Source organism: Streptomyces sp. NPDC048255 (assembly GCF_040652415.1).
Taxonomy (GTDB): Bacteria; Actinomycetota; Actinomycetes; order Streptomycetales; family Streptomycetaceae; genus Streptomyces.
The window spans coordinates 1-54,318 of the sequence record NZ_JBEZMA010000053.1 but is presented as its reverse complement, the minus strand read 5'-3'; the positions used below and the strand labels follow the sequence as shown (position 1 = coordinate 54,318).

Genomic DNA, 54,318 nt, shown 5'->3' with positions numbered 1-54,318 from the left:
CGTACCCCTTTGGGGGGTGTGGTCCGGGCCACTTTCAGCCCCCGAATCGAAGGCGACGGGCGCGTCGAAGGCAGCTTTCCTCGTCGCCCGGCGCAATGCCTTCAGCAGCGTGGCGCCGCAGGGCACCCTGCCCCACCGCGAGCTGGACGCGGGGCATAAGGTCCTGGTCAGCCAGGAGGGGAGGACCTTCCCTGAGCGATGTCCAGGGGAAGGGAACGGCCGGTGGTTCGGGTCAGAGGGGTTGCCGTCGGGGTGGCCGTGGTCGTGATGGTGGCCTGGGTCGCAGGGTGCGACGGCGGGGGCGGGAAGGGCGGGCCGTCCGGAGCGGCGGCGAAGCCCGCGGCCGAGGCGCCGCAGCCGCTGGTGATCACGCAAGCAGAGGCCGAGAAGGTCTTCAGCCGGTACGAGTGGGAACGCCGCAGCTCCATGGGCTGGAAGGAATCCGAGGGCATCGCCAAGGTGGTGACCGGTCCGCTGATGGCGGAGCGGAAGGCGGACGCCGCCCTGCGCGCGATACAGGGGGATCTCCACGGTGCTGTGGCCGGGCTGGTGAATCCGGCGTTCGCCATTCCCGCGGAGCGGGACCAGCCGTCGTACCCGAGGTCGTTCGCCGTGTTCAGCAAGGCGAACGGGCGGGAGGACGGGCCGGCCACGGCGGTGCACTACTTCGTGCAGGAGGCGCCCGGCGGGGAGTGGAAGGCGGCGGTGGAGACGTGGGTGGCCACGGCGGCGTCGGTGCCGCTGGAGGCCGGGGACGTTTCGCCGTTCGCGGGGCTGGCGGTACAGCTGAGGAAGACGCCGGTGGCGGCAGTCAGCCGTGATGCGGCGGGGGCGGCCGTGCTGTCGCCGACCGCGGAGGCGGACCGGGGCGCGTGCGGTCGTTTCGCGGACTACCTGAGCTTCACGACCACGGACGCGGAGCCGCAGAGCGCGGAGTTCGCGCAGGGCCCCCTCACGGCCGGGGCGATCGGGGAGCTGAAGGCGAAGGCGGAGCACCCGGGGCTCAAGGGGCTGGTCAGGTACACGTACAAACACGAGGTGACCGGTCCGCAGCTGCCCGTGCTGAAGCTGGACAACGGCACCTCGCTGGTCGCCTGCCCGCTCCTGCGCTCCGAACACGTGGAGGGCAAGGCCGGGACGGTGTCGTTCACGTTCGACGAGGATTCCGGCCACAGCACGCTGCTGGACGCCAAGGGCAAGAGGTGGCGCAGCTCGGACGCGAAGCTGAGCCTGACGGCAGTGATCGAGGTCCCGGCCGCCGGTGGCCCCGGCCAGGCCGAGGTGGCGGCCTGCAACTGTCGCCGTCCGCAGCTGTTGGAAGCCACGGGCAAGATCGCCGACTGAGCCGCCGGCCTGCCCGTCCCCGCGCCGGTCGGCGGATGCCGCTGCGCGAGCCCGGGGGGCTCGCTATCGTCGGAGGGCATCAGCGTTGACGGTGGCGAGCGGCGGGGGCGGCTGCGTGGGGCGACGGTTCTTCATCGGCATGGGCAGCGGCAGGTACTGCCACCTCCCCCCGGACGAGCAGCTCGGCTCCGTGCCCTCGGACATCCGCACGATGTCGGCCCTCTTCGGGTCCTTCGGATACGCGCCGGTCCTCTCCGGACTGGGCGAGTACGACGGCGCCGAACAGCTCCGCCAGAAGCTGCGCCACTGGTCGGCCGACACCGCGCTCACCGGTGACGACGTCGTGGTCGTCTACTTCGCCGGCCACGGCGCCGTCGAGGACCGCGACCGGCACTACCTGCTGTGCTGGGACTCGCGGGACACCGACCTCGCCGCCACGGCCCTGGCCACCGAGGACCTCGTCCGCATCCTCTGCAAGGGCGGCCTGCGCCACCTCCTGCTGATCCTCGACACCTGCGCCGCGGGCGCGGGCAGCGCGGACGCCTCCGCCGTCACGCTGCAGACCATCGTGTACCGGGGCGCGGCGGTCGATGCCTCTGCGGGGCTCTGGTTCCTGGCATCGGCACGGCGCAAGGACGTGGCCGACGACGGCGCCTTCGCCACGGCGCTGGGCGAGGCGATCGGTACCACGACCGAACGCACCGGGCAGCGCCAGCAGTACCTCGACCTCACCGAGCTCGTGAAGGCCGTCAACGAACGCTTCGAAGCGGACGGCCGCGGCCAGCGGGCGGAACTGGCCAGCGGCCTGGTCACCGGGCTCGCGCCGTTCCTGGCGAACTCCGGCTACCGCGAGGAGTTACCCCCGCTCGGCACCGACCTGGAGGTCCAGCGCCGCGTGGTCGCCCGCGACCTCACCGAGCACTTCGGCCCCCGCTCGCGCGGCGTGGAGTTCGAGTCGGAGCAAGGCCTGTACTTCAGCGGCCGGGTGACGGCGTTGTCGGAGCTGGTCGGCTGGCTGACGGCTGCCGACGGCGACGGACGGGGCCGGGTCGTCACCGGCAGCCCGGGATGCGGCAAGTCCGCGGTCCTCGGCCGGATCGTAGCCCTCTCCGACCCCGCCTACCGGGCCCGCCTGGACCTCACCGGAGGCGATCCCCGCACGGTGGTCCCCGAGGGCTGCGTCACCGCCGCCGTCCACGCGCGCCACAAGCGCCTGGAGGAGATCGTCGACCGGATCGCCGCCGCCCTCGGCACCGAGGCCGACGGGGCGGCCGCCCTGCTGCAGGAACTGACCCGGCGCGGCCGCCAGGGGCCACCGCTGATCATCGTCGTCGACGCCGTGGACGAGGCGGGATCCGACACCGCCGCGGACGCCGGGGGCCACGGCGAGCCCCGCCGCATCACCCGCGAGCTGCTGCGCCCCATGTCCGAGATCCAGGGAGTCCGCCTCCTCGTCGGCACCCGCCATGAGCTCGTGACTCCGCTCGGCCCCACCTTCGTCTGCCTGGACCTGGACCGCGACGAGTACCGGGCCGGGTACGAGGACGTCACCGGCTACGTGGCCCGGGTCCTGCTCGCCGCCGAGGAGGCCGACGTACGCACCCCCTACCGCGACCGGCCCGACCTGGCACGGGCGGTCGCGCGCGGGGTCGCCGACAAGGCCGCCGGGGTCTACCTGTACGCCCGCACCACGGCCCGTACGCTGCGCTCCGACGAGGCGGCCGTGGACATCTCGAAGCCCGGCTGGGCCGATGCCCTGCCCAGCGAGGTCGGCGAAGCCTTCGACGACTACCTGGCCCGCTTCGGCCCGGACGAGCCGAGGGTGCGGCGGATGCTGCTGGCCCTCGCCTTCTCGGAGGGCAAGGGGCTGCCGCGCGGCCGGGTGTGGACCGCGCTGAGCTCGGTGATCTCCGGAGTCCCCTGCGCGGAACAGGACGTCAGCTGGCTGCTCGACGTCGCCGAGGCCTACATCGCCGAGGTCGTGGACGACGACCGGCGCTCGGTGTACCGGCTCTACCACAAGGCCCTGGCCGAGCACCTGCGCGCCACCGCGGACCGGCCGCCCGCCGAGATCCAGCAATCCGTGGTCGAGGCGCTGCGGTCACTGGTCCCCGGGGCGGCCGAGGGGCATCCGGACTGGTTCGCCGCGGTGGCCTACGTACGCCAGCACCTCGCCACGCACGCCGCGGAAGCGGGCCGGCTCGCCGAACTGATCGAGGACCCCGGATTCCTGCTGGCCGGCGAACCCCTCTCGCTGCTGCGGGCGTTCGCCGCCATCGAGGGTGAGGAAGCCCGCCGGATCCGGGGCGCCTACGAGCAGGTCGCCCACCGGCTCACCGCCGAGCGGCCGCTCGGTGAACGCGCGGCCGACCTCCAGCTGTCGGCCCGGCGCTGCGGGGCGCAGCGGCTCGCCGACCGGGTGGAGGAGCTGGCCGTCATCCGGCCCTGGTCGGCGCGCTGGGCCTGGTGGTCCGCGAGCGGCGTGCACCGGCTGCTGGCGGGGCACACCCGTACGGTGTCGTGCGTGGCGGTGGGCCTGCTCGACGGGCGGCCCATCGCGGTGACCGGCAGCGTGGACCGTACCGCCCTGGTCTGGGACCTCCAGGCGCAGCGGCAGATCGGGGACCCGCTGCCGGTGGGGATCGGGGTGAACGCCCTGGCCATCGGTGAAGTCGGCGACTACACGGTGGCGTTGACGGGAGGCGACGACGGCACCGTCCGGATCTGGGACCTCTCCGCCGGCCAGGAGTACGGTGCGCCGCTCAAGGGGCACTCCAACCGCGTCGAGTCCATCGTGGTCGGCGCGGTGCGCGGACATCCGGTGGTGCTGACCGCGAGCGCGGACGGGACGGCCCGCATCTGGGACCTGGACGCACGCCGCCAGCTCGGGGGCAACCTCAGCGCCCACCGGCGCTCCGTCCGGGCGGCGGACCTGGGCGAACTCGACGGGCGTCCCATCGCCGTCACGGGCGGCGAGGACAAGGCCGTTTACGTGTGGGACCTCTCCGACGTCCTGGACGGCGGCGACGCCCGGCTCGACGGCAGCCCGCTGATCGGGCCCGCGATGGGCGTCACGGCGGTGTGCGCCGCGGAGTCGGACGGCCGCGCCATGGTCCTGGTCGGCGACGAGGCCGGCATGCTCAGCCGCTGGGACCTGGCCGAGCGCCGTCAGATCGGCGAACCCGTCATGGCTCATGTCCACGTCACCCGCAGCGGTGTGTTCTCCGCCGCGGTCGGCGTGTTCGCGGGCAGCCCGGTGGCGCTGACCAGCGGCAGCCGCAGCGCCCGGCTCTGGGACCTGCGGACGCTGCGACCGCTCGCCCACCAACTGCGGGGCCACGTCGAGGACATCACGGCGGCGGCGCTGGCGAACCACGGGGAGGCGGCCCTCGCCGTCACGGTGGGCGAGGACCGTACGGCCCGGATCTGGGACCTGACGGCGGACCAGCCGCTGGAGGGCCACACGCAGCCGGTCCGTGCGATGGCCTTCTGCGCAGGCCTCGGACGCCCGGTGGTCGTCACCGGGAGCGAGGACGGCACCGCCAGGGTCTGGGACCTGCGCACACGGGAGCAGGCCGGCGCCTCGATGGGAGGCCACACGGGACAGGTGTCGGCGGTGGCCTGCGCGGTGGTCGAGGCCCGGCTGCGCGTGGCCACCGGAGGCTCCGACACCACGGTCCGCCTGTGGGATCCGCTGCGGGAGCCCGCCGGGGGAGTGGTTCTGGAGGGGCACACCAACGCGGTGCGGTGCCTGGCCTTCGGCGAGCTGGACGGCAGACCCGTCGTGGTCAGCGGCAGCGAGGACGGCACGGCCAGGATCTGGGACGCCGTCTCCGGCTCGCCCGTCGGCTCCCCGCTGACCGGCCATGTGGGCGGCGTCCGGCATCTGGCCGTGCGCCGCGCGGGCCGGGGGATGGAGATCGTCCTCGCCACCGCCCTGGGCCGCGCCTACCTCTGGCACCTGACCTCGTACGGCACAGGGCTGTCCGCCCGCAGGTCGGCCCACTTCGAGGTCATGGACCTGACGCTGTCCGCACGGATCGTGGGCGTCGCCTTCCACCGCACGCGCGCCGTCGTCCTCGCTTCGCTCGCGGGGAACAACGTGCAGGTCCACGACGTGGTCGACGGGAGGCAGGTCGCGGGACCGTTCCTCGGCCACACCAGTGTCGTGCTGGCCGGCGCCCTCGGCCGGACCGGCGACGAGACCGTGCTCGCCACGATCGGCCTCGACAACGCCGTGCGGACATGGAAGGCGGAGACGGGAGAGCCCCTCGGGCCGCCCCTGGAGGTGTTCTGTTCGAGGGGACCCGTCAGCGCCGACACACCCCCGGTGTTCGGGCACGCCGGCGGGGTGCCCGTCGTCGTCACCGCCGGCTCGCTGGACGTGCGGATCTGGGACCTCGCCACCCTGCGGCCGATCGGAGAGCCGCTCTGCGGGGCGGAACAGACCCTCCTGTCCGCCGACATCGTCCCCGGCGGGGACGGCCGCGACCTCGTCGTCACCGGAGGACGCGACGGCGTCGTCCGCGTGCACGACCTGGCCGACGGCCGCCAGGTCGCCCCGCAGCTCACCTTCGAGGACCTGGCCGTCAGCCATGTCACCACGGCCCGTCTCGGCGAGGACACCGTGGTGGTGCGCAGCAGCTGGATGCACACCGATGTGTGGAGCCTGGAGCCGCGCCGCCGCCTGACGAAGCGGACCGGAACCGCGTGGCGGGCTGCCACCGATGTGCTCGACGGCCGGCAGATCGTGGTCTCGGTCTCCCGGGACTACACGCTGCACGCGTGGGACCTGCGCACCCAGTCGCCGCACGGCGCTCCCATGACCGGTCACACGGCCCCCGTGACCGCCCTGCGGTCGGGTCTGCGCGGCGGCGTGCGTACCGTCGCCAGCTCCTCCTACGACGGCACCGTCCGCCTCTGGGACCTGAAGACGGGGCGTCCGCTCGCCGAGCCGCTCGGGGGACACGAACTCGGTGCCACCGGCCTCGAACTGGCCCGCGTCGACGGCGAGGACATCGTCGTCACCGGGGCTGGCGACGGCAGCCTGCGCGTCCACACCTGCGACGGCGGGTGGCGCCTGCGCGCCGAGCTGCCGCGGTTCTCGTCCGGGGTCAGCGCCATCCGCGTCCTGGACGTACAAGGCGTACCCGCCCTGATCGCCGCCGATCAGCACGGTCTGATGCGCGTGTGGGACATGAACAGCGCCATCTGGAAGACCGAGATCCACATCGGCAGCGGGATCAACGGCTTCGCCGTGGATCCGGCCGGCCGGATCTGCGTCGCCACAGACATGGGCGTGGTCGCCCTGAGCCTGACGGAGGTCTGCCCGTGACCCGCATCGTTCTCGTCCACGGCATCGCCCAGGAGGTCCTGGGCCCCGAGACCCTGCTCTCCGAGTGGTACCCGGCGCTCAGCGACGGCCTGACGCTCTCCGGACACCCGGGCGTTCCGCGCGAGGAGGTCTCGATGGCCTTCTACGGGGACCTCTTCCGCCACCGCGGCCACCGCGGCCTCGGTACGCCCGAGCTGGACGCCGCCGATGTCGAGGACGGCATCGAGCGGGACCTCCTGCTCCGGTGGTGGGAGCAGGCCGCCCGGCTGGAGCCGGCGGTGTCCGGGCCCGGCGACCGGACCCGGCTGCGGACCCCGCTCCTCGTGCAGCGGGCCCTGGACGCGCTCAGCCACTCCGCCTTCTTCGCCGGACTCAGCGAGCGCCTCATGATCGGCGCGGCCCGGCAGGTGAGGCGGTACTTCACGGAGCCCGCCCTGCGCGAGCGGATCCAGGAGCGGCTCGCCGCGGCCGTCACGGACCGGACCGAGGTCATCGTCGCGCACTCGCTCGGCTCGGTCGTGGCCTACGAGGCGCTGTGCGCGCGGCCCCAGTGGCCCGGCGTGTCGCTGGTGACCCTCGGGTCGCCGCTCGGGGTGCGCAACCTGGTCTTCGACCGGCTCAGGCCGCAGCCCGCGCAGGGACGGGGCAGCTGGCCCGCACCCGTACGGCAGTGGGTCAACGTCGCCGACCGGGGTGACGTCGTAGCACTGGCCAAGGAACTCGGGCCGCGCTTCGGCGAGCGGGTGCGCGACCTCCCGATCCACAACGGGGCCCGGGCACACGACGTACGGCCCTACCTGACGGCGGCCCCGACCGGGCGGGCGATCGGCGACGGCCTGGCCCGCCGGGACCCGGGCGGCGGCACGCCCTGACGGGGTGCGGCGTCGCCGGGACCGGCCCGGCCGGAGGGGGATCGCAGGGGCGCTTCACCCCAACGGCGCAGCCCGGTCCCCACGGAAACGTCAAGGCCCCGCCTGCCGGCACGGTCCGCGGAAGTGCGGCGTCCACGCGCCGCCGGCCCGCTTCGGATGCGGATCAGTCGCAGGCAGATGATCCTGGCAGTGCTGGAAACCCGACCCCCCAGAACGACTCGGCAGAAGCTCAAGGGCCGGCCGGGCGGGGAGATCCGCCCGCCCGCAGGCCTGAGGAGGGGCGAGCGAGAGCAGTCCGACGTCCTTTGAGGTGGTCATGTACACCACGCCGCGCACGACTACAGAGCCCGCCGAGGGCAGCTCCTCCGTCCGGCTCCAGGACGGGACGGAGATCTCCTGGGTGGGCTTCGGCACGGGACCACTCGTCCTCACGGGCCACCTCGGCGGATACAGCACGCGCCTCCTGGGCCTCACGCCCGCCCAGGCCGCCGAGCGGGCGGCCGTGCTCCTGCGCCCCTACCGCGCGACGCAGGCACCTGCTCCCGCACTGGTGCTGCAAGGCGCCACCCCGGCAACCCGGCTCTTCGAAGGGGACGTCAGCGATCTGGCGGCCGGCCGGCCACCGTACGACTGCGCCACCTACCTGGAGACGCGCGCCGTCTTCACGGCACGCCGCGGCGACCTGGTCGTAGGAAGGACGGCGCCCTGGCGGGAAGCCGCCGAAGTGTTCGGCATCGACACCGTGGACCTCCAAGACCTGGAGCACTACTACCTCTGCCAGGCGCTGCTCGCCGCGGCCGACCGTCACACGGACGATGCGGCCGAAAGCCCGGTGGGCCGGCTCGTCGCCTGGCTGATGTCGCATCCCGATGCGGTGGTACGGCCCTACGCGCTCGACGAGGAGACACAGATCTTCCTGCTCTGGCTCCTGCACAGAGCAGGGCTGAGCAGCCTGCGGGTCGAGGCCAACAACCATGTGGTGTCCACGCGGTGGAACAGCAAGCGCCACATCCACCCCTACGTCGGCGATGCCGAAGCACTGCCCGCATCCGGTGTCGGACCGCAGCAGCTGCTGGCGGCCGAACAGCGCCTCAGCGAGGCCTACCGGCGCCTACGGCTGGTGATGCCGGTGCTGCCGGGCTACACCCTCGCGCGGACCGACGCCGGGCCCGAGCGCTTCGCCGACGACGCGGTCCGCGCGGCGGCGCTGCTCTGCGACCGCTACCGGATCCAGCGGGCGTTCCTGAAGCCGAGCGAGGCCGGAGACGGTGCCCGCATCGTCGGCCCCGTCGACCTGCGCGACGTCGCCACGCTGCGCGCCGCCGCGGTGGACGCCCACCAGTACGGTGACGACTACCTCCTGGAAGCAGCCGTCGAATTCCTGACCCTGCACTCCGACGGCACCGACCACCCCGTCGCGCCCTCCGGCCACATCCGGGGCGGCGAAGTAGCCGCCGGCCTCACGCTGCAGATCCTCAACGGCTGTGCCTGGGAGGGCAACGCCTACCTCGACGGTGAGGAATGGGAGAACTGCGGCCTCCCACGCCACTTGTACGACACGATGCGCCACAGCATGAGCGCCCTCCACGCCGCCTTCCTCAGCGAACCCAGCATCATCGACGCCAGTTACGGTGGCCTGGTGACAGGCGGAGTCGACTTCGCCGTCGGCCGGATCGGCGGTGTGTTCCAGGACCGCATAGTCGCCGCGGCGATCGATTTCAACCTCTCCTCGAACGGCGCCGAGTACCTGCGCACCTTCCACGAGAAGGTCACAGCGGACGGCACCGGCAGCGGCACCGGGAACGGGAACGGCACCGGCACCGGCGAAAGGTACGCGGCCACCCGCCTGTTCAGACCCACCGCCACCGCGACGCTCGGCGCCACCCGGGCTGCCATGCACGCCGCGCTGCCCGAAGGCGCCGTAGCCGATCTCGTGGCGTGTGTCCCCGGCCGTTGGGGCATGGTGGCTGCCACCGGCACCGGCGTGCGCCACGCCATGACACGGACCGAGCGCCTCGTCGGCATCCTGGCCGACACCGGACTCGCTCAGCCGCTCCCTTAGTCCACACCGGGCACGTGCCCCTCAAGCGGCTGCACCCGGCCGAAGGCGGCCGGGCCTGAATCGCGGGCAGACGGGGACCGAGACGGAAGGAGGTGCCGGATGCCCGGGATCCGCGCGTGGCTCGGCCGCGTGAAGGACGGCGCCGCGGCACTCGGTGAGCGCCGGGCGCAGGCCCAGGCACGCCACGACGCCGAGGCGGCGGCCGAGCGGGAGCGCGCGGCGGAGGCCCGACGGGCCCGTCCCCGCACCCGGGACCCCGCCCTGACGGTGCCCTGGGGCGTAAGGGTGGCGGCCGAGGCGGGCTGGCGGTTCCTGGTCCTCGCCGCTGCCCTGTGGGTGGTGATGCGGGTCATCGGATCCGTCCGGCTCGTCGTCCTCGCCTTCGCCGCCGCGCTCCTGGTCACCGCGTTGCTGGAGCCGACGGTCGCCCGGCTGCACCGGCTCGGGCTGTCCCGTGGGGCCGCCACCGCCATCACAGCGCTGTGCGGGTTCCTCGTACTCGGTCTGGTCGGCTGGTTCGTCGTCTGGCAGGTCCTCGATAATCTCGGCAATCTGTCCGGGCGTCTCCAGGAGGGCATCGAGGAACTGAAACGATGGCTCCTCGACAGCCCCTTCCATGTGACCGAGCAACAGATCAACGATGTCGCCGAACGCCTGAGCGATGCCATCGGCACCAGTACCAGTGAGATCACCTCGACAGGTCTCCAGGGGGTCACCGTCCTGGTGGAGGTACTCACGGGGATGCTCCTGGCGATGTTCGTCACGCTGTTCCTGCTGTACGACGGCAAGCGCATCTGGCAGTGGACGCTCAAGCTGGTGCCCGCCGCCGCCCGGCCGGACGTGGCGGACGCGGGCCCGCCGGCCTGGCGGACGCTCACCGCGTACATCCGGGGAACGATGGTCGTCGCCTTCATCGACGCCCTGTTCATCGGCCTGGGCATCTACATCCTCGGCGTGCCGCTCGCTGTCCCCATCGGAGTGGTGATCTTCCTGGCCTCGTTCGTGCCCCTCGTCGGCGCGGTCGCGTCCGGGGCGCTCGCCGTAGTCGTCGCGCTGGTCACCCAGGGAGTGTTCACCGCGCTCATGGCTCTGCTGGTGGTGCTCGTCGTCCAGCAGATCGAGGGCCACGTGCTGCAGCCGTTCATCCTGGGGAGGGCCGTGCGGGTCCACCCCGTGGCGGTGGTGCTGGCCGTCGCCACCGGCGGCGTGGTCGCCGGTATCGGCGGCGCGGTCGTCGCCGTTCCGCTGGTAGCCGTGGCCAACACGGTGATCGTGCACCTGGGCGGCGCCCATGCGGCAGACGGCGACGTGGTGGAAGCCAGCTCTCCGCCGGTCGAGGGGGAAGGGCCGCCGGACCGGCCGGCGGCGCCGGGCCAGGACCCCGGAGCACCGTAGGGGCAAGCCTGTGCGGTACGTCCACAGTCCGACTCGGACCGGTGCGTCGTGCCTGCATGCCGCGGCGCCTCCGACGGGCCTGTTCGGGTCTGCGTGGCGCGCGCCTGCCTGCCTCCTCGCCCGGCTCGCGCCATGCTCGGGGACGACTGCGACTGTCCGAGGCGTCCGTCGGTATCAGCTTTCCCGGTGGCGCCGTCCCCGTTGGCGAGGAGACCGTGTGCTGCTGAAACGGCGAAGGGCACGGATGGCGCGCCGTCTCAGGCGCACCGGGCGATCGGGCGTGGTCGCCGCCGACGCCCGCCTTCCGCTGCTCGGGCAGGTCCGGGCCGGGTTGCGCAAGGTCTTCCCCGACCACTGGTCGTTCCTGCTCGGTGAGATCGCCCTGTACAGCCTGCTGGTGCTCCTGCTCACCGGAACCTGGCTGGCGCTGTTCTTCGCCCCGTCGCTGGAGCACGTCACCTACACCGGGCCCTACGTGCCACTGCAGGGGCGGCCCGTCTCGGAGGCCTACGCCTCGACCCTGCGGATCAGCTTCGAGGTGCGGGGCGGTCTGCTGATCCGCCAGATCCACCACTGGGCGGCGCTGGTGTTCGTCTTCGCCATCGGCGCGCACCTGCTGCGCGTCTACTTCACAGGTGCCTTTCGCCGACCCCGGGAGTTGAACTGGGTGGTCGGCGTGACGATGTTCCTCCTCGCGCTCGTCGAGGGCTTCGCCGGCTACTCGCTGCCGGACGACCTGCTCTCGGGCACCGGGCTGCGCACCGCCCAGGGAATCATGCTGTCCGTCCCGGTGGCCGGCACCTACCTGTCGTTCTTCGTCTTCGGCGGCGAGTACCCCGGCGGGGACATCATCGCCCGCCTGTATCCCGTCCACATCCTGCTCGTGCCCGGCCTCCTGGTGGGACTGGTGGCCCTGCACCTGCTGCTGGTGGTGCGCCTCAAGCACACCCAGTGGGCCGCCCCCGGCCGGACCGGCCGCAACGTCGTGGGCCAGCCGTTCTTCCCCCACTACGTGGCGAAGTCCGCGGGCCTTTTCTTCATGGTGGCCGGGCTGCTGGTGGCGCTCGGGGCGCTGGCTCAGATCAACCCCGTCTGGGCCTACGGTCCCTACCGTCCCGATTTCGACTCGACCGGCTCGCAGCCCGACTGGTACGTGGGATTCCTGGAGGGCGCGCTGCGTCTGATGCCGGGGGTCGAGACCCGCCTGTGGGGTCATACGCTGATGTGGAATCCGCTGGTCACCGGGGTGGTGCTGCCAGGACTGTTCTTCCTAGGCCTGTACGCCTATCCGTTCTTCGAGCACTGGATCAGCGGCGACCCGGGGGAGCGGCACCTGTGCGACCGGCCCCGTAACCGGCCCGCCCGCACGGCGCTGGGCGTGGCCGTGCTCAGCGGGTACGCGGTGCTGCTGCTGGCCGGAGCCCAGGACTGGATCGCCTTCATCACGGAGGTGCCGGTCGCGGGGATCACCTGGGCGCTGCGCTGCGCCTTCCTGCTGCTCCCGCCGGCCGCCTTCTGGCTCACCCGACGCCTCTGCCTGGCCCTTCAGGCCCGCGACAGCCACCTGCTGCTGCACGGGGCCGAGACCGGCGAGGTACGGCAGTCCGTCGAGGGCGGCTACCACCCCGCCCACGAGCCGCTTCCACCGGCGGAGCGGTACTTGCGTACGGTCTACGAGATTCCCGTGCCGCTCACGGCACCGGCGGGTGCCGAGGGCGCCGGTCCGCGCCGCCGGATGGTGGCCCGGCTGCGGCGCGCCCTCAGCCGCTGGTACCACGGCGACCCGATGCGGCCGCCGGTCTCTCCCGCCGCGAGCCGCACGGTCGAGGCCGTGCTCGCCGGTCCGGACAAGCCGGCCCCGCCGTCCGAAACACCGTGACCTCCGCCCCGTGCCGCCATTGGTGCCCAACGTGGCGTGCCGCGCCGGTGTCGTGATCCGAGACTCCCCCGGGAAGTGCTTGGCTGGCGCGAGCGCCCTTGTCCGACACTCCGCGGGGAGGCTCCATGGTGTCGAACGGTGAGCAGCTGGGTACCACGGTCCGGCCTGGTGCGACCGAGCGGCGCGTGGCATCGGGCAGCTCCGTACTGCGCCTGCTGTCGACGACCGATCACAAGGTGATCGGATACATGTACCTGGTCACCGCGTTCTGCTTCTTCCTGTTCGCCGGCGTGCTGGCCCTGCTGATGCGCGCCGAGTTGGCCAGGCCGGGGATGCAGATCGTTTCCTCGGAGCAGTACAACCAGCTCTTCACGGTGCACGGCACCATCATGATGCTGCTGTTCGCGACCCCGACCTTCACGGGGTTCGCCAACGCGCTGATGCCGCTGCAGATCGGTGCGCCCGACGTAGCCTTCCCCCGCCTGAACGCCTTCACCTACTGGGTGTACCTGTTCGGCGGGCTCATGGTGGTGAGCGGATTCCTGACAGCCAACGGCTCGGCTGCGTTCGGCTGGTTCGCGTACGCCCCGCTCAACGGCGCTGTCTTCTCACCCGGAATCGGCGCGGACCTGTGGGTGATGGGACTGGTGGTGTCGGGACTGAGCACGATCCTGGGTTCCGTCAATTTCATCACCACGATCGTCTGCCTGCGCGCGCCGGGCATGACGCTCTTCCGGATGCCGGTGTTCACCTGGAACGTACTGTTCACCTCCATCCTGGCGCTGCTGGCCTTCCCGGTCCTGACCGCCGCGCTGCTCGCGCTGGAGGCGGACCGCAAGCTCGGCTCCCATGTCTTCGACGCCGCCAATGGCGGGGCGCTGCTGTGGCAGCACCTGTTCTGGTTCTTCGGTCATCCCGAGGTCTACATCGTCGCGCTGCCGTTCTTCGGAATCGTCAGTGAGATCCTGCCCGTCTTCAGCCGCAAGCCGATCTTCGGGTACGTCGCCCTCGTCGGGGCGACCATGGCCATCACAGGGCTCTCCGCCACCGTCTGGGCGCACCACATGTTCGCCACCGGCGCCGTGCTGCTGCCGTTCTTCTCGCTGCTGTCCTTCCTCATCGCGGTGCCCACCGGCGTGAAGTTCTTCAACTGGATCGGGACGATGTGGAACGGGTCGCTCTCCTTCGAGACACCCATGCTGTGGTGCATCGGGTTCCTCGTCACCTTCCTGCTCGGCGGGCTCACGGGCGTCCTGGTCGCCTCTCCGCCGATGGACTTCCACCTCACCGACAGCTACTTCGTCGTGGCCCACCTGCACTACGTGCTCTTCGGCACGATCGTCTTCGCCACGTTCGCGGGCTTCTACTTCTGGTGGCCGAAGTTCACGGGGAGGATGCTCGACGAGCGCCTGGGAAAGATCCATTTCTGGACCCTGTTCACCGGCTTCCAGCTGACCTTCCTCGTCCAGCACTGGCTCGGCGAGCAGGGGATGCCGCGCCGGTACGCCGACTACCTGGCCCAGGACGGCTTCACGCTGCTCAACACCATGTCGAGCATCGGCTCCTTCCTGCTCGGTCTGTCCACGCTGCCCTTCCTGTACAACGTGTGGCGCACGGCCCGCGGGGGACGCACGGTGCAGACCGACGACCCGTGGGGCTGGGGCCGGTCCCTGGAGTGGGCGACGAGCTGTCCGCCCCCGCGGCACAACTTCGTCTCGCTGCCCAGGATCCGCTCGGACTCTCCCGCGTTCGACCTGCACCACCCGGAGGTGGCCGGCCGATGAAGGCGGAAGCATGGCTGTTCACCGGTGTGGCCGTGTTCTTCGCGGCGACGGGCGGGGTGTACGCCGCCTTCGCACCCGATCCGGCGGGCATCGCCGCCCTGATGGTGTCGCTGCTGATGTCCGCGCTCATCGCCTGCTACCTGTGGCGGCAGTCCTTCCGGAGCGCGCCGCGGCCGGAGGACGAGGGGGAGGCCGAGGTCTCCGTCGGCGGCGGCCGGCGGTTCTTCTTCCCCGCGCGCAGCTACGCGCCGGTGGTCGCGGCTGCGGGAACGGCGCTGGTGGGCCTCGGGCTGGTGCAGGGGCTGTGGCTGGCCCTGATCGGGGTCGGCGTTCTGGTGCCCGGCGTGTTCGGGTTCGTGTTCCGCGGCGGAGAGCGCATCGGCGAACAGGGCGGCTGACAGCGCGGGCGCACCCCTCGTCCCGCCCCGCCCCACCCACGCACAGCCGGGGGAGAGCGGTACGCCCATCCGGTCCAGCCTCGGCGTGTGCCACCGGCCGGCAGTGGCCCGTGCCCGTAGCTTTCGCAGCGGATGCGCCGGGCCGGACACGGAACGGGGCGCAGGAAACAGGAAGCGGGTGCCGGCGATGACCGAGCAGCGAATCGTCACCGTCTTCGGCGCGACGGGACACCAGGGAGGCTCACTCGTACGGGCCATCCACGCGGACCGGGACAGCGGCTTCGTGGTGCGCGCCGTCACCCGCCGGCCGGACTCGGACCGGGCCAAGGAGCTGGAACGGCTCGGGGCCGAGGTGGTCCGGGCGGATCTGGACGACGAGGAGAGCCTGGTCGCGGCACTCGAGGGCGCGTACGGGGCGTACCTGGTGACCAACTTCTGGGAGGACATGGACGCGGCGCACGAGAAGGCCCAGGCGGAGGCCCTGGCCCGGGCGGCCGGGCACGTGGGCGTGCAGCACGCCATCTGGTCCACCCTGGAGGACACCCGCGAGTGCATTCCACTCGACGACGACCGGATGCCCACGCTCCAGGGCTCGTACAAGGTCCCCCACTTCGACGGCAAGGCCGAAGCCGACCACTACTTCACCGATGCCGGTGTACCGACCACCTTCCTGCGCACGACCTTCTTCTGGGAGAACCTGTTCGGCGCGTTCGCCCCGCAGCGCGGCGAGGACGGCACCCTCGAGCTGAGCTTCCCGATGGGCGACAGAAAGCTCGCCGGCATCGGTGTCGACGACGTCGGCAAGACTGCGCTCGCCATCCTCAAGCGCGGCACCGACTTCATCCCCGCCACCGTCAGCATCGCGGGCGAACACCTGCCCCTTGCCGACATGGCCGCGGCCCTCTCCGAGTCACTCGGCCAACCCGTGCGCTACCGGCCTCTGACGCCGGACGCGTTCCGCGCCCTCGGCTTCCCCGGAGCCGACGAGGCAGGCAACATGTTCCAGTTCTACGCCGACTGCGAGGACCACTTCACCGGCGCCCGCGACCTGGACGCCGTCCGCGCCATCAACCCGGCCCTCCAGGACTTCTCCACCTGGCTAGCCGCACACCGGGACGAATTCCACCTGGCCTGAGGTGCTGCGCGCAGCACCGATCGGGATTTCGAAGTGGACGGTGCCGTAGCCGCCGTGCTCGCCGGTCGTGCGGGCGTCGCAGACCTCTTCGGCCATGCTGCGCCAGAAGGCTTCCGCGCCCGGGATGTCGACGTTCGTGTGCAGGTAGACCGTGTCGTAGCCGGGGACGCCGGCGGCGAACTCGCACGCTGTCCTGACCATGGCGCGCGCCAGGCCGTGCCTGCGGTGGTCCGGGCGCACGTACACCCGTAGCAGCTGCGCCGTGCGTCCGGAGGGATAGCGCTCGGTGAGCCAGCGGGGGTGTGGGGGGTGTGCCGGGCCCCGGGAGTTCAGCGCGGTGGTGGCGACCACTTCTTCGCCCAGGACGGCCACGACGAGGGTGTGGCGGGGGTGCCTGAGGTAGGTGCTGTCGATGTCGACCACGTCGTCGTGCCACTGAGGTACGTAGCCGTAGTCGAACTCCCGGTAGAACGTGTCGAGCATGACGCTCCGCGCGCCGGGTACGTCCCCGGGCCTGGCGTGCCGTACCACGTACGGCCCGATCTCTTGGCTCTGTGTCAGGTCTCTCATGGCTCGGTGGCTCCCTTCCGACGCTCCGGTCCCGTGAGCGGCAGGCTACCGGAAATTCGGCCTATTGGAAATGAAAACGATTTCAGGTAGCTTCCTCCTCGGTTCGGTGCGGACGCCTCCCGTCAGGCGGTCCGTTTCGCCGGTATGCCCCGCAGTCGTGACGGCATCTTGAGAGGAAGTCCCTTGGCACATCTGCTGATTGTCGAGAGCTGGGTGGGGTCGATGAGCAGGCTGCTGCCCAGGGCGATCGGAGAAGGCGGGCACGAGTTCACCTTCGTCACCCGGGACCTGCACCACTACCTGCGGGGCGCCGGGTCCGACGGCCCGCACCCGTTGCTGGCCGCGCGCAACATCATCACCGCGGACACCAACGACATGGACGAACTGCTGCCCCACCTGGAACGCCTGCACGCGGTGCTCGCCTTCGACGGGGTCGTCTCCTCCTGCGACTACTACCTGCCGGCCGTGGCCCGGATCGCCGACCGGCTGGGACTGCCCGGCCCGACCGTGGAAGCCGTCGAAGGAGCCTGCCGCAAGGACCTGACCCGCCGGGTACTGGCCGGGGCCGGGGTGCCGGGCCCTCGTTTCGCGCTCTGTGCCGACACGGCACAGGCCGCGGCCGCCGCCCGGGAGATCGGCTATCCCCTGGTGGTCAAGCCCGTGGACCTGTGCGCCGGCATGCTGGTCCGCGAGGTCCGCGACGAGCGGGAGCTGGAACTCGCCTGCCGGGCGCTGGCCGAGTTCCCGGTCAACGCACGCGGGCAGGACCGTACGCCCTCCGTCCTCCTCGAAGAACTGCTCACCGGCCCCGAAGTCAGCGTCGAGACCGTCTCCTTCGGTGGTGTCACGGGCGTGGTCGGCGTCACGGACAAGAGCATCGGCGGAGCGCCCGCCTTCATCGAGACCGGTCACATGTTCCCGGCGGGCATCGCACCGGAGTCGGAGCGGGAAGCGGCCGACACGGCTGTGGCCGCGGTGAACGCCCTCGGCCTGGACCACGTGGTCTGCCACACCGAGATCAAACTGACGCCCGAGGGCCCCAGGGTGGTCGAGGTCAACCCCCGGCCCGCCGGCAACCGGATCACCGAACTCGTCCGGCACGTCACGGGCATCGACCTGGCCGCCGCCTGCGTGGACGTCGCCCTCGGCCGCGTGCCCGACCTCACGCCGCGCCCGACCGGCGTGCACAGCGCCGCCATCGCCTTCCTGCTCCCCGACACCACCGGCACCCTCACCGGCATCCAGGGCGCCGACGAGGTCCGGGCGCAGCCCGGGGTACTGGAACTCACCCTCGCCGAGCCGGGCCGTGCCGTTCGTGCCGCGACCAGCAACAACGAGTACCTCGGCCACATCATGACGGCCGACACCCGGGGCAGCGGGGCCCGCGAGGCCGCCGAGCGGCTCATCGCGCACCTGCACCCCATTCTTGAGGAGCAGGGCGCCGAGCTGGCGTCGGCGGTGCCCGCATGACCGCGCCCACCCTCCACGAGCCCGCCGTACGCACCGTCGACCAGCTCATCGAAGCGGTCCGCAACGGGAGTTACGGACCCGACCCCGCCCAGGAACGCATCGCGCTCGCCTTCACCACGCTCCAGGCGGTGCGACACGCAGGCCGCAGCAGCGGATACCGCAACGAGGTGCTCAGCCTGCGCCTGGACGCAGCCGTCGGCTCCTGCGCCGTGGAGCCGGGAGCCTTGCCGCCGGCGGCACTCGACGACTGTGTCGGAGCCCCGGTGGCCGAGCTCCTCGATCACCCGATGCTTCCCGTGCGGATCGCCGCGCTCGACGCGTACCTGAGCCGTGTGCGCCCGCACGCTCCCGAGCACGGCGCCCGCCCTCACACCCTGCCGGCCGGCAGCTCCCTGCAGCGGTCCAGAGCCCGCGCCCGCGCCGTGGTCGATCTGCTGCCGGCGACCGGGAACCACAGGGTCCTCGTCATCGGCGTGGTCAACTCCCTGCTGGAACAGCTGCGCGAGCGCGGCGCCGGTTACGTGCCCTGCGACCTCAAGGGCGGCACCACCGAGTGGGGCGAGCCCGTACGGACCGACGCCCTCACGGAGCTGGAGCACTGCGACGCAGTCCTCGCCTCCGGCATGACCCTCGGCAACGGAACCTTCCAGCCGCTGCTCGACCACGCCGCGGCCACGGGCAAGCCCCTGGTCATGTTCGCGCAGACCGGCAGCGCGGTCCTCCCGCGCTTCGTGGGCGCCGGGGTCAGCGCCGTGTCCGCCGAGCCCTACCCCTTCTTCTGGCTCGACGGCGGCCCCGGAGTCATCCACCACTACGGAGGCACCCGGTGACCGTCGCACCCCCGCTGCACCGCCCGCCGGCCCACAGCGCGAACCCGGAGCTGCTGACGCTGGCCGGCCGCACCCCGCTCGCGCGGATCCGTACGGAACTGCCCTACGCCCACCCGGGCTTCTGGGCCAAGCTCGAATGCCTCGGCGCCGGTGGCATGAAGGCACGGTCCGCCGTGTCCATGCTGCGCGGCGCCCGGCAGCGCGGCGAACTGCGCCCGGGCGCCACCGTCGTCGAATCCACCTCCGGAACCCTGGGGGTCGGTCTCGCCTTCGCCGGACAGGCCCTGGGCCATCCCGTCGTCCTCGTCGGGGACCGCGAACTCGAGCCGTCCATGCGGCAGTTGCTCCGCGCGTACGGTGCACAGCTGGAGCTGGTGGAGCGCCCCGCCCCCGAGGGCGGCTGGCAGGCCGCCCGGATCGCCCGCCTCCACGAGGTGCTGGCCCGGATCCCGGACGCCTACTGGCCCGACCAGTACAACAACCCCGACAACGCGGCCGGCTACCTCTCCATGGCCGCCGAACTCTGCGGGCAGCTCGACCACCTGGACGTCCTGGTGTGCAGCGTCGGCACCGGCGGTCACAGCGCCGGGCTCATCGGCCCGCTGCGCCGCCGCTGGCCGCGCCTGAAGGTGATCGGCGTCGACTCCGTCGGCTCGGCCATCTTCGGCCAGCCGGCCCGCCCCCGCCTCATGCGCGGACTCGGCAGCAGCATCCACCCGCGCAACGTCGCCCACCACGCCTTCGACGAGGTCCACTGGGTAGGCCCGGCCGAAGCCGTCGACGCCTGCCGCAGGCTCGCCCGTACCAGCTTCGTCAGCGGCGGCTGGAGCACCGGCGCCGTCGCCCTCGTCTCCGCCTGGGCCGCCCGGGTCGAGGCCGGAGCGGTCGTGGCCACCGTCTTCCCCGACGGCCCGCACCGCTACCTCGGCACCGTCTACGACGACGACTTCTGCCACGCGCACGGCCTCGACCGGGCCGAACTGGCCTCGCGCCCCCTGGAGATCGCCCACCCCCACGCGACCGAGGCCGTCGGCTGGACCCGCTGCCGCACCGTCATCGACCCGCTCGCGGCCACTCGGCCCCACGTGCCCGCACCGGCGCGGGGAGGAGCCGCATGAGACTCACCTGGCACACCACCGAGCTGGAACTGGCCGAGCCGCTGCGCATCTACCGCTCGGTGATGGCCCGCCGCGACGCGGTCTGGGTCGCGATCGAGCACGGCGGCCTGACCGGCTGGGGCGAGGTGGTCAGCAGCGACTACCTCGGCCTGCCCACCGCCCGCATCGTCCGGCACCTCACCAGGGCGCGCGAGGCAGTCGAACGACTTCCCGACCCCGAGACCGCGTGGGACGAACACGTGGCCGACTCGCTGCCCGGCTTGCCCCAGCTGCCGGCCGGTGTGCTCGCCGGGATGGAGGCGGCCCTGCTCGACCTGGTCGGCAAGCGGGCCGGCCGGCCCGCCCATCAGCTCCTGGGCACGCACACCGCACCGGCCGCGCAGACCACTCGTACGATCGGCATCACTGCGCCCGTACCGGCCGCCGCACAGGCGGCCCGGCTCGCCATGAGCGGCTTCACCGCCCTCAAGGTCAAAGCGGGATCCCCCGATCCGGCCGAGGACCTGGCGCGCGTCGAAGCCGTACGCACCGGCGCCCCCGAGGCGAGCCTGCTCCTCGACCCCAACGGGGCCTGGACCGAACGGCAGGCGCTCGACCTGCTCCCGCGCTTCGCCGCGCTCGGCGTCACCGCCGTGGAGCAGCCCATCGCACCGGGCAGCCCCGACGCGCTCGCACGCGTGGCCAAGGAGTCCCCGGTGCCCGTCATCGCCGACGAGGACGCCGTCTCCTACGAGGACGCCGTAGCCCTCGCCGGACAGGTGCACGGAGTGAACGTCAAGCTCGCCAAGTGCGGCGGGGTACGGGCCGCCCTGCGCATCCACGACGCACTGCGCGGCAGCGGCACCGACCTCATGCTCGGCTGCCTCACCGCCAGCTCGCTCGGCATCGCACCCGCCGTGCACCTCGCCGACCGGGCCCGTTGGGTGGACCTCGACGGGCACTTGCTGCTCGCCGACGACCCCTGGACCGGTATCGGCGGCACGGACGGCACCGTACGGGCCGCCGACCGGGCCGGACTCGGCGTCCGGCGCACCCACGCGGCGGTCGTGAGGTGAGGATCCTCAGCTCGATGCGGGGCTTCCCCCTCGCCGTACGACTGCTCCTGGTCAACCAGCTCGGCGTCAACACCGGCTTCTACCTGCTCATCCCGTACCTCGCCACCCACCTCTCCGACGACCTGGGGCTCTCGGCCGCCGTCGTCGGCGTCGTCCTCGGCCTGCGCAACCTCAGCCAGCAGGGCCTGTTCCTGATCGGCGGCTCGGCCGCCGACCGGCTCGGTGCACGCGGGGTGATCATCGCGGGCTGCGCCCTGCGCACGGTGGGATTCGGTTTGTTCGCCCTCGGCGACAGCCTGCCGTTGCTGATCGCCGCGTCCATACTCAGCGGCCTGGCGGGGGCCCTGTTCAACCCCGCCGTGCGGACGTACGTCGCCCAGGAGGCAGGGGAGCGCAAGGCGGAGGCGTTCGCGCTGTTCAACGTCTTCGCCACCACCGGGGCGCTGCTGGGCCCGCTGCTCGGCACCCTGCTGCTGCTCGTGGACTTCCGGGCGGCCGCCGTCACCGCGGCCTCCGTGTTCGCCGCCCTGACCCTCGCTCAGCTGCTCGTGCTGCCGGCCCGTGAGGTTCCGGCCCCCGACACGGGCGTCCTCGCCGACTGGCGCGAGGCCGCGGGCAACCGCCCGTTCCTGGCGTTCTCCTTCGCCATGGTCGGGATGTACGGCCTGGAGAGCCAGCTGTACCTGCTGCTGCCCCGTGCGGCGACCGACGCCTCCGGCTGGGGCGGCTCGGTCGGCCTGCTGTTCCTCGCCGGGACCGTCGCCAACCTCCTGTTCCAGCTGCGCATCACCCGCGCCCTGAAGGCCCGCGGCAGCAGGGGGCGCTGGATCGCCACCGGCCTGGTCGTCATGGGCCTCGGGTTCCTGCCCCCGATGCTCGTGGCCGGCGCCGCCGCCGCGCACCCGCTGCGCCTCCTGCCGGTCCTCGCCGGGGCCCTGCTGCTGCACGTCGGGGTGATGGTCGCCCAGCCCTTCGTGATGGAGCTGATACCGGCCTTCGGGCGCCCGAACCTGACGGGCACGTTCTACGGCCTCTTCTACGCCGTCTCCGGAGTCGCGGCCGCCGCCGGCAGCGCGGCCATCGGCTGGTCCATGGACACCGCCGGCCACAACGGCCTGACCTGGCTCCCGTACGCCTGCTGCCTGACCCTCGGCCTGACCTCGGCAGCGGCCGTGGCGCACCTGCACCGAAGACGGGCCCTGCCCGCCGGCCAGGATCCGGACCCCCTGCCCCCTCGTACCCCCGCACGCCCCCGAAGCGAGCCCCGATGACCAGCGGCAACCTGCTCACCGACCACCCCGCGCTCTACGAGGAGCGCTTCCCCGACCCCGAACGGCTCGCCGCCCGCTGGACCGAGGACGTACTGGCCCGCCACGGGGCCGGACCCCGCGTGCTCGACGTCGGGTGCGGCACCGGGCGTGACGCCGCCTGGCTGCACCGTGCCGGGCGCGAGGTCACCGGAATCGACACCTCGCAGGCCATGCTGGCCCACGCAGGTACACACCACCCGGGGCCGGGCTACCACCTGGCCGACATGCGCGACTTCGACCTCGACGCCACCTTCGACGCGGTCGTCTGCCTGGACAGCGCCATGCTCTACTGCCACACCAACGAGGACCTCACGGCCTTCCTCGCCCGCTGCCGCGCCCACCTCACCCCCGGCGGGCTGCTCGTCGCCGAGATGCGCAACGGGGCCTTCTTCCTCGGCAACACCGAACTCCTCGACGGACCGCGCACCGCCTCCTTCGCCTGGCGCGGCACCACGTACACCTCCCACACCACCCTGTGGATCGATCACGGCGCGCAACTCCTGCGCCGCCGCCGGACCTGGACCGCCGACGACGGCTCCCCTCCGGACGAGCAGCACTCCGCCTGGAGGCTCCTCTTCCCGCAGGAACTCCGGTACTTCCTCACCACCGCCGGCTTCGAGGTCCTCGCGCTGTACGACGGACCCGGCCCCCGCACCGAACCGCCGTGGAGCGGAGCCGAGGCCCCGCACGGGACCACGAGTTCCGACCGCCTCCACCTCGTCGCCCGGCTCACGTCCCACCCTCGCAACGGAGACACCACCCCATGAACGACGCCCGCTCCAGCCTCGCCCGCAGAGGCTTCCTCATCGCCACCGGCGCCACCGCCCTCGCCTTCACCGCCGCCTGCGGCACCGGCGCCACCGCCCCCGACGCCAAGAACGCCGCAGAGGGCGCCCCCAAGCCCGGCGGCAAGCTGCGCGCCGCCTTCGCCGGCGGCGGCGCCAACGAGACCCTCGACCCGCACGCCGCCAACCTGTTCGTCGACGCCGCCCGCGCCAAGGCCCTCTTCGACAAGCTCGCCGATTTCGGTGCCGACCTCGCCGCCGTCCCCAGGCTCGCCGAGCGCTGGGAGCCGGGCGCCGCCCTCGACACCTGGCGCGTCACCTTGCGCAAGGCGGTCTTCCACGACGGCAAGCCGGTCACCGCCGAGGACGTCCTCTACAGCTACCGCAGGATCGCGGACCCCAAGGGAACCTTCCGGGCCAAGGCATCCCTGGAGCCGATCGACCTCGACGCCAGCCGCGCCCTGGACCCCTCCACCGTCGAGTTCAAGCTGAAGCGCCCGTACGCCGAATTCCCCAACGTCCTGGCGGCGTTCGGCGCGTACATCGTGCCCAAGGACGCCACCGCCTTCGACAAGCCCATCGGCTCCGGACCGTTCAGCTTCGTCTCCTTCAAGCCCGGCAGCTCCCTCGTCGTCAAGCGCAACGACGCGTACTGGGAGGGCGCCCCCCACCTCGACGAGCTCGAATTCGTCGTCGCCGGCGAGGAGTCGGCACGCGTCAGCGCCCTGCTCGGCGGGCAGGTCGAGTACGCCCACGAACTGAACCCGGCCACCGCCCGCACCCACGAGGGCAAGGGAAGGATCGACATCGTCCGCCTCCCGGGCAGTGCCATGCAGGGCTTCGTGATGAAGACGGACCGGCCGCCGTTCAACGATCCCCGGGTCCGCCAGGCCTTCTTCCTCATCGCCGACCGCAAGGAACTCGTCGACGGAGCCCTCTCCGGCGCCGGCGAGATCGGCAACGACCTGTTCGGCAAGGGCTACCAGTACTACCCCGCCGGCCTCCCGCAGCGTACCCAGGACCTCGAAAAGGCCCGCGCCCTGCTCAAGGAGGCCGGGGCCGAGGGCCTCAAGGTCACCCTCGACACCGCCCCCGCCGCCACGGGCTTCGTCGAGGCCGCCGGCATCTTCAAGGAGCAGGCCGCCAAGGCCGGAGTCACCGTCGAGATCAAGGTCGGCAACAAGGACACCTACTGGAAGGACATCCTGAACGACGGCACCTTCGCCTCCTACCGCTCGGGCGCCATGCCCATCGAGTCCCACATCTCGCAGCGACTGCTGACCGGCTCCACCACCAACGCCACCAGGTGGCAGCAGAAGGACTTCGACGACCTGTACCAGCAGGCCCAGTCCACCCGCGACGTCACCCAGCGCGGCGCCCTCTACGAGCGGATGCAGCGCCGGCTGTACGACGAAGGCGGCTTCCTGATCTGGGGCTTCGCCGACTGGATCATCGCCACCGCACCCACGGTGCACGGGGTGTCGAAGCAGGCGCCCGCCAACACCCTCGACTGGGCCCGCTTCGACAAGATCTGGCTCGCGTGACACCGCACCTCTCATGGATCGGCCGCCGCCTGCTCCTCGGCCTGGGGCAGACGGCGGCCGTCGTCCTGTTCGTCTTCGCCCTCACCGAGGCGCTGCCCGGTGACGCGGCCGTCGCGCTCGCCGGGGACCAGCCCGATCCCGCCCGCATCGCCCGCATCCGCGAGACGATGGGCCTGGACCGGCCCGCCGCCGAACGCCTCGCCGACTGGGTCGCCGGCCTCCTGCACGGCGACCTCGGGACCTCCCTGGTCACCGGACGGTCCGTCACCGGCTACCTGGCCGCCGGCCTCGGCCCCACCCTGCTGCTGGCCGCCGCGACCCTCGCCCTGCTCGTCCCCCTCTCGGTCGGCCTCGGCGTCCTGGCGGCCCGCCGCGAGGGCGGCCCGCTGGACCGGACCGTCAGCGCCCTGACCCTCGCCGTGCACGCCGTACCGGAATTCGCGGTCGGGGTCCTGCTCGCCACGCTCTTCGGACTGTGGCTGGGCTGGCTGCCGCCCACCGCCGTCGGCGCCGACGTGTTCACCGAACCCGCCGTCCTGATCCTGCCCGTCGTCGTCCTGCTGTCGCGGCCCGTGTGCACGATCAGCCGCCTCGTGCGCGCCGGGATGATCGACGCCATGGCATCCCCGTACGTCGCCCAGGCCCGCCGCTACGGAGTCTCTGGCGCCCGGATCACCTGGACCCACGCCCTGCCCAACGCGCTCGCCCCCGCCACCCAGCAACTGGCCCGCACCTGCGACTGGCTGCTGAGCGGAGTGATCGTCGTGGAGACGCTCTTCGTGATCCCCGGCCTCGGCACCGTACTCATCGAAGCCGTCGCAGCCCGCGACCTCCCCGTCGTCCAGGGCATGGCCGTCGTCTTCGGCACCGTCACCGTCGCGGTCAACCTCGCCGCCGACCTGGCCGCCCGCCGCTTCGCACCCCGGTCCGAGGTGGCGGCATGAAGCGGAAACCATCGAGGTCCCTTCTCGCCCTCGCGCTGATCGGCCTCCCTGTCCTGCTCGCCCTGGTGGGACCCTTCGTGGCGGGCCCGGCCGGACCCCGCTCGGTCTCCTTCGCCTTTCCCGAAGGACACTGGCTCGGCACCGACTTCAGCGGACGCGACGTGTGGCAACAGGTGCTCCTCGGCGGCCGCTCCGTCGTACTGGTGGCGATCGCGGCCACCGCCCTCGCCTACCTCGTCGCCGTCCCGCTGGGCCTCACCGCGGCCCTCACCCGCCGCACCTGGCTGGAAGAAGCACTGATGCGGCCCCTGGACGTGGTCATCGCGGTCCCCTCGCTCCTGCTGGTGCTGCTCGTCGCGGCCACCCTCACCCCGGGACCCGCCGGACTCACCGTCCTGGTCGGCCTGGCCGCCGTACCCGACGCCGCCCGGGTCGTGCACGCGGCGGCCGTCGAGATCTCGTCCCGGCCGGCCGTGGAAGCACTGCGCATGCAGGGCGAATCCTGGTGGCGCACGGCCATCGGGTACGTGGCCCGCTCCATGCGCCGCACCCTCGCCGCCGACGCCGGGATCCGGCTCACCGGAGCCCTCTACCTGGTCGCGACCGCCGCCTTCCTCGGCGTGGGCGTACAGCCGGACGCCGCCGACTGGGCGGTCATGGTCGACCGTAACCGCACCGGCCTGTTCCTCCAGCCCTGGGCCGTGGTCGTGCCCGCCCTGCTCATCGCAGGCCTGTCGATGGGCACCAACCTGCTGTTCGACGCCGTCCTCCAACGGCACGGCCCCCGGAAGGGAGCGACGCGATGACCCTTCTCGCGCACGTGCGGGACCTGCGCGTGCAGATCGGCGGACGGACGATCGTGGACGGCGTGAGCCTCGCCGCACATGCGGGCAAGGTCACCGCCGTCATCGGCCCGTCCGGCAGCGGCAAGACCACCACCGGGCTTGCCCTCCTCGGCGAATACCCGGCCGGTGCCGTGGTCGAGGGCGAGGTCCGCACACCCGCGGGCCCCGTCGGATACGTACCCCAGCACCCGGCCTCCGTCCTCAACCCCGCCCGGCGCGTCGGCGCCCTGCTCACCGACATCACCGCCCGCCAGGGAGGCGGCCGGCGAGAGCGCAGGAGCCGTGTCGAACAGGCCCTGCGCCACGCCCGGATCGCGGACCCCGAGGCCGTGCTGCGCCGCTTCCCGCACCAGCTCTCCGGCGGACAGCAGCAGCGAGTCGTCCTGGCCCAGGCGTTGCTGCTGGGCGCGCGGGTCATCGTCGCCGACGAACCCACCACCGGCCAGGACGTCCTCACCAAACAGGGCATCGTGGCGGAGCTGGCCGCCGTCGCCGCACAGGGCATCGCCGTCGTCCTGCTCAGCCACGACCTGGACGTCGTACGGGAACTGGCCGACGAGGTCGTGGTGATGCGGGCCGGGAAGGTCGTGGACCGCGGACCCGCCTCGTCCGTGCTGGAGGCTCTCGCACCGCAGAAGCCACGTGTTGCGCGAACCCCCCGCCCCCGCGGTCCCAAGCGGCTGGAGACACGGAACCTGACCGCACGGCACCGCACCACGCAGGGAGCCGCCGAGGTGCTGAGCGACATCGAGGTCTCGCTCGCCGCTGGGGAGTGCCTGGCGCTCGTCGGCCGTTCCGGCAGCGGCAAGACCACCCTCGGACGCTGCCTGGCCGGGCTGCATCGCGCGTACGAGGGCACGGTCCTGCTCGACGGGCTGCCGCTGCCGCGAAGTCTCCGTTCCCGCTCCCGCGCCGAACTGGCCGCCGTCCAGTACGTGTTCCAGGACGCGAAGGCGGCCTTCGACGAGCACCGGCCGGTCCTGGACCAGGTCGCCCGCAGCGCGGTACGGCTCCGCGGAGCCCTGCCGCGGGACGCGCGGCGTACGGCCCTCGACACCCTCGGTGAGTTCGGCCTCACCGACAGCCTTGCCGGGCGGCGTCCCGGAGAGCTCTCCGGCGGCGAACTCCAGCGAGCAGCGCTGGCCCGGGCCCTGCTGGCCGGGCCACAGGTCCTCGTCTGCGACGAGATCACCTCCGGCCTCGACGCGGCCACCCGGACCACCATCCTCGACTCGCTCGCCCGGCTCAGGGAGAGCAACGAACTCAGCCTGGTGTTCATCACCCACGACCTCGCCGCCGCCGCAGCCCTCGCGGACCGGATCGCGGTACTCGACACGGGGCGGATCGTCGAGGCCGGCCCTGCCGGTCACCTGATCGAGATGCCGCAGCACGCCGTCACCAAGGAGCTGTTGTCCGCCTCGCTGACGGCCCTGCCGGACCCGGCGCCGAGATGCTGAAGGCGCCGGACGGCACTCGGTCACCGAGTGGAGGGCGGGACCGCACGGGGAGATACTGCAAGTGATGACCGTTTCGGTTTCCCTCCGGCAGGGAGGACGCCATGCGCGTCTCCTCAGTGCGTGGTGCGCGTGCGCTGGCCGGGTTCACGACGGCGCTGGCCCTCGCCTGGTGCACCTCGGCCGGTGCCGGTGCCGACCCGATGGCCGACGGGCGGCGAGCGGCCCCGCCGGCCGCCATCCCGGTGGTCGCCTCCACCGACGTGTACGGGGACATCGTCGAGCGGATCGGTGCCGACCGGGTCGATGTCGTCTCGATCATCAGCGACCCGGCGCAGGACCCCCACTCGTACGAGGCCAGTACCCGGACCCAGCTGGAGCTGTCCAAGGCGAAGGTCGTCGTCGAGAACGGCGGCGGCTACGACGATTTCATCGACCGGATGCTCCGCAGCTCGGACAACTCCTCGGCTGACGTGATCAACGCCGTGGACGTTTCGGGAAAGGCCGCTCCCGCGGGCGGGCAGCTGAACGAGCACGTCTGGTACGACCTCCCCACGATGGGCCGGCTCGCGGACCGGATCGCGGCCGCCCTGGCCCGGGTCGAACCCGCTGGCACGGGCACCTTCCGCGAGAACGCCGAGGAATTCCGGGACGAGCTGACGGACCTCCGGACCCGGACGGACCGCATCAAGGCGGAACACGCGGGCATGCCGGTCGCGGTCACCGAGCCGGTGCCGTTGTACCTGACCGAGGCCTGCGGCCTGGTGAACCGGACTCCCACCGCGTTCAGCGAGGCCGTTGAGGAAGGAGACGAGGTCTCCCCCCGGACCCTGCGCGAGACCATCGCGCTGTTCACCGGCGGCAAGGTCGAGGCGCTCGTCTACAACGGTCAGACGGCGGGGCCCCAGACCGAGAAGGTCAAGAAGGCCGCCGAGGACCACCGCATCCCCGTGGTCTCCGTGACCGAGACGCTCCCCGCAGGCCAGGACTACATCGGTTGGATGACCGCGAACGTCGACGCGCTCCAGGGCGCCCTGAGCCGGTGACGTGTCGTGGACCGTACGGAAGCCGTCGCGCCGCTCACCCAGCCGGGACCCGCTCCCCGGACGGACGAAGCCTCCGCCGCACCGGTCATCAGGCTGCGCGGGTCAGCCCTTGCCCATGGCGACCGAGTGATGTGGTGCGATCTGGACCTCGACGTACGTCCCGGCGAGTTCCTGGCGGTGCTGGGGCCGAACGGCTCGGGCAAGACCAGCCTGCTGCGTGTGCTCCTCGGCCGCCTGCCGCTGACGGCGGGCACACTGGAGGTTCTGGGCCTGCCGCCCCGGCACGGCAGCCGGCACGTCGGGTACGTGCCGCAGCAGAAGGCCCTCCCCGCCCACACGATGCTGCGAGCCCGGGACCTGGTACGGCTCGGCATGGAGGGACACCGGTGGGGGATGCCGATCGCCCCCGGCGCCGTCCACCGCCGCGTCGAGGAGATCCTGGACTCCGTAGGAGCCCTGCCCTACGCGGACGCACCCGTCGGCCTGCTGTCGGGCGGCGAACAGCAGCGCGTCCGCATCGCGCAGGCCCTGGCCACCGACCCGCGGATCCTGCTGTGCGACGAGCCCCTGCTCTCCCTGGACCTGCAACACCAGCACACGGTCACCGCGCTGGTGGACGAACGGCGCCGCCGCGCCGGAACCGCCGTCGTCTTCGTGACGCACGAGATCAACCCGGTGCTCGGTCTCGCCGACCGTGTGCTGTATCTGGCCCCGCGCGGATTCCGGATCGGCCCGCCGGACGAGGTGATGACCACGGCCGCCCTGTCCGAGCTGTACGGGACGCAGGTCGACGTGGTCCGCGTACGGGGCCGCATCGTCGTGGTGGGGGCACCCGACACGGCCGGCCCGCACCACCCCTCCTCCACCACCAATGGCGGTGGACGGCCATGAGCGGACCGTGGCCGCTGGCCGAAGGCGGTGGGGACGGCGGCGTCTGGCGGCAGATCTTCAACTTCGAGAACTACGGCGACCTGCTGGCCCTGGTCCACAACTCGCTGCTGGCCGGGGTCCTGCTGGGGCTGGTGGGCGGGTTGGTCGGGGTGTTCGTGATCATGCGTGACCTGCCCTTCGCCGTGCACGGGATCAGCGAGCTGTCGTTCGCCGGTGCGTCGGCGGCGCTGCTGCTGGGGGTGAACATCGTCGCCGGCTCCATCGTGGGTTCCCTGCTGGCGGCGGCCGCCATCGGCGTGCTGGGGGTGCGTGCCCGGGACCGGAATTCGATCATCGGCATACTCATGCCGTTCGGGCTGGGCCTGGGTGTGCTCTTCCTGTCCCTCTACAAGGGGCGGACGGCCAATAAATTCGGGATCCTGACCGGTCAGATCATCGCGGTCGACACCCCGCAGATGGCATGGCTCCTCGGCACGTCCGTCGTGGTGCTGGCCGCCCTCGTGTTCCTCTGGCGGCCCCTGACCTTCGCCAGCGCGGACCCGGAGGTCGCCGAGGCCAGGGGCCTGCCCATCCGTACCCTGTCGCTGGCGTTCATGCTGGTCCTCGGGCTCGCGGTGGCCCTGTGCGTCCAGATCGTCGGAGCCCTGCTCGTCCTCGCACTGCTCGTCACCCCGGCGGCCGCCGCCGCCCGGCTCACGGCCTCCCCGGTGCTGCTGCCGGTGCTGAGCGTCGCCTTCGCGCTCGTGGCGATGGAAGGGGGCATCCTGCTCGCCCTGGGCAGCACCATCCCGATCAGCCCGTACGTCACGACCATTTCCTTCGTCATCTACCTGGCGTGCCGACTGGCGAGCGGCCGGCGGGCCGCCCAGGGGGCTTCGGCCCGGGCTCGGCTCGACCCGGTGGGCGCGGCGGGTCCACACTGAGAGGGAGGTCCGGCGCGCGTTCGGCGCGCACGGAAGGAGTTGCTCATGCACCCCCTCGCGATCGCCGCTACGGCAGGCGGCAAGCTGGCCCATTACGCGATATCCGGCGTGGTGGGCGGCCTGATCATCAAGAACGCACCCGCTGCGGCCCCGGCCGCGCGCAAAGCACTGGTCAGCGGTCTCGCTGGCGGGATCGTGGCGAGCAGGTGGCTGGCCTCGGCGGCGGAGGAGGCCCGGCTGAAGGCCGGTGACATGCTGGCCGAGGCCCGTACGACGCTCGGTGAAGAGGTGCCCCCGCCGTCCGCGGTCACCGTCAACCACGACGATCACGGACACGAGCACTGACCATGTCGACCGTCGTGGTCTGCTCGGTGGCCGCGGGCCGCGTCCGGCTGTCAGTGCCCTGGCTGAGAGCACGGCCCGGCTGCGCGGGCCTCGTCGACGACCGGTTGACCGGCATCAGCGGCTTCCGCGCGCTGCGGATCTTCCCGCGTACCGGCAGCGTCGTGATCTGGGCGGCCCCCGACCACCTGAACGTCGAGCAGCTCGTCGAGGCCCTTGAGGAGGCCCCGCCCGCGGCCGTGGTGGCGGCCAAGCCCTCCCGGTCCCTGCCCGACACCTCCACCGGAGAGGTGGCCCGGCTGGTGGTCGGCGGAGCGGTCCTGGCCTTCGTGGCGCTGCGGCGCCTGCTGGGCAGGCCCCGGATCTCCTTCGGATCCTCCGGGGTGCTCGGCGTGGTGACCGTCTTCACCGGTCTGCCGTTCTTCCGGGGCGCCCTGCGCACGCTGCGCGGCCGGAGCAGCCCGGGCACGGACACGCTGGTCACGGCGGCGACGGTCATCTCCCTCGTACTCCGGGAGAACGTGGTCGCCCTCACCGTCCTGTGGCTGCTGAACATCGGTGAGTTCCTCCAGACCCTCACTCTGCGCCGCACGCGCCGCGCCATCGAGGAACTGCTCACGATCGGCGACGAGCGTGTGTGGCTCGTACGTGAGGGCGTCGAGCTCGAGGTCGATCTGGAGACCGTGGAGCCCGGCGACACCGTTGCCGTGTACGAACACCACCGCATCCCGGTCGACGGACACGTGCTCACCGGCGAGGCCCTGGTGGACCAGGCGGCCGTCACCGGTGAGGCGCTGCCCGTCTACTCCAGGGAAGGCGCCCACGTCTACGCCGGCACCATCGTCACTTCCGGGTCACTCACCATCCGCGCGGACTCCGTCGGCCGGGACACCACGGTCGGCAGGATCATCAGCCGGGTCGAGGAGGCCCAGTCGGACCGGGCGCCGATCCAGACCGTGGCCACCCGCTTCACCCAGCGCTTCGTCCCCGTCTCCTTCGCCCTGGCCGCACTCACCTACGTCGTCACACGCGACGCGCGGCGCGCGATGACCATGCTGCTCATCGCCTGCCCCTGCGCGGCGGGACTCGCCACCCCGACCGCCATCAGCGCGGCCATCGGCAACGGTGCCCGCCGCGGCACCCTCATCAAGGGCGGCACCCACCTGGAGGGCATCGGCCGGGTCACCGCAGTCGTCTTCGACAAGACCGGCACCCTCACCTTCGGCCGCCCCCTGGTCACGAGCGTGGTGACCCTCAGCGAGGAGGTCACCGCCGACGAGGTGCTGAGCCTGGCCGCCTCCGGCGAACTACACGCACGCCACCCGCTCGCCCAGGCCATCGTCGCCCGCACCGAGGAGCAGCACCTCCACGTGCCGATCCACCAGGCGTGCGAAGTCGTCCTCGGGATGGGCATGCGGGCCGAACTCGACGGAACCCGCCTCCTCGTGGGCAGTCCCGCCCTCCTGCGCCAGCACGGCGTCGACCTCACCGAGGAAGCTCAGGGCTGGACCGAACGGCTGCGCGCCGGCGGCGAGACCGTCATCTGCCTCGCCCACGACCAGGACCTCATCGGCATGCTCGGCGTCTCCGACGCCGTGCGGGCCGGCGCCGAAACCGTCGTCCAGCAGTTGCGCGACCTGGGCGTCGCCCGCCTCGTCCTGCTCACCGGAGACGCGCAGGAGACCGCCCAGGTCGTCGCCGACACCCTCGGGATCACCGAAGTCCACGCCCACGCGCTCCCGGAGGCCAAACTCCAGCTGATCCGGGACCTCCAGGCCGAAGGCCACACCGTCGCCATGGTGGGCGACGGCACCAACGACGCCCCAGCCCTCGCCCTGGCCGATGTCGGCATCACCATGGGCGAGCACTCCTCCCACGTCGCACTGGAGACCGCCGACATCGCACTCGCCGGCAACGACCTGCGCCAGGTCGCCGCCGTCGTGGAACTGAGCCGCCACACCCTGCGCGTCGTACGTCAGAACTACGGGCTCGCGATCGGCGTCAACCTGCTGGGCCTGGTCGCGGGAGCCGGCGGTTCCATGAATCCCGTTCTCGCGGCCCTGTTGCACAACACGAGCAGCATCGCGGTGGTCGGTAACTCGGCACGCCTGGTCAACCACACCCCGCACCTGCCCCGCGTGGGTGACGACGTCCTGCGGCGGGCCCCGCTGGAGGAGCGCCGCGTGGCCCACCACGATCCCGCGGGCCACGCCGGCACCAAGTCCGAGCCGTAGGCCACTCAGATGCGCATGAACCCGGTGAACGTCACCACGGAGCCCGAGAGGAAGCGTCCGCAGTAGTACAGCCTCCCGTCATCCGCGATGACGGCCGCGTGCTGCGTACCCCCGACGACAGCGGCTCCCGGACTACCGGCCGCGTTGATGCTGGGGAAGGGCAGGGTGTGCACGCCGTTCTCCAGCACCGTGATCGGCCCGTACACCCCCGTGTGCTGCCAGACCTGGGGAACGTGGGGAGAAGAGTTCACGGCGGCCGGATCGCCGAACCTACCGCTGTCCGATACGGTCAGCCTCGCCCACGCCGGATCGGTGGCATCGGAGATCTGCTCGCTGGCGATCAACTGGCTACCGGCATTGATCATGTAGACCACGAAGCGATTGCCCTTCAAGGCGGGCGCCGGCTTGCTGGTGATCGTTTCGCTGCCGATGTTGTACTCCCAACGAGGCTGGGCGGCGTCGAAGTTCGTTTCCTCGAAGCGGTACAACCGGTCGTCCATGCCCCGCACGAACACGTTCACCATGCCGCTCGGGGCTCGCAGGACGGCAGGGTCCCCTTTGAAGTGCCCTCCGTCCCGGCGGCGGATGTCGTAGTCGTCGCTGTTCGGGCCACGGCTACGGAACATGAAGGGAGCATTGCCGTCCCCGCGGAAGTAGATCACTTGCCGGTTGTCGGCTGCGCGTACGGCTGCCGGGGCGCTCTGGGCGGAGCCACCCAGCGACCGCCAACTGCTCCAGGTCCCGAAGCTGGTGTGGTGCACCTCCTTCACCGTGTTGTCGACGCCGCGCGCGTACACCTGGAGGCGGCCGTCCTCCCGGACGATGGCGGTCACACCGGGCTGCACCTCGTTGTTGCCGCCGATGCCGTCCCAGCCGTGGAACCCGGTGCTGGTGCCGACGGCATTCTTCTCCTTGAAACTTCCCCGCGCGTTTTCCCAGTTGTGCCACAGCTTGCCGTTGCCGTCCACGGCGAACACTTCGAGCCGTCCGTCCGGATTGACGGCGAAGGCCGGTGTCTGGACGGGGAAGACGGGCTGCTGTCCGACGGCTGCGGCAGGCGGGCCCAGGACCCCCAGGCCCGCGGCCGCGAGCACGGCCGTGCAGAAGAGAGCGAGTAGGCGGTGAACCAGCATCAAGACCCCTCCTTCGTGTCCTGGTTTAACGCTCCCCGAACCGCGCAGCGAGGACCAGCGGCAAAGGATGCAGCCGCAGCAACATGCAGTGGCCGGCCAGTGCATGTCCGCGCGCTCGCCCGCGGGCCGGAGGGGCCCCCGGAGCGCAGAAGACCCCCGCACTCCAGGTCGCCGGAACCATGGGTTTCGCGACGGCAGGGGCCTGGCATGCTCCGTTGGTGACGACCAACCCACTGGCCTTGTGGGGCATCGACGACACCGCTCTGAGTGCCTACGAAGCCACCTTGGCAGGGCCCGACCGCTGCCCGGCCGACATCGCCGCTGAGCTGGGTCTCCCGGTAGAGCGAACAGCCGCCGCGCTCGCCCGTCTGACCAGCCTGGGCCTCGTGCACAGCGAAGACGGACGCTTACGGGCCGGCCGGCCCTCGACCGCCGTCGCCCGGCTGGTGCGCGACAGGCTCCACGCCGCTGCGGCGGACGCGGCACGTGCCGCTGAACTCCTTGGTGCGATGGACAGGTTCACCGATCTCTACGCGTCGGCCACGGACCCGCCCGGTCCCCTGGTGACGGTGCGGGACCTGTCCGAGCACTGGCAGCGGGCGTCAGCCACCGCTGCCGCCCACGCCTGTGTGGAGAGTCTGTCGGTCAACCCCGACGCCGGGACATTCGAGATGCTCACCCCCGACTATCTGCCGCGCTTCGCCGAACTCCTCCGAGAGGGCACCGTCACACTGCGGTGCATCGTCACCGTGGACCAGCTGCACGCGCCGGTTCCGCAGGCCGCGATCGGCGCCCTGACCGAGGCGGGAGCAGAGTTTCGCGCCTCGGTCGCACTGCCGAGCTGGTTCCACATCCTCGGTCCGCACTACGCCGGAGTTCCGCTGGTCTGGGGTCACGATCCCTCGGCCGATGGAATGGCCCACCACCTGGTCCAGGCTCCAGCGCTGGTGGCGGCGCTGCGTGCGCTGTTCGAGGAGCTGTGGTGCAAGGCGACACCCGTCCCCTGCGCACCGGGCGCGACCCGCGACCCGCGCGGAGTTCTGCGCCTGCTCGCCCAAGGGCTCACCGACGAGGCCGTCGCCCGCCGGCTGGGTGTGTCCGTACGGACGGTGCGACAACGGGTGTCCGAAGCGATGGACGAACTCGGCGTCCGCACCCGCTTCGCGGCCGCTGCGGCCGCCGCCCGGAACGGCTGGTTCGACCAGGACTTCTCCGCTACCGGCCGGCGTACGGGAGAAGGGCCATCTCGCGGGCGTTCTTGATGGCCTGTGCGAGCCGGCGCTGCTGCTGCGCCGTGACGCGGGTGACCCGGCGGCTGCGGATCTTGCCCCGGTCGGAGATGAACTTGCGGAGCAGGTCGGTGTCCTTGTAGTCGATGTACGTGATTCCTGCCGTGTCCAGCGGGTTGGGGCGGGACTTCAGCGGCTTGCTGGGGGAGGGGCGGCGGGCCATGGGTGTTCCTCGGGGTGCGGGGCTCGGGGTGTCGGTGAGTGGGGCAGTGGGGCAGTGGGGCGGAAGGGTCAGGAAACGGAGTCGAGCAACGGGCCGAAGGCGGCGGGGAGCCGCTTCCACGCTTCCCGCCCGGCCGTGTACTCGGCTTCGGTCAGGAGGCAGGAATCCAGGAGCTGTTCGATCCCGTCGCGGTCGAGGCCCGGTGAGGTGAAGACCAGGTGCTGGCAGCAGTCGCCGTGCTCGGGGTCCCAGTCGAGGGCGGCCGCGGCCTGACGCATGGCGGGGACCAGGTCCCAGGCGGCGTCGGGGAGCGAGGCCAGCCAGGGGCCGGCGTTCTCGACGCACAGCGCGCCACCGGCGGCTTCCCAGGCGAGGAGGGTGTCGGGACGGTCTGCGAGCCAGAACCGGCCGCGGCTACGGGCCGCAGCGCACGTCAGGTCCTCCAGGGCCTGGTAGAGCCGCTCGGGGTGGAACGGCCGGCGGCGCCGCCATACGAATGTGGCGACTCCGGCCTCGTCGGCCTCCTGGGGGAGGAGCGCGCAGGCGGGGTGCTGGGCGGCGGCGGCCGTCTCCACGTCGAAGCCGGCGAACGCCGAGCGGGCGAGTTCGCGGGAGTCGGTGGACAGCTGGAGGGCCGTCGGGTGCAGCTGGGCGAGCAGGGCGCGGTCCTCGTCGTCAGCCTCTTCGCTGTCGGCGATGGCGAGGACCGGCGCGTATTCGAGCTGACGGGCCCAGGTGTCCCCGACGGTCCGCTGGTCGGTGGCCGCGGCGGCGAGCCCGGCCTCGGCGAGGTCGTCCCCGTTTCCGAGGCAGGGCAGGACGAGCGCGGGGTCAACGGCGGTGATCACGTTGGTGAGTTCCAGTGCGTCACCGGCATGGGCGGCCACGACCTCGGCCATCGCCCTGGGCTCGACCGAGTCCCAGAGTTCCACCACGGCCAGGCGGGTCAGGCCACCGGCGGCCAGCCGCACCAGCTCGGGGACCAGGTCCTCGCGCAGCGCGCAGCAGGCGCAGTCGTTGACCAGTGGAGTCTCGTCGGCGGACACCTCACCTCCCGAATCGCGCAGCGTGCGAAGCACGTTGCCGCTGGCAGCCGAGGACAGATCGTGGTGCAGGGCGATGCTTCCCGGCACGGCGCGCAGCAGGTGCTCGACGGTCTCCTTGCGCGCGTCGGTGTGCATGCCGCCGACGATCACGACGGGGAGGGTCACTTACTCCCTCCGTAGCGGCGCTCGAAGCGTTCGACGCGTCCCGCGGTGTCCAGTACCCGTGCGGTGCCGGTGTAGAAGGGGTGGCTCTGCGAAGAGATCTCGACGTCGATGACCGGGTAGGTGTTGCCGTCCTCCCACTCGACCGTCTTGGTGCTCGTAGCGGTCGAGCGGGTCAGGAAGGCGAAGTCGGCGGCCTTGTCACGGAAGACGACGGGTCCGTAGGCGGGGTGGATTCCAGGCTTCATGGGATGGCTCTCTCTGGGGGAGGAGGGGTCAGCGCTCTTCGCGGAAGTCGACGTGCCGGCGGGCGACCGGGTCGTACTTGCGCAGGGTCATCCGGTCCGGGTCGTTACGCCGGTTCTTGCGGGTGACGTAGGTGTAGCCGGTGCCGGCGGTGGAGCGGAGCTTGATGATCGGGCGTACTTCGTTGCGTGCCATGGCCTCAGTATACGATAATGGAAATCATTGTCAATAAGAGCTGTAAAGCCGGGCCGGACGGTGCCGTGGCTGCGACCACCGTCCGGCCCGGAGTCTTCAGGCGGCGGTGCCTGCGACCTGCCCGTGTTCGAGCTCGCAGGCGTCGTCGATCCCGTACGTCTCCCAGTCCGGGAAGTCGTCCACGGCGGGCACGGCTTCGCCCGGGCCGAGGAGGCAGGCTTCGAGGGCCGCCCGCAGTGCGTCGGCGCGCAGGCCCGTGCCGATGAAGACGAGCTCCTGGCCCTGCGCGGTGTCCGGTCCGCGGGCGCCCGAAGGTTCGAATCGGGCGACGGCGCCGGCCTGGGACCAGAGGCCGGTCACGCGGGGGCGGCTGGCGATCCAGAAGAAGCCCTTGGAGCGCAGGATCTGTCCGAAGGTGCCGCTGTCGAGGCCCTTGGTGACGAAGGTCCACAGCCGGCCGGGGTGGAAGGGGAGGTCGGCGCGGAAGACGAGCGAGGAGATTCCGTACTCCTCGGTCTCCGGGACGTGGTCGCCGTTGAGCTCCTTGACCCAGCCGGGGGCCTGCTGGGCACGTTCGACGTCGAACAGGCCGGTTCCCAGCACCTGTTCGAGGGTCACCTGCCCGCGGACGGCGGGAACGATCCTCGCCTCGGGGTTCAGTCGCGAGAGGGTCGCGCGCAGCCTGGCGACCTCGGCCGGCCCCACCAGGTCGAGCTTGTTGAGGACGATGACGTCCGCGAACTCGATCTGGTCCATGAGGAGATCGCTGACGGTGCGCTCGTCGTCCTCGTACTGGTCGAGGCCGCGGGCGGTGAGTTCGTCGCCGCCGGCGAGTTCCGGCAGGAAGTTCGCGGCGTCCACGACGGTGACCATGGTGTCGAGGCGGGCGAGGTCGCCCAGGGTGGCGCCGTCGTCGCGCGGGAACGAGAACGTGGCCGCCACGGGCATCGGCTCGGAAATTCCGCTGGACTCGATGAGGAGGTAGTCGAAGCGCCCCTCGCGGGCCAGCCGGTCGACCTCCTCCAGCAGATCGTCGCGCAGGGTGCAGCAGATGCACCCGTTGGTCATCTCGACCAGCCGCTCCTCGGTGCGCGACAGCGCGGCCTCTCCGCCGCGGACGAGCGCGGCGTCGATGTTGACCTCGCTCATGTCGTTGACGATGACCGCGACGCGCAGGCCCTCGCGGTTGCCCAGTACGTGGTTGAGCAGGGTGGTCTTACCGGCTCCGAGGAATCCGGAGAGGACGGTGACCGGGAGCGGTGTGTCGGTCGGGCGTGCCACCGGTTCAGCCTTCGGGGCGCAGCAGGCCGCGTTCGTATGCCTTCACCAGTCGCTGCGGGACCTGGTACACGGAGCCGTCGACCGTGATCGGGACGAGCTGCGGCGTCGTGGCCTTCCATTGGGCCCGGCGGTGGCGGGTGTTGCTGCGGGACATCTTCCGCTTGGGGACGGCCATCGAGATCTCCTGAGGTGTCGAAGGTGCTCGGCGAGCCTACATGAAAACGACGACCGTTTTCAATTAAAAGCCCGGGCCGCCGTGCGGTGGAGCCGGGCTCGGCGCAGGTCAGAGGGCAGCGGGGAACCGGTCCCAGGCTCGGTGCTCTCCCAGTGCGCGCGTCAGCGTCTCCACGACCGCTGCACTGCTCCCGTCCGCGGCGATGCCTGGCTCGTCGAGTCCGATACCCGCGGTTTCGAGGAGTTGCGTGGCGTCGCTCCAGCCGCCGATGGACTTCCCGTGACGGTAGGCCTCGGTGATCATGAGCAGGATCCGCGGATCGGGACCTTCCAGTACGGGAGCACCTGCTTTGGAGTCCCGGGCGCCGTAGGCGTCGGCGCCCGGCTCGGGCACCCCTGCCAGGAGGAGGGCGTCGAATTCCACGGAGCGGGCGGTGGCGAAGGTCCGCTGAACGGCGATCGGTTCACCCTTGGGATCGAGGGTGCCGCCGGCCGGGGCGACGACGAGGGGCACCATGCCCGCGTCCAGCACGGCCTGTCGGGCGGTCCGTACGCCGTCCAGGTCGGATGACGGGTCGGCGATGATGCCGATCACGCGGCCGTCCGTCGGCCAGGTCCCGCCCATCTGGGAGAGGGCGGGGCTGGGCTCGGACGTGACGAGCGGCACGGTGGCCGCGGGCGCCGGCAGGCCCAGGCCCGCGGCCACCTGCTCGCACAGCTGAGGATCGATGTTCGCGAGGACCTTCAGGGTGCGTTCCTTGACGGCCTGCTCGTAGCACTTGTTCAGTTCGAAGGTGTAAGCGGCGATGATGTGTTCGCGCTCGGGCGGCGTCATGCTCAGCCAGAAGAGGCGCGGCTGTGAGAAGTGGTCCGAGAACGAGGCGGGTGCCTCGCGGACCTTGCCCGCCTCGGGGACCTTCACGGGTGTCTCGATGTAGGCGGCCGCGTCGGATCCGGCGAGGAAGGGGCAGCCTCCGTCGAGGCTGTTCGGCCGGTAGGGGGCGACGCCCGTGTGGACGGCGCTCTGGTGCATGCCGTCGCGGAGCATGTCGTTGACGGGGGCGTGCGGCCGGTTGATAGGGATCTGCCCGAAGTTGGGGCCGCCGAGCCGGCTGATCTGCGTGTCGAGGTAGGAGAAGAGCCGTCCGGCGAGCAGCGGGTCGTCGGTGACGTCGATGCCGGGGACCAGATGGCCGGGGTGGAAGGCGACCTGCTCGGTTTCGGCGAAGTAGTTCTTGGTGTTGGCGTTCAGGGTCAGCAGCCCGATGGGCTGGACCGGCGAGCGCTCCTCCGGCACGATCTTGGTGGGGTCGAGGAGGTCGATGCCCTCGAAGGTCTGCTCCGGGGTGTCGGGGAAGACCTGGATGCCCAGCTCCCACTGCGGGAACGCGCCGGACTCGATGGCGTCGAAGAGGTCGCGGCGGTGGAAATCCGGATCCATGCCGCTGATCATCTGTGCTTCCTCCCAGACCAGGGAGTGCACGCCCAGCTTCGGCTTCCAGTGGAACTTCACCAGCGCGCTCTCGTCGACCGCGTTGACCAGACGGAAGGTGTGGACCCCGAAGCCCTCCATCATCCTGAACGACCGCGGGATCCCGCGGTCGGACATGTTCCAGAGGGTGTGGTGGGTGGCTTCGGTGTGCAGGGACACGAAGTCCCAGAACGTGTCGTGCGCGCTCTGCGCCTGCGGGATCTCCCGGTCCGGATGCGGCTTTCCCGCGTGAATGACGTCCGGGAACTTGAGGGCGTCCTGGATGAAGAAGACCGGGATGTTGTTGCCGACCAGGTCGAAGGTGCCCTCTTCGGTGTAGAACTTCGTCGCGAAGCCGCGGGTGTCGCGCACGGTGTCGGCCGAACCGCGCGAGCCGAGGACGGTGGAGAACCGTACGAAGACCGGCGTCTCCACGTCCTTGGCGAGGAACGCCGCCTTGCACACTTCGCCGGCCGCTCCGTAGCCCTGGAAGATGCCGTGGGCGGCGGCGCCGCGCGCATGGACCACCCGTTCGGGGATCCGCTCGTGGTCGAAATGCGTGATCTTCTCGCGCAGATGGTGGTCCTGGAGCAGTACCGGGCCACGAGCCCCGGCCTTCAGCGAGTGATCGGTGTCCGGCAGGCGCGTCCCTTGGGCCGTCGTCAGGTACGCGCCGCTCTGCGCCACGCGTGCCTGGTCCGCGTCCGTCGCCTGCCCTGTCGGGCTCACCGTCTCGGGGCCATCCTGATCGGGCTTCGGGGGGAGGGGATCCGTGGGCTCCGTCGGTTCGGACACGGGCGGCGGCAAGGGGCCCGGCCTACCCGGCAGTTCGTTCTTGGCGGCGTCTTCCGATGTCTGCTGCTTCGTCATGATCGTTCTCCTTGGGGCCGCCGCCGCGGCGGCGTCGATGACAGCGGTGCCTCCATGTCAGGCCCGCGGACGGACCTCTCCGGTGTTCCTGTTTCTGATCAGGGAACGGCGGGCGGGGTAGCGCGTGACGGGGTCGGACACGCGGGGTGCTTCCTGGGATGACATTCGCTTCTCCGGTCTCCGAGGTGCGCCGTGTGCTGTGCGCCGTGCGCTGTTCGCTGTGCGCAAGGAGTGAAGCCGTAGGTCAGCTCGCCGGGAACGGGGCGGCCTTGAGCTGCCGGGCGAGGTGGGCGGTGTTGGCCGCCAGAGTGGCCGTGGTGGCGGCGGTCTTCTCGGGGGTCTTGTCGAGGTCCTGGTAGTCGGTTCCCTGCATCGCTTCGCCTACCCAGTAGGTGACGGCGTTCGGGGCGAGGGAGAAACCGACGTCGTTGAGGCCCTGGAAGAGGTCGGCGCTGACCTTGTGGGCGCCGTCCTCGTTGCCGACGACACAGACCGCGGCGGCCTTGCCGTAGGTGAGCATGCGGCCCTCGGCGTCGGACTCGGAGATCTCCGCGTCCAGACGCTCCAGGACCCGCTGGGCAATGCTGGACGGATGCCCGAGCCAGATCGGGGTCGACAGGACCAGGATGTCGGTGCCGAGGATGGTGTCGCGGATCTCCGGCCAGGCGTCGCCGTCGCCCATGTCGGTCTCCACGCCGGGCTTCACGTCGTGGTCGGCGATCCGGATGGTCTTGCCCGTGACGCCGTGCTCGGCGAGGGCTGCCATCGTCTGCTCGGCCAGCAACTGGGAGCTGGACGGAGCGGGGGAGGGGGAGAGGGTGCAGACGAGCGCGACAGCGCGCAGCGGGGTGTTCCTATTGGGGGCCATGCTGTCCGGCTACCCGCGCACCTGGCTTTGATGTCGCAAGCACTGCGATTCATCCCCTTTGGCTCGGTCCGTGAGGATGCGGATCGAGATGGGCCTGACAGCGCGCGCCGCGCTCAATCAGCTGCAGGGCACGAAGGGATCCGTTTCCGAGGGCGAACCGGCATGAGTGGCGCCGGGGTGGAAAGCCGGCGGGTATGACACCCCTACCGAGCCGAGGCCAAGGCAGCGACCGTGAGCGTACCGACGCCGAGCGGGATGCCGTCGCGGGCCCGGGCGAGCTGGTCGAGGAGCGGGCCCCGGATGAGCCTTCGGACCTGCCCGCGCGCTCCTGGAGGGCGGTACTGCGCGGCACGGTCAAGGAGTTCCGGAACGACGAGCTGGCCGATCGCGCCGCGGCCCTGACCTACTACGGGGTGCTGGCGCTCTTCCCCGCCCTCCTGGTTCTCGTGTCCCTGCTGGGCCTCGCCGGTGATTCGACGACCGAGCGGGTGCTGGACAACCTGCAGCAGCTGACTCCCGGTTCCGCCCGCGACGTGATCAGAGACGCGGTGGAGCAGCTGCAGGGCCGCAGCGGGGTCGGGTCGCTGATGGCGGTCGTCGGTCTCGTCGTGGCGCTGTGGTCGGCCTCCGGCTACGTGGCCGCGTTCATCCGCTCCGCGAACGCCGTCTACGACATGCCCGAGGGCCGCCCGGTGTGGAAAGTGCTGCCGCTGCGCCTGGCGCTGACCGTCTCGCTGATGGTCCTCGCTTGTGCCAGCGCGCTGATCGTCGTCTTCACCGGCGGCCTGGCGCGGCAGGTGGGGACCGCCCTGGGGATCGGCGACAGTGCCCTGACGGTGTGGTCGATCGCGAAATGGCCGGTCCTGGTGCTCCTCGTCACGATCATGATCGCGCTCCTGTACTGGGCGGCGCCGAACGCCAAGGGCCGCGGATTCAGGTGGGTGACACCGGGCAGCTTCCTGGCCCTGGCCATCTGGATGATCGCCTCGGCCGGCTTCGCGTTCTACGTCGCGAACTTCGCTTCGTACAACAAGACGTACGGCACGGTCGCGGGTGTGATCGTCTTCCTGGTCTGGCTGTGGATCACCAACCTTGCGATCCTACTCGGGCTGGAGTTCGATGCGGAGCTGGCCCGCCAGCGGGCGATCGCGGGAGGGCTGCCCGAGGACGCGGAGCCCTATGTCCGGCCCCGCGAAACCCGCGCGTGGAGCGACCAGGACCGCCGCCGCATGGAGCGGTGAGCGCGTATGGATCGCTCGGCGGCGGCAGCGACGGCAGCGGTGGCGGTGCGGGCAAGGGCGAACGGCTGGAGCATCCCGTCCGCTCTCGTGAGCGCAAGGCTGGCGGAAGCGACCCACGCACAGAAGCATCCGCTTGTGGCGTGGGTGCTCGGTCGTTTACTGGGTAGGCGCGCCACGACAACGGCGTGCGCATCGTAAGGGGAGACTCCGCATGAGCACGATAGAGCGGCAGACCCACAGCTCCGATGAATCCGTGAGCGTGCTGGTTTCGCGCGCTTCCCAGCAGATTTCGGAGCTGGTCCGCGAGGAGATGCAACTTGCGCGGGCAGAAATGACTCAGAAAGGTAAACGCTTCGGGAAGGGCGGCGGCCTTTTCGGCGCGGCGGGCCTGATCGGAATTCTGGCAGCTCAGGCCCTGATCGCAGCCTGCATCGCAGCCCTCGCGTTGATACTGCCGGTGTGGGCATCGGCCCTGATCCTTACGGCGGCGCTCGCGGTGGTTGCCGCAGTGATTGCCCTGGCAGGGAAGAAGCAGATCGCCGAGGCCGGCGCGCCCGTACCGGAGCAGACCCTCGACAGCGTCAAGGCCGACCTGGCCGAGATCAGGGAGAAGGCGCACCGATGACCAAAGAATCCCGGACCAATATCGGCACGCCCACCCCCGACGAGCTGCGTGAGCAGGTCGAGCGCACCCGCGACGAACTCGGGCAGACCGTCGAGGCTCTGGCGGGCAAGGCCGACGTCAAGGCCCAGGCGAAGGAGAAGGCAGCCGCTGTCAGAGAAGGGGCCGCCGAGAAGACCGCCCTCGTCGCCCACCAGATCCGCGCGAAGGCCGAGCACGCCGCGCAGCTGGTGCAGGACACGACGCCCGACCCGGTTCTCGACAAGGCCGGCCAGGCCGCGACGGTGGCACGCGCCAACCGGAAGCTGCTGCTCATGGCCGGCGCTGCTCTGGTCGTCCTCCTGCTGGTGCGGCGCAGCCGCGGACGCCGATGAAAGCCTCAAAGGTCGCCTACAAGCCCGTCGGTCTGGCGCTGGGTGCCGTCAGCGGGATGATCGCGGGCGCCGCGTTCAAGCAGGCCTGGAAGCTCGTCGAAGGCGAAGGCGACGCTCCCAGCGCCACGGACGAAGACCGCTCCTGGCAGCAGATCCTTGTCGCCGCCGCCATCCAGGGCGCGATCTTCGCCGTGGTCAAGGCCGCTGTCGACCGCTCGGGCGCCGTGGCCACCCGGCGTATGACCGGTACCTGGCCGGGCTGACCCGCCGCGATCCCGCGCGAGGGGAGTACGTACCGGCCCGGCAGGCATCACCTGGAACCGGAACCGGAACCCCACCAGGGTGTTCTTGCACCCATCAGGAGCCGAGGCGACCGCTTGGGCGAATGGTGGGACGATGGCAGGACCAGCGGTAGAGGCGCCGCACCCGTGCGCCTATCCCGAGACAGACAGCAGGCCAGGCCATGACGAAGCAGCCGAAGCCGTCCCAGCCCACGCACGGCAAGGGTCCGAGTCGCTACGAGGGCACCGAGCAGCACGGCTGGTCGCCGGATGTGGACGAGACCCGTCAGCAGGAGAACCCGAGCGCCCACCGTTCCTTCCACCCGGACAAGTACGCCGCGGACAAGGGGCCCGGCCGGACGGTGTCCAAGGAAGAGGCGGGCAACCCCCACGGCAACCCGGTGAAGAGCAGGGGCAAACGCGGGGAGGAGCAGAGCAAGGGCTCCGGGGACAAGGGCATGCACGACACCGGCACCCGAGGCCGATCCCAGCGGCCCAGTGGAACGAAGGACGCTTCCGCCTCGACGGGTGTGGACCCCCAGGACCCGCCCGGCAAGCGCAGCGGTGGATAGCTGCGGGTAGTGCAGTTCGTCCCCGCAGCCGCGCCCTCGTCCGGCGCAGGTGAGACAAAGGGCTGGAGGGTTCCGGGCCGGGGCACAGGCGATGCCGACTCGCGCGGTCTACCGACCGCTGCCGGTCCCCTCTCCGGTGCGCCGGGGCCGGCTGTAGCCAGGCGGGCGCGGGCTTGACGACTGCGGCTCTGCGGGGTGCTGCGGGTGCGGATGCAGCCCGGGGCCGAGGGGTGGTCCGCCCAGGGGGGTGGGGGAGAGGTCGGCGGGGGCCTCGCCCGCCTCCAGGAGCGTGTCGGCGGAACCGACGATGAGGGGATCGGGGCGGCCCACCGCCGCTTCGTCCTTCCGGTCGTAATCAATGCGCGACAAAAGGCTGCGGATCGCCTCCAGCCGGCCTCGCCGCTTGTCGTTGCTCTTGACCACCGTCCAGGGCGCGTGGTCGGTGTCGGTCGCGCGGAGCATCGCGACCTTCGCGGTGGTGTACGCGTCCCACAGGTCCAAGGAGGCCAGGTCCGTGGGCGAGAGCTTCCACTGCCGCACCGGATCGACCTGGCGGATCGCGAATCGGGTGCGCTGCTCGGCGCGGGAGACCGAGAACCAGAACTTCACCAGCAGGATCCCGTCCTCCACGAGCATCGCCTCGAAGGCCGGGCACTGCCGCAGGAACAGTTCGTACTGTTCCTGGGTGCAGAACCCCATGACCTTCTCGACGCCGGTGCGGTTGTACCAGGAACGGTCGAAGAAGACGATCTCACCGGCTGCCGGCAGATGAGCGACGTACCGCTGGAAGTACCACTGCCCCGCCTCCCGCTCGGTCGGCTTGTCCAGGGCGACGATCCGTGCCCCACGGGGGTTGAGCCGCTCGGTGAACCGCTGGATCGTGCCGCCCTTGCCCGCCGCGTCCCTGCCCTCGCAGATCACCACCAGCCGGGCCCTGGTGTCTTTCACCCAGCGCTGCAGCTTCAGGAGCTCGATCTGCAAGATGCGCTTGGTGCGCTCGTACTCCTTCCGCCTGATCTTGCGGTCGTACGGGTAGTTCTCCTGCCACGTGCGGATCGGAGCGCCGGAGGAGTCCAGCAGCACGGGCTGCTCCGGCCGGCGGTCATCCACGCTCAGCCCCGTCAGCAGCTTCTCGGCCCCTGACCGCTGGAACTCGTGGTCCTTCATGCCAGGCCCCTACCCATGTAATACGCCCGGATGACCTCCATTCGGCAGGGTGACGGGCCGTGCCACAGCTTTTCGGGTTCGGCGGCCAAAACGTCGTTCTCGCACTCCACGCCCCGTGAGGGCGCGGCGGCCGCGCGATCTTACAGATTCCTGACGGCAACCCCGTGCGACGCCCGGAGGGCCCCGTCCGCCTCTAGCGTGATCGGTACATCCCCCGTGTGCGACCGGTCGGCGCAAGCTGTGCCGGGGCGCCGCTTCGACTTCAGAACCCGAACACCGAACACCACTGGACAGGCGGAGAAATGACTGTTGAGACGCTTCGGATATGCGCCTACCCGGAATGCACCAATCACGTCGAAGCGCCGACGCCCGACGCCCCGGCCCCTCACTACTGCGGTCATCCCGAGCACAATGCGCTGGGTGCCTTCCGCAAGTTCCGCGCCACGAGGCAGCAGCGCAAGGAGGAGAAGCGCCAAGCGGCCGAAGCCAAGAAGGCGGCCAAAGCGGCGGCCGACGCTCGGCTCCCCGCCCAGATCACCACGCCGCCGCCCGTAGCCCAGGCGCCCGACCCGGCCTCTCCCCACGGCGCGGAGGTGATGGAAGCCGTACGGGACGGGGCCGAGGCTCGTGACAATCTCATCGCACTCATGTCCCAGCTGGCCACAGACTTGCCCGCCTACTTCGAAGAGCTGGCCATCATCACGGACTCGGTTGCCGCCGAGGCGCGCATCGAGACCGTGACCAAGGCCGCGGCCCAGCGGACTCTGGCCGCCGAGCAGCGCACCGCGCTGGCGGAAGAGGCCGCGGAGATGGCCATCGCCCAGCTGGACGAGGCCAAGCAGATGTTCGAGGAGGAGACGGAGAAGATCCGCAACGAAACCGCGCAGCAGGTGGCCGACGCGGAGTTCGTGCGTGCCGAGCTCGAACGCTACCGCGAGCGGGTCGGCCGGCTCGAGGAGCGTCTCGACAAGGTGCGTGAGGAGGCGGACGCGGCCCGCAGGGAGCGCAGCGACCTCGCCCTGGCGATCGAGCGTCACCGCGCGGAGAACAACGCGTAATCCTCTACTGCCTCGGGGACCGCCTGGCGGCGGGTGGAACGCCGCTCGCCGCGAGATCGGGCTTCCGCCGGGTAGTGGGACAGGTCGCCGTACGGTCTCGGCCGCCGCGATGCCCCTGGCCGCTCTCGTCCTCAGGTACTTCCCTCGCGGTCACGCGCGCGCGGGGAGGTCCCGTACGAAATGGCGTACGGGACCTCCCCGCGACAGGCCTTACGCGGTGGTGCGTCGGCGCCTACCCGTGCCGGCGACGAGAGCGGCGCCCATGGCGAGCGCCACCCCGGCGCCGCCGAGGGCCCAGCTGGTGGCCGGGTCGGAGCCGGTGGTGGCGAGCTGGCCGCCGGTGGCGGTGGCGGTGGCGGTGCCGGTGGGAGAGCCGGCGCCCTGGTTGACGACGGGCGTGGCGCCGCCGCCGTCGGGCTTCGGCTGGTTCCCGGTGTTGCCGCCACCGGTGTTGTCGCTGCCGTTGCCGCCGGTGTTGCCGCCGGTCTGGCCACTGCCGGTCTGGCCACCGTTGCCGGCATCGCTGCCCGGGGCGGAAACGGAGGTGTAGGTGAAGATCAGGGGCGACATGATGTCGTCGTCGTAGCTCGCGTCGACCACGACGAAGGCCCTGCCCAGCGGGGCGTCCGGCGCGACCTTGACCCGCAGCTGGATGTCGACCTTCGCGTCCTTGCCGACAGCGCGGTCGAAGACGATTCCGGCGGCCCAGGAAGAGAGCTCCTTGTCGCCCTTGACCCAGTTCTTGCCGTCCCAGACCTCGACCTGGAGGTGCTTCGCCTCGAGGGTGTTCGCGTCGTTGGCGAGGAAGACGCGGAAGCCGTACCGGTCGAACGCGCCCTTGCCGGTGTTGTCGACGCTCAGGGTGAGAGGCTTCCACTCGCCGTCGGCCTTCAGGCCGGTGTCCGGCAGGCCCTTCAGCACGACCTTGGGGCCCCGGTGGCCCGACTGCGGGTCGGCGGCGGTCACCTTGGAGTCGTACCGGACCCGGTCCGCGGATCCGCCTTCGGCGGTCGTGCTCAGGGAGAAGCGGCTGGGGGCGGAGTCCTTGGCGAACTTCATGCGGAGCTTGAGGTCGAAGACCTCGTTCGCCTCGATGTCGACATCGGCGAGGGTGAAGCTGTACGCCTCTTCCGAGCCGTACGCCTCGACCTTGTGCCAGCCCCAGGTGCCGGAGGCGTTGGGGGCGTTCACCTCGAGCTGGATGTCGCCCGACTCCCAAGCCGTCGTGTCGCGGGCCATGAGGGCGAGCTCAAGCGAGTAGTCGTCGGCCGCCGGCCGGCCCGAGTTGTCCACGTGGAGGGAGAACTCCCGCCACTCGCTGCCCGCCTTGAACGCACCGGGAAGCCCGGTCAGCGTCGTCGTCGGCGCCTTTGCGGCCTTCTCGTCCTTCTTGGCGGCGGCGTCGGGCTTCGCCTGCGCCTTCGGGTCCTGAGCCTTCGGGTCCTGGGCCTTCGGCTCCTGAGCCTTCGGCTGCTGGGCCTGCTGACCGGCCGGTTCACCGGTCTCCGGGGCCGCGTCGCCGTTCGGCTCGACGTCCGGAGTGGTGACGGCCGGGTGCTGCACCTCTTCGGCCATGGCGGGAGTTGCCATGAGCACGGTCGGTCCGACCACCGCGGCGGCGGCCACGACGGCCATGCGCTGGAACTTGAGCTTCACGTCTGCTATCCCCTCACGGGCCCCAGGTGCGCGTCGCGCATCCCCCCTGGGCCACGTCAATATTCTGAACATCGTCAGAGTAATGGCTTTGTAAAGCCCCTGGTCGAGCGGGGTTCGCCGACCGCCGGCGGAGGAGTCCCCTGGCGGACGATGCCCAGGGCGTCGCGGGCGGTGAGGTCGAACGGACCATCACCCCTGTGCCCCGGGCGTAGTGGGGCGCGGGCTCCGTGTCAGTCGTCGATCGCCTGGTAGAGCGTGGTCCAGAAGTCGTGGACGAGCCGCGCCGGGTCCGGAGTGGTCAGGCCGACCTGGGTGAGCAGGATTCCGGTGAGCTGGTTGTCCGGGTCGGCGTACGTCGAGGTGCCCGTTCCGCCGTCCCAGCCGAACTGGCCGATGGGCGCGTAGTCGGCGCGGTAGGTGCGCACCGCCATCCCGAAGCCCCAGCCGCCTTGCTGTCCTTGGCCGAACGACACATGGACGGCGTTGCGGGCCAGGGCGGATCGGGCGCTCTCCTGCTCGGGCGTGAGGCTGTTGGTGGTCATCAGCTGGACGGCGGGCCGGGACAGGATCCGTTCGGTTCCGTGCGTCCCCTGGTTCAGCAGCATCCGGAAGTAGGCGTGGTAGTCGTCGACGGTGGAGACCAGCCCGCCGCCGCCGGCCTGGAACGCCGGAGGCGCGCTGTACCGTCCGCCCACCGCCTCGTCCCACACGGTGAACTCACCGGTCTGCGGGTTGGGGGCGTAGCTGGGCGGCAACCGGTCGATCTTGTCGGCGGGCACGTGGAAACCGGTGTGAACGCATACGGTGCAGCGGGGGTGTGCGGGCGCGCCCAGCTCCGCGCATGCCGGCGGACAGGAGGCGAGCACCGTGCCCGGAGGCAGACTCACCGATGAGGGCCGCCGGCACCTTCCTCGAACAGCAGGGAATGCTCATGGAAGCGGAGCCGAGCTGCCCGGAGCGCCGGGCGATACGAGTGACATCCCTCGCTGTGCGCTCGCTCCTGGGGAAGACCACGCCGCAGGCAGCCTCCTGGCAGGCTGAAGCGGCAAGGGGGCCCGTAACTTCGCTTTCTGCCAGCCAGACGCGGGAAACAGGCACCCATCCGAGCTGGCACCGACGCTGCCGGGGCCTTCTGGCCGGATGCCTTGCTCGAAGTGGCAGGACCTCAGAGGGACTTCAGCTGCGTGCGCAAGAGACAGAACTCGTTGCCCTCGGGGTCGGCCAGGACATGCCAGCTCTCTTCTCCGGTCTGGCCGATGTCGACAGGCACGGCGCCCAGCGCGAGCAACCTGCTCAGCTCGGCTTCCTGGTCGCGGTCGGTGGCGTTGACATCGATGTGCAAAGGGAGCTTCCCGAGCCGGGGGTTGCGGCCCGCGTTGAAGACGAGGGTGGGCTGTGCTCCGCCGAATCCGACTCCGGGCGGGCCGATTTGGATGCTGCCGTCATCCTCTCGGTCCAGCTCGACGTAGCCGAGGACATCGCACCAAAATGCGGCCAGTCGGCCGGCGTCTTCCGCGTCGATGACGATTTCGCTGATTCGGGATGCCATGCCGCGAGGATAGCTACCCAGGTCCGGCCCCGGCCTTACCCGAGCGGCACGATCCCCTGCCGCCGGTCCGATGACCCAGACGAAGCATCCCTTGCCTTGCACACGATGCCTCCAGGCCCTGGGGGCCTGGGGGCCTGGGAGATGCAGATGCAGTTGCCTTACTGCCTTACTGCCTTGCTGTCGGCGAACACGGTCGGATAGAAAGTTTGCATGCTTAGAGGCAGCAAGGTCGGGCTCAGGGCCCGGCACGAGGAGGACATCCCGATCCTGCGGGCTGAGCTCTACGACGACGTGGTCAACTCCTCGCGGGCCGAGAGCCGGCCGTGGCGGCCGAGCACGCCCGGCTCGAAGGACGCGCGGCTCGTGGTGGACGACAAGGAGCAAGGGCACGTCCCGTTCTCTGTGGTGGAGTTGGGCGGCGGCACGCTGGTCGGCACCGCGGTGCTGTCGAACATCGACAACCACAACCGGTCCGCGCACATCGGCCTTGGGCTGCTGCCGTCCTCCCGCGGCAAGGGCTACGGCACCGACGTGGTCGCGGTGCTGTGCCACTACGGTTTCGTCGTGCGCGGCTTGCAGCGGTTGCAGATCGAGACGCTGTCGGACAACGCCGCGATGCTGCGCTCAGCCGAGCGCAACGGCTTCGTCCGCGAGGGCGTGCTGCGCTCCTCGGCGTGGGTGATGGGCAAGTTTCTCGACGAGGTGCTGCTCGGGCTCCTCGCCCAGGACTGGAAGCCGGACTCGAAGGTCTAGGGTCTGCCTGAAGAACGATCCCCTGCGTGTCTCGGAAGTTGCCGGTACTACGTTCCTTACATGCCGGTGCGGGACGAACTCCCGGTGGAATCAGCGGACTTCTTCCTCCGCTTCCTCGCTGGTGCCACTGAGGAGGAGCGGGAGCACCGACCAGCGCCGGCCCGCCACCCCCCATGTCACTCCAAGGACCCGAAGCCACGACGGTCACATGATCCGCCGGACAGGCTCTAGTGCTGTGCCGCGTTAGATCGTGGAGTGGTGCAGGTGAACCTCCGTGCGTCCGCTACGTTGGCCGAACGTGACGGTGCCGACGCAGACACCGTCCGCGCGGCCTGCATCTGCGAGCTGTGTGTCCAGGTCGTAGACACGATAAGGTCCGCTCGATAGTTCGAAGCCTTCCGGTCTGCCGGAAGGCTTCTCGCGTTCTTGAGGAGGATCAGATGGCAGACTTTGTTGTCCGCAGAGCGGGCGCCGAGGACCGCGACGTCCTGGAACGACTCTGGCCGCTTTTCCTGCACGACCTGTCGGAGTTCTGGGGCGTCCTGCCGAACCCGGACGGAACATACCGCCGCGAGTGGCTAGAGTCGGCGATCGGCGATCCCACCTGGTCGGCTTATCTCGTATGGTCTGGTGACCGGCCGGTCGGCTTCGCGTTCGTACGCGCGCTGGACAGCGATGCGCGCGTGCTGAACAGCTTCTTCGTGGTGCGAGGGGCACGCAGGTCGGGCCTGGGGTTGCGAGCGGTGCAGGCCGTCCTGGCCGCGCACCCTGGCCGATGGGAGATCGCTTTTCAGGAGGAGAACGCGGGCGCGGCACGCTTCTGGCGTCACGTCGCTTCCGAAGTCGCGGGCGAGGCCTGGACCGAGGAGCGGCGACCGGTGCCTGGGAAGCCCGAGCTGCCGGGGAACACATGGGTTGCCTTCGATGCGCGGTAGTCCTCCTTCGCGTTAGTTCGTGAAGGGGTGTTGGTCAGGCCGGCTGGTCACCGAGGTAGAGGTAGCAGGCACAGTCCATGCAGTCTTCGGGGCTGCCGATAGGTAGGCCGGTGGGCAGGAGGTTGTCCTCGTACTTGCCTCGGCTGGCGAGGTAGAGGGCGAAGCCCCAGGTGTGCAGGATGCCGGTGAAGCGCAGGCGGCATAGCGGCAGCGGTTCCTCCTCGCCCGGCAGTTCCCCCGCCACGTGGGTGAATCCTGAGCGGAAGCGCACCTGGACGCGGGCGAGCTGGGGCCAGCGTTCCTTGGCGCGGACGTTCAGACGGTGGCGCAGGTGATCCTGCATGGACTCGGGCGGATTCTTCGGCACGGGTCCATCCTGCTGGGGCACCCCCGCATACGCGTGATCATCACTTTGGTCGGGGGCGGGCGAGGGTGTGGCCGGGATGGTTGAGGCGGTCGTGGTGGAGTTGGACGAGAGGGTGCGCGAGCGTCTGATCCGTACAGCGGTTTCCCTGAAAGCGCAGGTGCGGGCGGTGCTCCGGGCGCGGATCGTGCTGGCGGCGGCTGAGGGCCTGAGCAATGGGGCCATCGCGCCGGACCTGGCGGTCAGCGTGAACACGGTCCGTAAGTGACGCGGACGGTTCGCCGCTCTGGGCCGGGACGGGCTGAAGGACGCCGCCCGGTCGGGCCGGCCCACGGTATACGGGCCCCAGGTGGCGTTGGCGATCGTGGCCGCCGCCACCAGTGCGCCCCCGCACCCGGAAGCGACCTGGTCGCACCGCACGATCGCCGCCCAGGTCGCCGGCACTGTCTTCGTCACCATCTCTGCCTCCCAAGTCGGCCGGAACTTGGCCGACTTGGACCTCAAGCCGCACCGGTTCCGCGGTTGGCTCACCCGCCGGGACACCCCTGACTTCTGGGACCGTGTCACGGACGTGTGCGACCTGTACCGCGACCCGCCTGAAGGGGCGGTGGTGCTGTCCATCGACGAGAAGACCGCGATCGCCGCCCGCGCCAGGCGCCACCCCGGTCGTCCCGCCAGGCCGGGCGAGCCCGCTCGCGAGGAGTTCGAGTACCGCCGCCACGGCACCGCCTCGCTGGTCGCCGCCCTGGATGTGCGCACCGGCGAGGTCCTCACCGAGATCATTGCCCGCAACGACGCAGCGACGTTCACTGCCTTCCTCGACCAGCTCGACACGGCCATCGCCCCAGACCAGGACATCCATGTCGTGCTGGACAACGGCTCCTCCCACACCGCCAAACACACCAAGGCATGGCTGGCCGACCACTCGCGCTGGCACATGCACTGGACCCCGCCGCACGCCTCCTGGCTCAACCAGATCGAGCTGTTCTTCTCCGTCCTGACCCGCCGCGTGCTGCGACACGGTGACTTCTCCAGCCGCAATGACCTCATCGACAAGCTGGAGAGTTACGTCATCGGCCGCAACGAGACCGCGAAGCCGTACAGATGGACCTATGACGGCAGCCCACTCAAGACCGCCTGATCAGACCCAACACCCCTCCACGAACTTGCGCGGGGCAGCACTAGGCCGTGTCTGATGGCTCTTGCCCGGGTGGTGGATCTGCTGCCGTTCCGGGCATGAGTCGGTCATGGTGCGTCGGCATGAACTGACGAATGCTCAGTGG

48 protein-coding genes and 3 pseudogenes are annotated in these 54,318 nt (G+C 71.0%); 36 read left to right on the top strand and 15 right to left on the bottom strand.

The genetic code is table 11. The features are described 5' to 3' along the window. Positions 1 to 222 precede the first annotated feature (222 nt). The 9 genes from AB0D94_RS30105 (at position 223) to AB0D94_RS30065 (ending at position 16,204) form a co-directional block, all read left to right on the top strand. Positions 223 to 1,344, top strand: coding sequence for a hypothetical protein (locus AB0D94_RS30105; protein WP_362058071.1), 1,122 nt, complete (start codon positions 223 to 225; stop codon positions 1,342 to 1,344). A gap of 115 nt (positions 1,345 to 1,459) precedes the next feature. Then, positions 1,460 to 6,679 carry a caspase family protein gene (locus AB0D94_RS30100; RefSeq protein ID WP_362058068.1) on the top strand — a complete coding sequence of 1,740 codons (5,220 nt, stop codon included), beginning with the start codon at positions 1,460 to 1,462 and terminating at the stop codon, positions 6,677 to 6,679. Continuing rightward, positions 6,676 to 7,551 carry a hypothetical protein gene (locus AB0D94_RS30095; protein ID WP_362058065.1) on the top strand — a complete coding sequence of 292 codons (876 nt, stop codon included), beginning with the start codon at positions 6,676 to 6,678 and terminating at the stop codon, positions 7,549 to 7,551. Before AB0D94_RS30100 ends, AB0D94_RS30095 begins: the two co-directional genes overlap by 4 nt. A gap of 316 nt (positions 7,552 to 7,867) precedes the next feature. After that, positions 7,868 to 9,613: a hypothetical protein gene (locus AB0D94_RS30090; RefSeq protein ID WP_362058062.1), complete on the top strand. Its 1,746-nt coding sequence runs from the start codon at positions 7,868 to 7,870 to the stop codon at positions 9,611 to 9,613. Positions 9,614 to 9,712: 99 nt separating this feature from the next. Next, complete coding sequence (locus tag AB0D94_RS30085; RefSeq protein ID WP_362058059.1) at positions 9,713 to 11,008, top strand: AI-2E family transporter; 1,296 nt, start codon at positions 9,713 to 9,715, stop codon at positions 11,006 to 11,008. A gap of 244 nt (positions 11,009 to 11,252) precedes the next feature. Continuing rightward, the gene (locus AB0D94_RS30080; RefSeq protein ID WP_362058056.1) at positions 11,253 to 12,887 is read left to right on the top strand and encodes a cytochrome b N-terminal domain-containing protein; all 1,635 of its coding nucleotides are present in this window, start codon (positions 11,253 to 11,255) and stop codon (positions 12,885 to 12,887) included. Between the two features lie 125 nt (positions 12,888 to 13,012). Beyond that, complete coding sequence (gene ctaD / locus AB0D94_RS30075; RefSeq protein WP_362058053.1) at positions 13,013 to 14,671, top strand: cytochrome c oxidase subunit I; 1,659 nt, start codon at positions 13,013 to 13,015, stop codon at positions 14,669 to 14,671. Continuing rightward, the gene (locus AB0D94_RS30070) at positions 14,668 to 15,069 is read left to right on the top strand and encodes a cytochrome c oxidase subunit 4 (protein WP_362058050.1); all 402 of its coding nucleotides are present in this window, start codon (positions 14,668 to 14,670) and stop codon (positions 15,067 to 15,069) included. Before ctaD ends, AB0D94_RS30070 begins: the two co-directional genes overlap by 4 nt. A gap of 187 nt (positions 15,070 to 15,256) precedes the next feature. Beyond that, the gene (locus tag AB0D94_RS30065; protein WP_362058047.1) at positions 15,257 to 16,204 is read left to right on the top strand and encodes an NmrA/HSCARG family protein; all 948 of its coding nucleotides are present in this window, start codon (positions 15,257 to 15,259) and stop codon (positions 16,202 to 16,204) included. On the opposite strand, the gene AB0D94_RS30060 is transcribed toward AB0D94_RS30065, so the two are convergent. Next, positions 16,169 to 16,774, bottom strand: coding sequence for a GNAT family N-acetyltransferase (locus AB0D94_RS30060; protein ID WP_362058044.1), 606 nt, complete (start codon positions 16,772 to 16,774; stop codon positions 16,169 to 16,171). The two genes, AB0D94_RS30065 and AB0D94_RS30060, sit on opposite strands and share 36 nt — an antisense overlap. A gap of 183 nt (positions 16,775 to 16,957) precedes the next feature. On the opposite strand from AB0D94_RS30060, the gene AB0D94_RS30055 reads away from it, so the two are divergent. The 15 genes from AB0D94_RS30055 (at position 16,958) to AB0D94_RS29985 (ending at position 33,565) form a co-directional block, all read left to right on the top strand. Beyond that, entirely contained in the window at positions 16,958 to 18,244 is a 1,287-nt protein-coding gene (locus AB0D94_RS30055; protein WP_362058041.1) for an ATP-grasp domain-containing protein, read from the top strand. After that, positions 18,241 to 19,074 carry a DUF364 domain-containing protein gene (locus AB0D94_RS30050; protein WP_362058038.1) on the top strand — a complete coding sequence of 278 codons (834 nt, stop codon included), beginning with the start codon at positions 18,241 to 18,243 and terminating at the stop codon, positions 19,072 to 19,074. The genes AB0D94_RS30055 and AB0D94_RS30050 overlap by 4 nt, the downstream gene beginning before the upstream one ends. After that, positions 19,071 to 20,192, top strand: coding sequence for a pyridoxal-phosphate dependent enzyme (locus tag AB0D94_RS30045; RefSeq protein WP_362058035.1), 1,122 nt, complete (start codon positions 19,071 to 19,073; stop codon positions 20,190 to 20,192). The genes AB0D94_RS30050 and AB0D94_RS30045 overlap by 4 nt, the downstream gene beginning before the upstream one ends. Next, complete coding sequence (locus AB0D94_RS30040; RefSeq protein ID WP_362058032.1) at positions 20,189 to 21,247, top strand: dipeptide epimerase; 1,059 nt, start codon at positions 20,189 to 20,191, stop codon at positions 21,245 to 21,247. Before AB0D94_RS30045 ends, AB0D94_RS30040 begins: the two co-directional genes overlap by 4 nt. 14 nt (positions 21,248 to 21,261) lie before the next feature. Then, entirely contained in the window at positions 21,262 to 22,518 is a 1,257-nt protein-coding gene (locus AB0D94_RS30035) for an MFS transporter (RefSeq protein WP_362058029.1), read from the top strand. Further along, positions 22,515 to 23,324 (top strand): class I SAM-dependent methyltransferase, encoded by an 810-nt coding sequence (locus tag AB0D94_RS30030; protein ID WP_362058026.1) that lies wholly within the window; start codon positions 22,515 to 22,517, stop codon positions 23,322 to 23,324. The genes AB0D94_RS30035 and AB0D94_RS30030 overlap by 4 nt, the downstream gene beginning before the upstream one ends. Continuing rightward, positions 23,321 to 24,886: an ABC transporter substrate-binding protein gene (locus tag AB0D94_RS30025; RefSeq protein ID WP_362058023.1), complete on the top strand. Its 1,566-nt coding sequence runs from the start codon at positions 23,321 to 23,323 to the stop codon at positions 24,884 to 24,886. Before AB0D94_RS30030 ends, AB0D94_RS30025 begins: the two co-directional genes overlap by 4 nt. Continuing rightward, positions 24,883 to 25,830: an ABC transporter permease gene (locus AB0D94_RS30020; protein WP_362058020.1), complete on the top strand. Its 948-nt coding sequence runs from the start codon at positions 24,883 to 24,885 to the stop codon at positions 25,828 to 25,830. The genes AB0D94_RS30025 and AB0D94_RS30020 overlap by 4 nt, the downstream gene beginning before the upstream one ends. Continuing rightward, a complete protein-coding gene (locus AB0D94_RS30015) occupies positions 25,827 to 26,636 on the top strand; it encodes an ABC transporter permease subunit (protein WP_362058017.1) in 810 nt (269 codons plus the stop codon). Before AB0D94_RS30020 ends, AB0D94_RS30015 begins: the two co-directional genes overlap by 4 nt. Further along, positions 26,633 to 28,132: an ATP-binding cassette domain-containing protein gene (locus AB0D94_RS30010; RefSeq protein ID WP_362058014.1), complete on the top strand. Its 1,500-nt coding sequence runs from the start codon at positions 26,633 to 26,635 to the stop codon at positions 28,130 to 28,132. The genes AB0D94_RS30015 and AB0D94_RS30010 overlap by 4 nt, the downstream gene beginning before the upstream one ends. 200 nt (positions 28,133 to 28,332) lie before the next feature. Next, positions 28,333 to 29,175, top strand: coding sequence for a zinc ABC transporter substrate-binding protein (locus tag AB0D94_RS30005; protein WP_362058077.1), 843 nt, complete (start codon positions 28,333 to 28,335; stop codon positions 29,173 to 29,175). A 6-nt stretch (positions 29,176 to 29,181) separates the two neighbouring features. Next, the gene (locus AB0D94_RS30000; RefSeq protein WP_362058011.1) at positions 29,182 to 30,066 is read left to right on the top strand and encodes an ATP-binding cassette domain-containing protein; all 885 of its coding nucleotides are present in this window, start codon (positions 29,182 to 29,184) and stop codon (positions 30,064 to 30,066) included. Beyond that, positions 30,063 to 30,989: a metal ABC transporter permease gene (locus tag AB0D94_RS29995; RefSeq protein ID WP_362058008.1), complete on the top strand. Its 927-nt coding sequence runs from the start codon at positions 30,063 to 30,065 to the stop codon at positions 30,987 to 30,989. The genes AB0D94_RS30000 and AB0D94_RS29995 overlap by 4 nt, the downstream gene beginning before the upstream one ends. Positions 30,990 to 31,034: 45 nt before the next feature. After that, entirely contained in the window at positions 31,035 to 31,334 is a 300-nt protein-coding gene (locus tag AB0D94_RS29990; RefSeq protein WP_362058005.1) for a DUF1490 family protein, read from the top strand. Positions 31,335 to 31,336: 2 nt separating this feature from the next. After that, positions 31,337 to 33,565 (top strand): cation-translocating P-type ATPase, encoded by a 2,229-nt coding sequence (locus AB0D94_RS29985; protein WP_362058002.1) that lies wholly within the window; start codon positions 31,337 to 31,339, stop codon positions 33,563 to 33,565. Between the two features lie 5 nt (positions 33,566 to 33,570). Here the strand turns inward: AB0D94_RS29985 and AB0D94_RS29980 are convergent, their stop codons facing one another. Continuing rightward, positions 33,571 to 34,698, bottom strand: a complete 1,128-nt coding sequence (locus tag AB0D94_RS29980) for a hypothetical protein (protein WP_362057999.1) — start codon at positions 34,696 to 34,698, stop codon at positions 33,571 to 33,573. Positions 34,699 to 34,916: 218 nt separating this feature from the next. Between AB0D94_RS29980 and AB0D94_RS29975 the strand changes: the two genes are divergently transcribed. Next, positions 34,917 to 35,960 (top strand): helix-turn-helix transcriptional regulator, encoded by a 1,044-nt coding sequence (locus AB0D94_RS29975; RefSeq protein ID WP_362057996.1) that lies wholly within the window; start codon positions 34,917 to 34,919, stop codon positions 35,958 to 35,960. Here the strand turns inward: AB0D94_RS29975 and rpsR are convergent. The 8 genes from rpsR to AB0D94_RS29935 form a co-directional block, all read right to left on the bottom strand. Further along, positions 35,914 to 36,150 (bottom strand): 30S ribosomal protein S18, encoded by a 237-nt coding sequence (gene rpsR, locus AB0D94_RS29970; protein WP_362057993.1) that lies wholly within the window; start codon positions 36,148 to 36,150, stop codon positions 35,914 to 35,916. The two genes, AB0D94_RS29975 and rpsR, sit on opposite strands and share 47 nt — an antisense overlap. 68 nt (positions 36,151 to 36,218) lie before the next feature. Then, the gene (locus AB0D94_RS29965) at positions 36,219 to 37,331 is read right to left on the bottom strand and encodes a GTP-binding protein (RefSeq protein ID WP_362058074.1); all 1,113 of its coding nucleotides are present in this window, start codon (positions 37,329 to 37,331) and stop codon (positions 36,219 to 36,221) included. Between the two features lie 26 nt (positions 37,332 to 37,357). Beyond that, entirely contained in the window at positions 37,358 to 37,606 is a 249-nt protein-coding gene (locus AB0D94_RS29960; protein WP_362057990.1) for a type B 50S ribosomal protein L31, read from the bottom strand. A 28-nt stretch (positions 37,607 to 37,634) separates the two neighbouring features. Continuing rightward, a complete protein-coding gene (rpmG, locus tag AB0D94_RS29955; protein WP_362057987.1) occupies positions 37,635 to 37,799 on the bottom strand; it encodes a 50S ribosomal protein L33 in 165 nt (54 codons plus the stop codon). Positions 37,800 to 37,895: 96 nt separating this feature from the next. After that, complete coding sequence (locus AB0D94_RS29950; RefSeq protein WP_362057984.1) at positions 37,896 to 39,080, bottom strand: GTP-binding protein; 1,185 nt, start codon at positions 39,078 to 39,080, stop codon at positions 37,896 to 37,898. Between the two features lie 4 nt (positions 39,081 to 39,084). Next, positions 39,085 to 39,255 carry a 50S ribosomal protein L32 gene (gene rpmF, locus AB0D94_RS29945; RefSeq protein WP_007267665.1) on the bottom strand — a complete coding sequence of 57 codons (171 nt, stop codon included), beginning with the start codon at positions 39,253 to 39,255 and terminating at the stop codon, positions 39,085 to 39,087. 108 nt (positions 39,256 to 39,363) lie between these two features. Continuing rightward, a complete protein-coding gene (locus AB0D94_RS29940; protein WP_362057980.1) occupies positions 39,364 to 41,595 on the bottom strand; it encodes a catalase in 2,232 nt (743 codons plus the stop codon). A 244-nt stretch (positions 41,596 to 41,839) separates the two neighbouring features. Next, positions 41,840 to 42,463, bottom strand: a complete 624-nt coding sequence (locus AB0D94_RS29935; protein ID WP_362057977.1) for an NAD(P)H-dependent oxidoreductase — start codon at positions 42,461 to 42,463, stop codon at positions 41,840 to 41,842. Positions 42,464 to 42,657: 194 nt separating this feature from the next. On the opposite strand from AB0D94_RS29935, the gene AB0D94_RS29930 reads away from it, so the two are divergent. The 5 genes from AB0D94_RS29930 (at position 42,658) to AB0D94_RS29910 (ending at position 45,553) form a co-directional block, all read left to right on the top strand. After that, on the top strand, positions 42,658 to 43,704 hold the full coding sequence (locus AB0D94_RS29930) for a YihY/virulence factor BrkB family protein (protein WP_362057974.1): 1,047 nt from the start codon (positions 42,658 to 42,660) through the stop codon (positions 43,702 to 43,704). 211 nt (positions 43,705 to 43,915) lie between these two features. After that, positions 43,916 to 44,329, top strand: a complete 414-nt coding sequence (locus AB0D94_RS29925; RefSeq protein WP_362057971.1) for a phage holin family protein — start codon at positions 43,916 to 43,918, stop codon at positions 44,327 to 44,329. Next, positions 44,326 to 44,700, top strand: coding sequence for a DUF3618 domain-containing protein (locus AB0D94_RS29920; RefSeq protein WP_362057968.1), 375 nt, complete (start codon positions 44,326 to 44,328; stop codon positions 44,698 to 44,700). The genes AB0D94_RS29925 and AB0D94_RS29920 overlap by 4 nt, the downstream gene beginning before the upstream one ends. After that, on the top strand, positions 44,697 to 44,963 hold the full coding sequence (locus AB0D94_RS29915; RefSeq protein ID WP_362057966.1) for a DUF4235 domain-containing protein: 267 nt from the start codon (positions 44,697 to 44,699) through the stop codon (positions 44,961 to 44,963). The genes AB0D94_RS29920 and AB0D94_RS29915 overlap by 4 nt, the downstream gene beginning before the upstream one ends. Before the next feature lie 200 nt (positions 44,964 to 45,163). After that, positions 45,164 to 45,553 (top strand): hypothetical protein, encoded by a 390-nt coding sequence (locus AB0D94_RS29910; RefSeq protein ID WP_362057963.1) that lies wholly within the window; start codon positions 45,164 to 45,166, stop codon positions 45,551 to 45,553. A 108-nt stretch (positions 45,554 to 45,661) separates the two neighbouring features. On the opposite strand, the gene ppk2 is transcribed toward AB0D94_RS29910, so the two are convergent. Then, positions 45,662 to 46,720: a polyphosphate kinase 2 gene (gene ppk2, locus AB0D94_RS29905; RefSeq protein ID WP_362057960.1), complete on the bottom strand. Its 1,059-nt coding sequence runs from the start codon at positions 46,718 to 46,720 to the stop codon at positions 45,662 to 45,664. Positions 46,721 to 47,022: 302 nt separating this feature from the next. On the opposite strand from ppk2, the gene AB0D94_RS29900 reads away from it, so the two are divergent. Then, the gene (locus AB0D94_RS29900; RefSeq protein WP_362057957.1) at positions 47,023 to 47,778 is read left to right on the top strand and encodes a hypothetical protein; all 756 of its coding nucleotides are present in this window, start codon (positions 47,023 to 47,025) and stop codon (positions 47,776 to 47,778) included. Between the two features lie 210 nt (positions 47,779 to 47,988). Here the strand turns inward: AB0D94_RS29900 and AB0D94_RS29895 are convergent, their stop codons facing one another. The 3 genes and pseudogenes from AB0D94_RS29895 to AB0D94_RS29885 form a co-directional block, all read right to left on the bottom strand. Further along, the gene (locus tag AB0D94_RS29895; protein ID WP_362057954.1) at positions 47,989 to 49,434 is read right to left on the bottom strand and encodes a hypothetical protein; all 1,446 of its coding nucleotides are present in this window, start codon (positions 49,432 to 49,434) and stop codon (positions 47,989 to 47,991) included. Between the two features lie 230 nt (positions 49,435 to 49,664). Then, positions 49,665 to 50,225, bottom strand: a pseudogene (locus AB0D94_RS29890) (serine hydrolase); the annotation flags it as partial. Between the two features lie 374 nt (positions 50,226 to 50,599). Then, on the bottom strand, positions 50,600 to 50,983 hold the full coding sequence (locus tag AB0D94_RS29885) for a VOC family protein (protein WP_362057951.1): 384 nt from the start codon (positions 50,981 to 50,983) through the stop codon (positions 50,600 to 50,602). Between the two features lie 210 nt (positions 50,984 to 51,193). On the opposite strand from AB0D94_RS29885, the gene AB0D94_RS29880 reads away from it, so the two are divergent. The 3 genes and pseudogenes from AB0D94_RS29880 to AB0D94_RS29870 all read left to right on the top strand — a co-directional run bounded on the left by AB0D94_RS29880 (position 51,194) and on the right by AB0D94_RS29870 (position 52,671). After that, the gene (locus tag AB0D94_RS29880) at positions 51,194 to 51,736 is read left to right on the top strand and encodes a GNAT family protein (RefSeq protein ID WP_362057948.1); all 543 of its coding nucleotides are present in this window, start codon (positions 51,194 to 51,196) and stop codon (positions 51,734 to 51,736) included. Between the two features lie 22 nt (positions 51,737 to 51,758). Next, positions 51,759 to 51,880: pseudogene (locus AB0D94_RS29875) on the top strand (histidine phosphatase family protein); the annotation flags it as partial. 296 nt (positions 51,881 to 52,176) lie between these two features. Beyond that, on the top strand, positions 52,177 to 52,671 hold the full coding sequence (locus tag AB0D94_RS29870; protein WP_266992142.1) for a GNAT family N-acetyltransferase: 495 nt from the start codon (positions 52,177 to 52,179) through the stop codon (positions 52,669 to 52,671). 34 nt (positions 52,672 to 52,705) lie between these two features. On the opposite strand, the gene AB0D94_RS29865 is transcribed toward AB0D94_RS29870, so the two are convergent. Next, positions 52,706 to 53,038, bottom strand: coding sequence for a hypothetical protein (locus AB0D94_RS29865; RefSeq protein WP_362057944.1), 333 nt, complete (start codon positions 53,036 to 53,038; stop codon positions 52,706 to 52,708). Positions 53,039 to 53,114: 76 nt separating this feature from the next. On the opposite strand from AB0D94_RS29865, the gene AB0D94_RS29860 reads away from it, so the two are divergent. Beyond that, a complete protein-coding gene (locus tag AB0D94_RS29860; protein ID WP_362057941.1) occupies positions 53,115 to 53,303 on the top strand; it encodes a hypothetical protein in 189 nt (62 codons plus the stop codon). Between the two features lie 15 nt (positions 53,304 to 53,318). Continuing rightward, positions 53,319 to 54,176: pseudogene (locus AB0D94_RS29855) on the top strand (IS630 family transposase); the annotation flags it as partial. Positions 54,177 to 54,318 lie beyond the last annotated feature (142 nt).

Coding starts and splice junctions, on each gene's coding strand:
- AB0D94_RS29930 (WP_362057974.1), top strand. CDS start 42,658: ATGACACCCCTACCGAGCCGAGGCCAAGGCAGCGACCGTGAGCGTACC.
- AB0D94_RS30050 (WP_362058038.1), top strand. CDS start 18,241: ATGACCGCGCCCACCCTCCACGAGCCCGCCGTACGCACCGTCGACCAG.
- AB0D94_RS29900 (WP_362057957.1), top strand. CDS start 47,023: ATGACTGTTGAGACGCTTCGGATATGCGCCTACCCGGAATGCACCAAT.
- AB0D94_RS30090 (WP_362058062.1), top strand. CDS start 7,868: ATGTACACCACGCCGCGCACGACTACAGAGCCCGCCGAGGGCAGCTCC.
- AB0D94_RS30060 (WP_362058044.1), bottom strand. CDS start 16,774: ATGAGAGACCTGACACAGAGCCAAGAGATCGGGCCGTACGTGGTACGG.
- AB0D94_RS29990 (WP_362058005.1), top strand. CDS start 31,035: ATGCACCCCCTCGCGATCGCCGCTACGGCAGGCGGCAAGCTGGCCCAT.
- AB0D94_RS30035 (WP_362058029.1), top strand. CDS start 21,262: ATGCGGGGCTTCCCCCTCGCCGTACGACTGCTCCTGGTCAACCAGCTC.
- AB0D94_RS29870 (WP_266992142.1), top strand. CDS start 52,177: ATGGCAGACTTTGTTGTCCGCAGAGCGGGCGCCGAGGACCGCGACGTC.
- AB0D94_RS30070 (WP_362058050.1), top strand. CDS start 14,668: ATGAAGGCGGAAGCATGGCTGTTCACCGGTGTGGCCGTGTTCTTCGCG.
- AB0D94_RS29910 (WP_362057963.1), top strand. CDS start 45,164: ATGACGAAGCAGCCGAAGCCGTCCCAGCCCACGCACGGCAAGGGTCCG.
- AB0D94_RS30015 (WP_362058017.1), top strand. CDS start 25,827: ATGAAGCGGAAACCATCGAGGTCCCTTCTCGCCCTCGCGCTGATCGGC.
- ctaD (WP_362058053.1), top strand. CDS start 13,013: ATGGTGTCGAACGGTGAGCAGCTGGGTACCACGGTCCGGCCTGGTGCG.
- rpmG (WP_362057987.1), bottom strand. CDS start 37,799: ATGGCACGCAACGAAGTACGCCCGATCATCAAGCTCCGCTCCACCGCC.
- AB0D94_RS30040 (WP_362058032.1), top strand. CDS start 20,189: ATGAGACTCACCTGGCACACCACCGAGCTGGAACTGGCCGAGCCGCTG.
- AB0D94_RS30065 (WP_362058047.1), top strand. CDS start 15,257: ATGACCGAGCAGCGAATCGTCACCGTCTTCGGCGCGACGGGACACCAG.
- AB0D94_RS30025 (WP_362058023.1), top strand. CDS start 23,321: ATGAACGACGCCCGCTCCAGCCTCGCCCGCAGAGGCTTCCTCATCGCC.
- AB0D94_RS30010 (WP_362058014.1), top strand. CDS start 26,633: ATGACCCTTCTCGCGCACGTGCGGGACCTGCGCGTGCAGATCGGCGGA.
- AB0D94_RS30085 (WP_362058059.1), top strand. CDS start 9,713: ATGCCCGGGATCCGCGCGTGGCTCGGCCGCGTGAAGGACGGCGCCGCG.
- ppk2 (WP_362057960.1), bottom strand. CDS start 46,720: ATGAAGGACCACGAGTTCCAGCGGTCAGGGGCCGAGAAGCTGCTGACG.
- AB0D94_RS29980 (WP_362057999.1), bottom strand. CDS start 34,698: ATGCTGGTTCACCGCCTACTCGCTCTCTTCTGCACGGCCGTGCTCGCG.
- AB0D94_RS30005 (WP_362058077.1), top strand. CDS start 28,333: ATGGCCGACGGGCGGCGAGCGGCCCCGCCGGCCGCCATCCCGGTGGTC.
- AB0D94_RS29985 (WP_362058002.1), top strand. CDS start 31,337: ATGTCGACCGTCGTGGTCTGCTCGGTGGCCGCGGGCCGCGTCCGGCTG.
- AB0D94_RS29880 (WP_362057948.1), top strand. CDS start 51,194: ATGCTTAGAGGCAGCAAGGTCGGGCTCAGGGCCCGGCACGAGGAGGAC.
- AB0D94_RS29960 (WP_362057990.1), bottom strand. CDS start 37,606: ATGAAGCCTGGAATCCACCCCGCCTACGGACCCGTCGTCTTCCGTGAC.
- AB0D94_RS29935 (WP_362057977.1), bottom strand. CDS start 42,463: ATGGCCCCCAATAGGAACACCCCGCTGCGCGCTGTCGCGCTCGTCTGC.
- AB0D94_RS29925 (WP_362057971.1), top strand. CDS start 43,916: ATGAGCACGATAGAGCGGCAGACCCACAGCTCCGATGAATCCGTGAGC.
- AB0D94_RS29915 (WP_362057966.1), top strand. CDS start 44,697: ATGAAAGCCTCAAAGGTCGCCTACAAGCCCGTCGGTCTGGCGCTGGGT.
- AB0D94_RS29920 (WP_362057968.1), top strand. CDS start 44,326: ATGACCAAAGAATCCCGGACCAATATCGGCACGCCCACCCCCGACGAG.
- AB0D94_RS30030 (WP_362058026.1), top strand. CDS start 22,515: ATGACCAGCGGCAACCTGCTCACCGACCACCCCGCGCTCTACGAGGAG.
- rpmF (WP_007267665.1), bottom strand. CDS start 39,255: ATGGCCGTCCCCAAGCGGAAGATGTCCCGCAGCAACACCCGCCACCGC.
- AB0D94_RS29860 (WP_362057941.1), top strand. CDS start 53,115: ATGGTTGAGGCGGTCGTGGTGGAGTTGGACGAGAGGGTGCGCGAGCGT.
- AB0D94_RS30080 (WP_362058056.1), top strand. CDS start 11,253: ATGGCGCGCCGTCTCAGGCGCACCGGGCGATCGGGCGTGGTCGCCGCC.
- AB0D94_RS29965 (WP_362058074.1), bottom strand. CDS start 37,331: ATGCACACCGACGCGCGCAAGGAGACCGTCGAGCACCTGCTGCGCGCC.
- rpsR (WP_362057993.1), bottom strand. CDS start 36,150: ATGGCCCGCCGCCCCTCCCCCAGCAAGCCGCTGAAGTCCCGCCCCAAC.
- AB0D94_RS29885 (WP_362057951.1), bottom strand. CDS start 50,983: ATGGCATCCCGAATCAGCGAAATCGTCATCGACGCGGAAGACGCCGGC.
- AB0D94_RS29995 (WP_362058008.1), top strand. CDS start 30,063: ATGAGCGGACCGTGGCCGCTGGCCGAAGGCGGTGGGGACGGCGGCGTC.
- AB0D94_RS29940 (WP_362057980.1), bottom strand. CDS start 41,595: ATGACGAAGCAGCAGACATCGGAAGACGCCGCCAAGAACGAACTGCCG.